The organism is Sanguibacter inulinus, assembly GCF_013415325.1.
Lineage (GTDB): Bacteria > Actinomycetota > Actinomycetes > Actinomycetales > Cellulomonadaceae > Sanguibacter > Sanguibacter inulinus.
Genome location: NZ_JACBYE010000012.1, coordinates 1 through 56194, shown reverse-complemented (window position 1 = coordinate 56194; position 56194 = coordinate 1). Strand labels below are relative to the sequence as shown.

52 protein-coding genes are annotated in these 56194 nt (G+C 70.3%); 20 read left to right on the top strand and 32 right to left on the bottom strand.

Annotated features, from left to right (window positions below):
• Positions 1 to 7: 7 nt before the first annotated feature.
• Positions 8 to 808 carry a MerR family DNA-binding transcriptional regulator gene (locus tag HZZ10_RS07100; RefSeq protein WP_179912983.1) on the bottom strand — a complete coding sequence of 267 codons (801 nt, stop codon included), beginning with the start codon at positions 806 to 808 and terminating at the stop codon, positions 8 to 10.
• Between the two features lie 521 nt (positions 809 to 1329).
• Between HZZ10_RS07100 and HZZ10_RS07095 the strand changes: the two genes are divergently transcribed.
• A complete protein-coding gene (locus tag HZZ10_RS07095) occupies positions 1330 to 2292 on the top strand; it encodes an aldo/keto reductase (protein WP_179912982.1) in 963 nt (320 codons plus the stop codon).
• An 83-nt stretch (positions 2293 to 2375) separates the two neighbouring features.
• Positions 2376 to 2735, top strand: a complete 360-nt coding sequence (locus HZZ10_RS07090; RefSeq protein ID WP_179912981.1) for a cyclophilin-like fold protein — start codon at positions 2376 to 2378, stop codon at positions 2733 to 2735.
• A 116-nt stretch (positions 2736 to 2851) separates the two neighbouring features.
• Here HZZ10_RS07090 and HZZ10_RS07085 read toward each other — a convergent pair whose 3' ends face one another.
• From HZZ10_RS07085 to HZZ10_RS07075, 3 genes are read right to left on the bottom strand one after another with little or no spacing between them, the layout of a single operon-like run.
• Positions 2852 to 4279, bottom strand: coding sequence for a carboxylesterase family protein (locus HZZ10_RS07085; RefSeq protein WP_179912980.1), 1428 nt, complete (start codon positions 4277 to 4279; stop codon positions 2852 to 2854).
• Positions 4276 to 5622, bottom strand: a complete 1347-nt coding sequence (locus tag HZZ10_RS07080) for a replication-associated recombination protein A (RefSeq protein WP_179912979.1) — start codon at positions 5620 to 5622, stop codon at positions 4276 to 4278. Before HZZ10_RS07080 ends, HZZ10_RS07085 begins: the two co-directional genes overlap by 4 nt.
• Positions 5619 to 5972, bottom strand: coding sequence for an MmcQ/YjbR family DNA-binding protein (locus HZZ10_RS07075; protein WP_218928519.1), 354 nt, complete (start codon positions 5970 to 5972; stop codon positions 5619 to 5621). Before HZZ10_RS07075 ends, HZZ10_RS07080 begins: the two co-directional genes overlap by 4 nt.
• A gap of 66 nt (positions 5973 to 6038) precedes the next feature.
• Between HZZ10_RS07075 and HZZ10_RS07070 the strand changes: the two genes are divergently transcribed.
• A complete protein-coding gene (locus tag HZZ10_RS07070; RefSeq protein ID WP_179912978.1) occupies positions 6039 to 7628 on the top strand; it encodes a zinc-binding dehydrogenase in 1590 nt (529 codons plus the stop codon).
• 90 nt (positions 7629 to 7718) lie between these two features.
• Positions 7719 to 10229 (top strand): excinuclease ABC subunit UvrA, encoded by a 2511-nt coding sequence (locus tag HZZ10_RS07065; RefSeq protein WP_179912977.1) that lies wholly within the window; start codon positions 7719 to 7721, stop codon positions 10227 to 10229.
• A gap of 77 nt (positions 10230 to 10306) precedes the next feature.
• On the opposite strand, the gene HZZ10_RS07060 is transcribed toward HZZ10_RS07065, so the two are convergent.
• On the bottom strand, positions 10307 to 11233 hold the full coding sequence (locus HZZ10_RS07060; RefSeq protein ID WP_179912976.1) for an aldo/keto reductase: 927 nt from the start codon (positions 11231 to 11233) through the stop codon (positions 10307 to 10309).
• An 85-nt stretch (positions 11234 to 11318) separates the two neighbouring features.
• Here HZZ10_RS07060 and HZZ10_RS19450 point away from each other — a divergent pair, with 85 nt between their 5' ends.
• A complete protein-coding gene (locus HZZ10_RS19450) occupies positions 11319 to 11912 on the top strand; it encodes a TetR/AcrR family transcriptional regulator (RefSeq protein WP_218928518.1) in 594 nt (197 codons plus the stop codon).
• Between the two features lie 260 nt (positions 11913 to 12172).
• A complete protein-coding gene (locus tag HZZ10_RS07050; RefSeq protein WP_179912975.1) occupies positions 12173 to 12388 on the top strand; it encodes a hypothetical protein in 216 nt (71 codons plus the stop codon).
• Here the strand turns inward: HZZ10_RS07050 and HZZ10_RS07045 are convergent.
• Genes HZZ10_RS07045 through nrdH form a run of 3 tightly spaced genes read right to left on the bottom strand, consistent with a single transcriptional unit; the run spans position 12363 to position 13551 of the window.
• Entirely contained in the window at positions 12363 to 12536 is a 174-nt protein-coding gene (locus HZZ10_RS07045) for a hypothetical protein (RefSeq protein ID WP_179912974.1), read from the bottom strand. The genes HZZ10_RS07050 and HZZ10_RS07045 overlap by 26 nt on opposite strands.
• Before the next feature lie 44 nt (positions 12537 to 12580).
• Positions 12581 to 13276 carry an SOS response-associated peptidase gene (locus tag HZZ10_RS07040; RefSeq protein WP_179912973.1) on the bottom strand — a complete coding sequence of 232 codons (696 nt, stop codon included), beginning with the start codon at positions 13274 to 13276 and terminating at the stop codon, positions 12581 to 12583.
• A 41-nt stretch (positions 13277 to 13317) separates the two neighbouring features.
• Entirely contained in the window at positions 13318 to 13551 is a 234-nt protein-coding gene (gene nrdH, locus HZZ10_RS07035; RefSeq protein WP_179912972.1) for a glutaredoxin-like protein NrdH, read from the bottom strand.
• 367 nt (positions 13552 to 13918) lie between these two features.
• Here nrdH and HZZ10_RS07030 point away from each other — a divergent pair, with 367 nt between their 5' ends.
• On the top strand, positions 13919 to 14173 hold the full coding sequence (locus HZZ10_RS07030) for a hypothetical protein (RefSeq protein WP_179912971.1): 255 nt from the start codon (positions 13919 to 13921) through the stop codon (positions 14171 to 14173).
• Between the two features lie 608 nt (positions 14174 to 14781).
• Here HZZ10_RS07030 and HZZ10_RS07025 read toward each other — a convergent pair.
• From HZZ10_RS07025 to HZZ10_RS06995, 7 genes are all read right to left on the bottom strand, one after another.
• Positions 14782 to 15057 (bottom strand): hypothetical protein, encoded by a 276-nt coding sequence (locus HZZ10_RS07025; RefSeq protein WP_179912970.1) that lies wholly within the window; start codon positions 15055 to 15057, stop codon positions 14782 to 14784.
• Positions 15054 to 15509 (bottom strand): hypothetical protein, encoded by a 456-nt coding sequence (locus tag HZZ10_RS07020; protein WP_179912969.1) that lies wholly within the window; start codon positions 15507 to 15509, stop codon positions 15054 to 15056. The genes HZZ10_RS07025 and HZZ10_RS07020 overlap by 4 nt, the downstream gene beginning before the upstream one ends.
• Before the next feature lie 1397 nt (positions 15510 to 16906).
• Positions 16907 to 17986 (bottom strand): NAD-dependent epimerase/dehydratase family protein, encoded by a 1080-nt coding sequence (locus tag HZZ10_RS07015; RefSeq protein WP_179912968.1) that lies wholly within the window; start codon positions 17984 to 17986, stop codon positions 16907 to 16909.
• A complete protein-coding gene (locus tag HZZ10_RS07010) occupies positions 17983 to 19245 on the bottom strand; it encodes a zinc-dependent alcohol dehydrogenase (protein ID WP_308507517.1) in 1263 nt (420 codons plus the stop codon). Before HZZ10_RS07010 ends, HZZ10_RS07015 begins: the two co-directional genes overlap by 4 nt.
• A 111-nt stretch (positions 19246 to 19356) precedes the next feature.
• Positions 19357 to 20280 (bottom strand): SDR family oxidoreductase, encoded by a 924-nt coding sequence (locus HZZ10_RS07005; RefSeq protein ID WP_179912967.1) that lies wholly within the window; start codon positions 20278 to 20280, stop codon positions 19357 to 19359.
• 126 nt (positions 20281 to 20406) lie between these two features.
• Positions 20407 to 21105: a GAF and ANTAR domain-containing protein gene (locus HZZ10_RS07000; protein ID WP_179912966.1), complete on the bottom strand. Its 699-nt coding sequence runs from the start codon at positions 21103 to 21105 to the stop codon at positions 20407 to 20409.
• 391 nt (positions 21106 to 21496) lie between these two features.
• Entirely contained in the window at positions 21497 to 23470 is a 1974-nt protein-coding gene (locus HZZ10_RS06995; RefSeq protein WP_179912965.1) for a cytochrome c biogenesis protein CcdA, read from the bottom strand.
• A 218-nt stretch (positions 23471 to 23688) separates the two neighbouring features.
• Between HZZ10_RS06995 and HZZ10_RS06990 the strand changes: the two genes are divergently transcribed.
• The gene (locus HZZ10_RS06990) at positions 23689 to 24396 is read left to right on the top strand and encodes a fasciclin domain-containing protein (protein ID WP_179912964.1); all 708 of its coding nucleotides are present in this window, start codon (positions 23689 to 23691) and stop codon (positions 24394 to 24396) included.
• 188 nt (positions 24397 to 24584) lie between these two features.
• On the opposite strand, the gene HZZ10_RS06985 is transcribed toward HZZ10_RS06990, so the two are convergent.
• From HZZ10_RS06985 to HZZ10_RS06955, 7 genes are all read right to left on the bottom strand, one after another.
• On the bottom strand, positions 24585 to 25889 hold the full coding sequence (locus HZZ10_RS06985) for a hypothetical protein (protein WP_179912963.1): 1305 nt from the start codon (positions 25887 to 25889) through the stop codon (positions 24585 to 24587).
• 346 nt (positions 25890 to 26235) lie between these two features.
• Complete coding sequence (locus tag HZZ10_RS06980; RefSeq protein WP_179912962.1) at positions 26236 to 26976, bottom strand: anti-sigma factor; 741 nt, start codon at positions 26974 to 26976, stop codon at positions 26236 to 26238.
• On the bottom strand, positions 26969 to 27544 hold the full coding sequence (gene sigK, locus HZZ10_RS06975; RefSeq protein WP_056132469.1) for an ECF RNA polymerase sigma factor SigK: 576 nt from the start codon (positions 27542 to 27544) through the stop codon (positions 26969 to 26971). The genes HZZ10_RS06980 and sigK overlap by 8 nt, the downstream gene beginning before the upstream one ends.
• Before the next feature lie 590 nt (positions 27545 to 28134).
• On the bottom strand, positions 28135 to 29961 hold the full coding sequence (locus tag HZZ10_RS06970; RefSeq protein ID WP_179912961.1) for a choice-of-anchor G family protein: 1827 nt from the start codon (positions 29959 to 29961) through the stop codon (positions 28135 to 28137).
• A complete protein-coding gene (locus HZZ10_RS06965) occupies positions 29958 to 30905 on the bottom strand; it encodes a hypothetical protein (protein ID WP_179912960.1) in 948 nt (315 codons plus the stop codon). Before HZZ10_RS06965 ends, HZZ10_RS06970 begins: the two co-directional genes overlap by 4 nt.
• Positions 30906 to 31005: 100 nt before the next feature.
• Entirely contained in the window at positions 31006 to 31668 is a 663-nt protein-coding gene (locus tag HZZ10_RS06960) for a signal peptidase I (RefSeq protein ID WP_179912959.1), read from the bottom strand.
• On the bottom strand, positions 31665 to 32363 hold the full coding sequence (locus HZZ10_RS06955) for a SipW-dependent-type signal peptide-containing protein (RefSeq protein WP_228087216.1): 699 nt from the start codon (positions 32361 to 32363) through the stop codon (positions 31665 to 31667). Before HZZ10_RS06955 ends, HZZ10_RS06960 begins: the two co-directional genes overlap by 4 nt.
• A gap of 437 nt (positions 32364 to 32800) precedes the next feature.
• Here HZZ10_RS06955 and HZZ10_RS06950 point away from each other — a divergent pair, with 437 nt between their 5' ends.
• Together HZZ10_RS06950 and HZZ10_RS06945 are read left to right on the top strand one after the other, a co-directional pair.
• Positions 32801 to 35575: a helix-turn-helix domain-containing protein gene (locus HZZ10_RS06950; protein WP_179912958.1), complete on the top strand. Its 2775-nt coding sequence runs from the start codon at positions 32801 to 32803 to the stop codon at positions 35573 to 35575.
• Positions 35576 to 35722: 147 nt separating this feature from the next.
• The gene (locus HZZ10_RS06945; RefSeq protein WP_179912957.1) at positions 35723 to 36766 is read left to right on the top strand and encodes an iron-siderophore ABC transporter substrate-binding protein; all 1044 of its coding nucleotides are present in this window, start codon (positions 35723 to 35725) and stop codon (positions 36764 to 36766) included.
• A 46-nt stretch (positions 36767 to 36812) separates the two neighbouring features.
• Here the strand turns inward: HZZ10_RS06945 and HZZ10_RS06940 are convergent, their stop codons facing one another.
• The 3 genes from HZZ10_RS06940 to HZZ10_RS20030 form a co-directional block, all read right to left on the bottom strand.
• Positions 36813 to 37394, bottom strand: coding sequence for a GbsR/MarR family transcriptional regulator (locus HZZ10_RS06940; protein WP_228087214.1), 582 nt, complete (start codon positions 37392 to 37394; stop codon positions 36813 to 36815).
• A 94-nt stretch (positions 37395 to 37488) separates the two neighbouring features.
• A complete protein-coding gene (locus tag HZZ10_RS06935; protein WP_179912956.1) occupies positions 37489 to 38238 on the bottom strand; it encodes a response regulator transcription factor in 750 nt (249 codons plus the stop codon).
• Positions 38235 to 39518 carry a sensor histidine kinase gene (locus HZZ10_RS20030; protein ID WP_179912955.1) on the bottom strand — a complete coding sequence of 428 codons (1284 nt, stop codon included), beginning with the start codon at positions 39516 to 39518 and terminating at the stop codon, positions 38235 to 38237. The genes HZZ10_RS06935 and HZZ10_RS20030 overlap by 4 nt, the downstream gene beginning before the upstream one ends.
• Positions 39519 to 39674: 156 nt before the next feature.
• Here HZZ10_RS20030 and HZZ10_RS06925 point away from each other — a divergent pair, with 156 nt between their 5' ends.
• A complete protein-coding gene (locus HZZ10_RS06925) occupies positions 39675 to 40376 on the top strand; it encodes a hypothetical protein (protein ID WP_308507516.1) in 702 nt (233 codons plus the stop codon).
• 59 nt (positions 40377 to 40435) lie between these two features.
• Here the strand turns inward: HZZ10_RS06925 and HZZ10_RS06920 are convergent, their stop codons facing one another.
• A complete protein-coding gene (locus tag HZZ10_RS06920) occupies positions 40436 to 41359 on the bottom strand; it encodes a family 43 glycosylhydrolase (RefSeq protein ID WP_179912954.1) in 924 nt (307 codons plus the stop codon).
• 161 nt (positions 41360 to 41520) lie between these two features.
• Here HZZ10_RS06920 and HZZ10_RS06915 point away from each other — a divergent pair, with 161 nt between their 5' ends.
• The 5 genes from HZZ10_RS06915 (at position 41521) to HZZ10_RS06895 (ending at position 47110) form a co-directional block, all read left to right on the top strand.
• A complete protein-coding gene (locus tag HZZ10_RS06915; protein ID WP_179912953.1) occupies positions 41521 to 42234 on the top strand; it encodes a GntR family transcriptional regulator in 714 nt (237 codons plus the stop codon).
• Positions 42235 to 42245: 11 nt separating this feature from the next.
• Complete coding sequence (gene atzF, locus HZZ10_RS06910) at positions 42246 to 44108, top strand: allophanate hydrolase (protein WP_179912952.1); 1863 nt, start codon at positions 42246 to 42248, stop codon at positions 44106 to 44108.
• A 72-nt stretch (positions 44109 to 44180) separates the two neighbouring features.
• Positions 44181 to 45146, top strand: a complete 966-nt coding sequence (locus HZZ10_RS06905) for an ABC transporter substrate-binding protein (RefSeq protein WP_056132434.1) — start codon at positions 44181 to 44183, stop codon at positions 45144 to 45146.
• A gap of 119 nt (positions 45147 to 45265) precedes the next feature.
• The gene (locus HZZ10_RS06900; RefSeq protein WP_179912951.1) at positions 45266 to 46288 is read left to right on the top strand and encodes an ABC transporter permease; all 1023 of its coding nucleotides are present in this window, start codon (positions 45266 to 45268) and stop codon (positions 46286 to 46288) included.
• A 12-nt stretch (positions 46289 to 46300) separates the two neighbouring features.
• Complete coding sequence (locus HZZ10_RS06895; protein WP_179912950.1) at positions 46301 to 47110, top strand: ABC transporter ATP-binding protein; 810 nt, start codon at positions 46301 to 46303, stop codon at positions 47108 to 47110.
• A gap of 130 nt (positions 47111 to 47240) precedes the next feature.
• On the opposite strand, the gene HZZ10_RS06890 is transcribed toward HZZ10_RS06895, so the two are convergent.
• Positions 47241 to 47687, bottom strand: a complete 447-nt coding sequence (locus HZZ10_RS06890; RefSeq protein WP_179912949.1) for an SRPBCC domain-containing protein — start codon at positions 47685 to 47687, stop codon at positions 47241 to 47243.
• An 84-nt stretch (positions 47688 to 47771) separates the two neighbouring features.
• Between HZZ10_RS06890 and HZZ10_RS06885 the strand changes: the two genes are divergently transcribed.
• Positions 47772 to 48131: a cytoplasmic protein gene (locus HZZ10_RS06885; protein WP_179912948.1), complete on the top strand. Its 360-nt coding sequence runs from the start codon at positions 47772 to 47774 to the stop codon at positions 48129 to 48131.
• 120 nt (positions 48132 to 48251) lie between these two features.
• Here the strand turns inward: HZZ10_RS06885 and HZZ10_RS06880 are convergent, their stop codons facing one another.
• The 3 genes from HZZ10_RS06880 to HZZ10_RS06870 form a co-directional block, all read right to left on the bottom strand.
• Positions 48252 to 48635 carry an SHOCT domain-containing protein gene (locus HZZ10_RS06880; protein WP_056132423.1) on the bottom strand — a complete coding sequence of 128 codons (384 nt, stop codon included), beginning with the start codon at positions 48633 to 48635 and terminating at the stop codon, positions 48252 to 48254.
• A 147-nt stretch (positions 48636 to 48782) separates the two neighbouring features.
• A complete protein-coding gene (locus tag HZZ10_RS20025; RefSeq protein ID WP_235533900.1) occupies positions 48783 to 49541 on the bottom strand; it encodes a potassium channel family protein in 759 nt (252 codons plus the stop codon).
• Between the two features lie 212 nt (positions 49542 to 49753).
• Complete coding sequence (locus HZZ10_RS06870; protein ID WP_056132420.1) at positions 49754 to 49963, bottom strand: DUF8691 family protein; 210 nt, start codon at positions 49961 to 49963, stop codon at positions 49754 to 49756.
• Positions 49964 to 50124: 161 nt separating this feature from the next.
• Here HZZ10_RS06870 and HZZ10_RS19820 point away from each other — a divergent pair, with 161 nt between their 5' ends.
• A complete protein-coding gene (locus HZZ10_RS19820) occupies positions 50125 to 52794 on the top strand; it encodes a winged helix-turn-helix domain-containing protein (RefSeq protein WP_179912947.1) in 2670 nt (889 codons plus the stop codon).
• Positions 52795 to 52829: 35 nt separating this feature from the next.
• Here the strand turns inward: HZZ10_RS19820 and HZZ10_RS06860 are convergent, their stop codons facing one another.
• Positions 52830 to 53456 carry a nucleoside/nucleotide kinase family protein gene (locus HZZ10_RS06860; protein ID WP_056132414.1) on the bottom strand — a complete coding sequence of 209 codons (627 nt, stop codon included), beginning with the start codon at positions 53454 to 53456 and terminating at the stop codon, positions 52830 to 52832.
• 128 nt (positions 53457 to 53584) lie between these two features.
• Here HZZ10_RS06860 and HZZ10_RS06855 point away from each other — a divergent pair, with 128 nt between their 5' ends.
• Positions 53585 to 54226 carry a malonic semialdehyde reductase gene (locus tag HZZ10_RS06855; protein ID WP_179912946.1) on the top strand — a complete coding sequence of 214 codons (642 nt, stop codon included), beginning with the start codon at positions 53585 to 53587 and terminating at the stop codon, positions 54224 to 54226.
• Between the two features lie 41 nt (positions 54227 to 54267).
• Here HZZ10_RS06855 and HZZ10_RS06850 read toward each other — a convergent pair whose 3' ends face one another.
• Positions 54268 to 55110 carry a helix-turn-helix domain-containing protein gene (locus HZZ10_RS06850; RefSeq protein ID WP_179912945.1) on the bottom strand — a complete coding sequence of 281 codons (843 nt, stop codon included), beginning with the start codon at positions 55108 to 55110 and terminating at the stop codon, positions 54268 to 54270.
• 102 nt (positions 55111 to 55212) lie between these two features.
• Between HZZ10_RS06850 and HZZ10_RS06845 the strand changes: the two genes are divergently transcribed.
• Entirely contained in the window at positions 55213 to 55977 is a 765-nt protein-coding gene (locus HZZ10_RS06845) for an SDR family oxidoreductase (protein WP_179912944.1), read from the top strand.
• Positions 55978 to 56194 lie beyond the last annotated feature (217 nt).

The following is a 56194-nucleotide window of genomic DNA, read 5'->3' as shown; positions in this document are numbered from 1 at the left end:
ACGCGTCTCATCGAAGGTCTGTGGCCACCTCGAGAGTGTGGCTGGACTCCCGGAGACCCATGACCTGTTGGCGAACCTCGAGCCCGCGTACGTCGGCATCACGTGAGGCTAGGGCACCGAACAAGGCAACCATCTGGGAGTGCAGCGATCCCGACGTGGTGTCGTGCTCGACATGTCTGCGTGTGACCAGCTCGGTGCGTTCGGGCAGCACGCCTACGATCTCGCCGGCGCGAGCCCACTGCGGGGGCACGGGACGAGAGGTAGGCCAGCACAGCAGGTACTGGGTCGACTGGACGTCTCGTGCGCGAGCCGAGGTCCATGGGCGCCCGATGGGCCCGAGATCTTCGGCGATCAGGCGAGAGACGAGCGTCGACTCGCGCGCCGCAGCATCAGCCCGCTCGACGTCGTCGTCAGAGGTGGGGGCTGGCAGGATGACCCCGACGAACGGCTGGGCTGGCATCTGCCGTTCGAAGATGTCGACCGGTAACTCAAGCTCGATGAGGATACGGCGGGCGAGGTCGAAGGCCAGGTCCTCTTGTTGTCGAGTCGCTGCCACCTCCTGTTGGTGCGCGACCAGCGCCTCACGGCCCGAACCGGAGACGATTACCTCAGCGACCGCAGGTAGCGATACGCCGGCCCTGCGCAAGGCATGGGTGACAACACCATCGTGCACCTGGCCCGGGTGATAGAGCCTGTACCCGTTGACGGCGTCCACAGCCGCGGGGCAGAGCACCCCTTCTTGCTCGTAGTGACGCAGCGCTTTCACGCTCAGTCCCGTCAGCGCCGCGAACTCTCCGATCTGAAGCATGACTTCAGCATGAGGCATCCCCTCAGGGGAGAGGCAACTTCACAGCCCGGAGGTCGCCCGTTCCGGGCGTTCGATCTGCCACGGCAGCGAACCGGCTTGTCCACAACCGTTGCACCGACCCGAGAACGCCCTGCCAGGCAGATGTGGGTCCCGTCGTGCCTCTGTGGGCGGGTGGAGCCGCGCAGCGAGAGAGCTCAGGCCGTCCCCAGGTGCGCGAGAGGTGACGTCCCCCTCCCCCGGGTCCACCAGAAACGCCTGGTACAGGGTTTCGGGTCGACGAGGTTTCGGGAGCGGGTTTCGGTGCGCCATGGCCGGCGTGTCGCCCTCAGACTGACCAAGCCGGGACCTCAACCGAAAACGATCGTTTTCGGAGTGGAGTGTGCGCACCCTGCAACGCCCTCCGCGTCCACCCGCCAGACTCCGCCGTACTTGTCAGACTCTGCCAGAACGTGCCTATACTGACGATCGGCTCAAGCGTCCACGGACCCTTGGGAGTCGCGATCTGCTCAGGAAGGCACCTCATGTACACACGCACACTCGGCCAGCAGGGCCTGACCACCTCCGCCATCGGCTACGGCTCGATGGGCATCTCCTCGTTCTACGGCCCCGGAGAGGAGGCCGAGGGCATCGCCGCGATCCGCAAGGCGTACGAGCTCGGCGTGACATTCTTCGACACCGCCGAGATGTACGGGTGGGGCGAGAACGAGAAGGTCGTCGGCCGCGCGGTCAAGGGCTTCCGCGACGACGTGGTCATCGCCACCAAGTTCGGCTTCACGCCCACCTTCGACCTCAACAGCCGCCCGGAGCACATCCGCGAGGTCGTCGAGAACAGCCTGCGCTACCTCGGCGTGGACCACATCGACGTCCTCTACCAGCATCGCCCCGATCCGAACGTCCCCATCGAGGACGTCGCCGGGGCGGTCAAGGAGTTCATCGACGCCGGCAAGGTCAAGTACTTCGGTCTCAGCGAAGCCGGCCCAGAGACCATGCGGCGTGCTCACGCCGTCCAGCCGGTCTCTGTCCTCCAGACCGAGTACTCCCTGTTCGACCGTGAGGTCGAGACCCTGTTCCCGACCCTGGACGAGCTCGGCATCGGGCTGGTCCCCTACTCGCCCTTGGGTCGCGGGTTCTTAACCAACTCGGCCAAGCCTGCCGCCGAGTACGACGAGACCGACATGCGCCACAACGCTGCCCGCTGGCAGCCGGGCAACTACGAGAAGAACCTCGCGGCCGTCCGTCAGCTCGACGACCTCGCCTCGACCAAGAACGCGACGGTGGCCCAGCTGGCCCTGGCCTGGCTGCTCGCACAGGGCGAGCACATCGTGCCTATCCCCGGCACCCGCAGCGCCACCCGCGTCGCGGAGAACGTCGGCGCAGCCGACCTCACCCTCACCGACTCCGACCTGGCCCGCATCAAGGAGATCCTGCCCACCGGCGGCTTCGGCTCCAGGTTCCCCCCAGGCATGAGCTCCGACTGGGTCTAACCAACCGCTCAGGCGCAAGCCGGCGCCCGGTCTTGCCTCCAGGAGACCCACACTTACCGCAGAAACCTCGAAGGAGATCGACCATGAAGATCCGCCTCAGCCTACCCGGCGGCGAAGCGACCGGTGAGATCGTCGACTCGGTCGCCGGCCGCGACCTCGTCAGCCTGCTGCCAGTCACCGTCGAGATGTACGACCTGTTCGACCGAGAGAAGCCAGGCCCGCTCCCACGCGCCCTCGACGGCGTCACCGAGACCGCCCTGACGTACGCAGTGGGCCAGATCGGGTACTGGGCCCCTAGCCACGACATCATCTTCTTCACCGCCGACGACGGAAAGCTCGAGATCCCCGAACCGGGCATCGTGCACCTGGGCACCGTCACCAGCGGCCTCGAGACGATCGCAGCCGCAGGAGACTCGTTCACGATGACCATCGAACGAGCCTGAACCCAGCCCGCTTTCCATCGTGAGATCAGCCCCCGACCCGGGATCGCGGGTCGGGGGCTCATCTCGTGTGAGACGTCCGCTCGAGCGGATCGGTCACGCGGTGCGAGCTGTCGTGCTCAAGGCCGCTCGATGCCCTCGAACGTGCGCAACACCTCGATGGCGTGGATCGTGGGGTCGTAGGGCGGGTGCCCGATGCCCTTGGTCACAGGCCGTGTCGAGACCGGCTCCCACAGCTCGTCCCTGCGTCCCGACGCCAGTGCGAGGAGGGCGTCGCGGACGAAGGCGTCCCGGGTGACCTGCTCTGGGCTGGCACCGGGGGCCTGCTGGCCGACGATGCCGTGCATCTCGGTGCCGTGCACGGCGTGCGCGCCCTCGACCGCCCCGACGGAGAGCAGGTATGCGGTGCCTCCGGCTGCGGCGTGCGCGAGGGCTCCGCGGGCTTGGGGCAGGGTGAAGGAGAAGTCGGTGAGCAGCGCACCGCGGACCTCGACGGGCGTGCGCCCCTCGACGTCGTACGCGGCGATGATCCTCCGGGCGCGGCTGCGAGGGATGCGGTTGCGGGTGGCGAACTCTTCGACGAGGCCGTCGATGGTCCCCGGGTCGAAGTCCGCGGTCCTGTGCAGGACCCACCAGTCAGTCTCGTGGGTCGTGCTGCTGAACAGGATGTCGACGTCGCGGTGCTGACCGGACTCGAGGATCCGCATGGGGTGGTCGACCAGGATCCCGTTCGGCTGGTCCCGGTCGTCGGCGATGGCGACGAGGTCGTTGTCCACCCCGTGCGCGGCGCCAGGGTCTGAGGACTGCGTGGCGGCCATCGCCTCGGCGAGCACCTTCGCGTCGACGTCCAAGAGCTTCTCTGGGGCGTCTTGCGCCCCGAGCGCGGTCAGGACCGCCAGCGCGCGCTCTTCGCCTCCCCACGCCGGTACCTGGCGGGCTGGCATCCCGGAGAACGCGGCCAGGTGGTGGTATAGGCCGTCGGCGGACGGTGCGACGAGCAGGCTGAGCGCGCAGTACGCGCCGGCGCTGTGGCCGGTGACGGTGACGTTGTCGGGGTCTCCGCCGAACCGGGCGATGTTCTCCCGCACCCAGCTCAGCGCAGCAACAACGTCCTGCAGCCCGAGGTTGGTCGCTTCGGCAAGGGCGCCGCCGTGCTGGGAGAGGGACAGCCAACCGAAGGCGCCGAGCCGGTAGTTGATCGAGACGCCGACGGCACGCCCGGTCGCGGCGAGTCCGGAGGCGTTGGAGGTGGTCTGGGTGTTGGCGCCCATCATCCAGCCGCCGCCGTAGATGTACACGACCACGGGCAGCGGCTCGTCGCCGGCGTCGGCGGGGGCCCACACGTTGAGGTTGAGGCAGTCTTCGCTGAAGCCGTTGTCGGCTTCGAGCCATGAGCCGTCGCCGGCCTGGAGAGGGGCGGGGCCCTTCTGGTTGTAGGGCAGGTCGGGGTCGAAGGGCACGAGCTCGGGGCGCCGGAACCTCTTCGCGGTGGCGTAGGGGATCCCGAGCCAGGAGCGCACGGCGTGGGGTGCGGGGGTTGTGGTCATGTGACTGGTCCTCTCGATGGAGTGTCGGTCGGCCTCGGATCGGTGGGCATCGTGGAGGTGCCTTCCCGCAGCGTGGCCCAGTGCCGGAGTCGTTCGGTGATGTTGCGCTCGTACCCGCTGGTGGTGGGTTCGTAGAAGGTCTGGCGGGCCATGGCGTCGGGGAAGTAGTCCGCGCCGGAGAACCCGGTCTGGGTGTCGGGGTCGTACTGGTAGCCCTGGCCGTAGCCGAGGTCCTTCATGAGGCGGGTCGGGGCATTGAGGATGTGCGCGGGTGGCATGAGCGACCCGGTCTTGCGCGCTGCGGCCGTCGCTATGGTGAAGCCGCGGTAGACGCCGATCGACTTGGGTGCCGTGGCCAGGTAGACCACGGCCTGGGCGATGGCGAGCTCGCCCTCGGGTGAGCCGAGACGGTCGTAGACGTCCCACGCGGCCAGTGCCTGCTGGACAGCGCCCGGGTCGGCCATGCCGATGTCCTCGGTGGCGAATCGGGTGATGCGGCGGGCGATGAATAGGGGGTCTTCGCCTCCCTCGAGCATCCGTGCCAACCAGTACAGGGCAGCGTCCGGGTCGGACCCGCGCATGGACTTGTGGAGTGCGGAGATGAGGTTGTAGTGACCTTCTTGGGCCTTGTCGTAGAGCGGGGCGCGTCGCTGCACAGCGGCGGTGAGCGCTGCCTGGTCGACGGGCGCGGGCAGGGAGTGCACCTGCTCGATCATGTTCAGCAGGTAGCGCCCGTCGCCGTCGGCCATGGCCGTCAGCGCCTGGCGGGCGTCGTCTGTGAGCGGCAGGGGTGCACCCAGGAGGTCCTCGGCACGGGCCACGAGGGTGTCGAGGGCGGGTTCGTCGAGGCGCTTGAGGACGAAGACCTGGCTGCGCGAGAGCAGTGCGCCGTTGAGCTCGAAGCTGGGGTTCTCTGTCGTCGCGCCGACCAGGACGATCGTCCCGTCCTCGACGTAGGGCAGGAAGGAGTCCTGCTGTGCGCGGTTGAAGCGGTGGATCTCGTCGACGAACAACAGCGTGCCCTGCCCGATCTCGCGCCGGCGCTGAGCCGACTGGAACACCTTTCGTAGGTCGGCGACGCCGGAGAACGTGGCGGAGAGCGGTTCGAAGGCCAGGTCGGTCTGCTCAGCCAGCAGCCGCGCGATCGTGGTCTTGCCGCACCCGGGAGGGCCCCACAGGACCATCGACACGAGCTTGTGGGCCTCGACCATGCGCCCGATCGGCGCCTCTGCGCCGAGGACGTGCTCTTGGCCGACGACGTCGTCCAGGGTGCGGGGCCGGAGCCTGTCGGCCAAGGGCCGCGAGTCGTCGTCGATCTCGAACAGCGACGGCGCGTCGTTCATGATTGCTCCTGTCGCGCACGGTCTCCGGCGAGGTCGTAGGAGTCGTGCACAAGGTCGCTGATCAGGTTCTTCGTGACGCCCGTCCCGGGCCCGACCGAGATCCAGTGCTTCTTGTCCAGGTAGTGCCCGACCGTGATCGTCTCGATGTCGCGGCGCAGCGCGTCCCCGTGGGGCGGGTCGACCTTGACGGTGATGATCTGCAGGTCCGGGTCGTCGTCGGTGACGATGAGGAAGACCTTGCCGTGCACCTTCCACACGTCCAGGTGCGGGGTGAACGGACGCCCGTGGCTCACGCCCTCCAGGGACGCGGCGACTTCGCGGGCATGTCGCTGCAGTGCTTCGCCATCCATGCGTATCCCCTTCTTCTGGTCTAGACTACGTACCAGTGTACGCACTACGTCAGACATGGAGAAGAAGTGCGCCGAGGCAAGCCCAACGACCCAGGACGCCGCGACCGGATCCTGCAGGCCACCCTTGAGGTGATCACGGCCGACGGCGTAGCCGGGGCGTCCTATCGCGGCATCGCCGCCCACGCCGGGGTACCGCTGGGGTCGATGACCTACTACTTCCCTTCCCTCGAGAGTCTCGTCGTGAGTGCGTTCGACTCGACCCGCAGCCACCTCGAGCCCCGCTACGCTGCACCGTTGCGCGAGGCGCGCACACCAGGAGACATCGTCGACGTGCTGGTCGAGGCAACGGTCGGTGCGACGAGCCCGACGCTCGACGACATCCGCCTGTACGCGGAGATTCGGCACTACGGCATCCGCAACCCCGACGTGGCCGCGGTCCTCCAAGCGGTCGAGGATGACTCCCTCGCCATGCTCCACGGCCGACTTCCGAAGAGCACCGGGCTCGCCGTGAACGCCTTGCTGTGGGGTTGGTGGAGCCACCGTCTGGCGCACCCCGACGAGGCTCTTGACGAGGTGACCGTCCGCCGGTCCTTCGAAGGTCTCCTCGCCGTCCCGGCCCTCGACCCCCCGTCCCCCCGTCCCCCACGAAGGAGCAGACCCATGCCTGACACGATGCGCGCGATCCGCCTCACGGGCCCCGTCGACATCGACGATCTCCCCATCACTGACGTCCCCGTCCCCGAGGTGCGTCCCGGGTGGGTGCGTCTGCGTGTGAGGGCGTTCGGGGTCAACGAGTCCGAGGTCACGAGCCGCCAGGGAGAGTCTGGCCCCGACTTCTCCTTCCCCCGGGTCCTGGGCATCGAAGCTGTCGGGGTCGTGGATGCGGTCGGTGCAGGCGTCGACCTTGCCCCTGGCCAGAAGGTCGCCACCATGATGGGCGGCCTCGGGCGCACCATCGACGGCAGCTACGCCGAGTACACCGTCGTCGATGCGGCCAACGTGATCCCGTTCGACACCGCCCTGGGATGGGACGTCGTCGGAAGCCTTCCCGAGATGCTGCAGACCGCGCACGGCGTGCTCATCACAGGGCTCGCGCTGCAGGCCGGCCAGAGCGTCCTCATCCACGGCGCTACGTCCACCGTGGGACTCACCGCGGTCGCGGTCGCCCACCAGCTAGGTGCCACGGTCTTCGCTACCACCCGCAACCCCGCCCGAGCGGAGCTGCTCACAGGCGTCGGCGCGGACCATGTCCTCGTCGACGACGAGACTCTGCCAGAGGCGATCCGCGCGATCGCGCCCGACGGTCTCGACGCTGCCCTCGAGCTCGTCGGCGCGCCGGCCCTTCCTGCCACGTTGTCCGTGACCCGCTCCGGTGGGACGGTCTGCTTCGTCGGTGCGCTCAGCGGGAGCTGGACCATCCCTGACTTCGACCCGTTCACCATCCCCACCGGGGTTCACCTCACCAGCTATGCGGGCGAAGCGACAGACCTCCCCGCCGACGCGCTGGGACGCTACCTGCAGGCCATCGAAGCGGGCACTCTGAACATCGTCATCGCCGGGACCTTCGAAGGACTGGAGAAGGTCGCCGACGCGCACCGCAACCTCGAGTCCCGCCACCAGCCCGGCAAGTACGTCGTCGTCCTCCCCACGTCGTGACCCGCAGCGACACCCGTCCGACCAAGACCACCTGACGCCCAACTTGCCCCGTACGCACCGCGACCACCGACTCGCCGAGGAACCGTGACCATGACACCAAGCCGTGCCGACCACCCCGTGCCCGACGTGATCCGTGTGCGCGGCGCTCGCGTCAACAACCTCCGTGACGTCGACGTCGACGTCCCGCTGAACAGGCTGGTCTCGATCGCCGGCGTCTCGGGGTCCGGAAAGTCCTCCCTCGCACTGGGCGTCCTGTATGCGGAAGGGTCACGGCGGTACCTAGAGGCGCTGTCGACCTACACGCGGCGGCGCCTCACCCAGTCCGCGCGGGCCGCAGTCGACAGCGTCGAGCACGTGCCGTCGGCTCTTGCTTTGCGGCAACGGCCCGCGATACCGGGCGTGCGCTCGACGTTCGGCACGTCGACAGAGCTCCTCAACAGCGTGCGCCTGATCTTCTCCCGTCTCGGGCACCACCAGTGCCCCAACGGGCACCGCCTCGACCCGACGATCGACGTGGCGCTGGACCTGCCGCTGACGTGCCCCGTCTGCGACGTCGTGTTCGGCCCTCCCAGCGCCGAGTCCTTCGCGTTCAACAGCGAGGGGGCGTGCCCGCGGTGCGAGGGGACCGGCATCGTCCGCGACGTCGACGACAGCACGCTCGTCCCTGACGAGTCGCTCAGCATCGACGACGGCGCCGTGGCCCCATGGGCGATGTTCGGGCTCGTCGCGAACGCGAAGGTCGTCGCCGAGATGGGAGTCCGCACCGACGTGCCCTTCCGTGACCTCACCGCAGCCGAACGCGAGACCGTACTTGCCGGGCCAGAAGAGAAGCGGGTGATCCTCTACCCCTCGAAGAGCGGGAAGCTGTTCGAGCTCAACGCCACCTACCGCAACGCCCACCAGTCCGTCGTCGAGGCACTCAGGAAGGCCGAGACGGAGAAGGGTCTGGGACGGATCAGAGGCTTCCTGAGCGTGCAGACCTGCCCCGACTGCCACGGCACCCGCCTCAGCACGCTCGCGCGCTCCACCCTCGTCGCAGGCATCACCCTCCCCGAGGCAACAGCTATGACCCTCGACGACGTGACCGAATGGGTTCAAGCTCTCCCGACCCAGATGCCGGAGAACATGACCGCGATGGCGGCAAGCATCGTCACGCAGATGGTCGAGACCGCACAGATGCTCATCGGCCTCGGGCTCGGATACCTCACCCTGGACCGCGCGTCGCCCACGCTCTCCACCGGGGAACGGCAACGCGTCCAGCTCTCCCGCGCCGTACGCAACCGCACCACCGGTGTGCTCTACGTCCTCGACGAGCCCTCCATCGGCCTGCACCCCTCCAACATCGACGGGCTCATCGCCGTGATCCACAACCTCCTCAGAGACGGCAACTCAGTCGTGGTCGTCGACCACGACGCACAGGTGCTCAGCAAGGCGGACTGGCTCATCGAGATCGGCCCAGGGTCCGGCATGCACGGCGGAACTGTCATCGCGTCCAGCACCGTAGCCGACCTCGCAGACAACCCCCACTCCCTCATCGCCCCCTACCTCGGCCCCGACGCGCCAGGACGGATACGTCCCGACCTCGCGGCCGGAACAGTCTTCGACGAGGGTCGTCTGCGCCTGTCCACCACCCCCATCCACACCGTCCACGCCCTCGACGTCGACATCCCCAAGGGCCGACTCACCGCCGTCACCGGAGTGTCCGGCTCGGGCAAGACAACCCTCGTCCTCGAGGGACTCGTCCCTGCCCTCCAGGCCAGCGCGGCGGGCGACCCGCTCCCCCCACACGTCACGAGCGTCGAACCGGACGGGATCACCACGGTGGCGGTCGTCGACGCAGCGCCCATCGGCGTGAACGTCCGCTCCACAGTGGCCACCTACAGCGGCGTCCTGGACGACCTCCGCCGCGCCTACGCTGCCACGCCTGACGCGAAAGAACGCGGGCTCAAGGCCGGAGACTTCTCCTACAACACAGGCTCGCTGCGATGCCCGACCTGCGACGGCACGGGGCAGATCTCGCTCGACGTCCAGTTCCTCCCCGACGTCGACATCGTCTGCACAGCCTGTGATGGCAGCCGCTACAACCCCACCGCGCACGACATCCTGCGAGTCCCGAAGCAGGACGACGCTGAGGCTCTCAGCCTCCCCGCCGTCCTTCGCCTCACCATCGAGCAAGCACTGCCTGCTGTCGCCGACCTCAAGAAGGCACACTCGCGGCTGCAGGTCCTCGCAGACCTAGGGCTCGGGTACCTCACCCTCGGTGAAGCCACCCCCGCCCTCTCCGGCGGAGAAGCGCAGCGTCTCAAGCTCTCCGGCGACATCGACCGCGACCAGCACGGCACGCTGTTCGTCCTCGACGAACCATCGATCGGGCTCCACCCCACCGACATCCGCACGCTCCTGAGCGTCCTGCAACGACTCGTCGACCACGGCGCGACCGTCATCATCATCGAGCACGACCTCGACATGATCCGCAACGCCGACCACATCATCGACCTGGGCCCCGGAGGCGGCACCGCCGGCGGGCAGATCGTCGCCACCGGCACCCCAGACCAGATCGCCCACACCGCCCACAGCCCCACTGGCAGATACCTCACCTGACGCCCACGGCCGTCTAGAGTTCGCTGGCAAGACACCCTGTCTGCGCCCCTCGCGGCAGCCCACGTGCTGACGAGCCCTCAAGTCCTGGCGCCGCCAGGGATGATCAGGTCGATCGTCGTCAGGTCGTCGGCCGACAGGACCAGCTCGGAGGCCGCGTCGTTCTCGGCGACGCGGGCACCGTTGCGCGACCCTGGGATCGGGACGATGTAGGGCTTGCGAGCCAGTAGCCAGGCCAGCGACAGCTGGGCGAGCGTGACGCCCTTGCTCTCGGCGAGGACGGTTAGCTCTTCGGCGATCTCGAGGTTCACCTCGAAGTTGCCCGGAGCCCACCAAGGGTTGTGGCGGCGGAAGTCGTCCGCCGGGTATCCGTCGAGAGGCTTGACGGCGCCGGTGAGGAATCCCCGGGCCAGGGGCCGGTAGGCCACGAGCCCGATCCCGAGCTCTTCGAGGACGGGGAAGAACTCCTCGGACGCGCGGTCGAACAGCGAGTACGAGGTCTGGACGACGCTGATCGGGTGCACCGCGTGCGCCCTGCGGACGTTCTCGGGGGTGGTGTTGGACAGCCCCAGGTACTTCACCTTGCCTGCGTCGACGTACTCCTTCATCACTCCGACGACGTCTTCGATCGGCACGGCGGGATCGTGGATGTGCTGGTAGAGCACGTCGATGTGGTCGACTCCGAGGCTGCCCAGGCTGGTGTCGACGACGTCTCGCACGTGGCCGGGCTGAGAGTTCGGGGCGAACGAGGGCGTGAAGCCGAACTTCGTCGCGATCGCCACCTCGTCGCGGACCGGGGCCAGGGCAGTGCCGAGCAGCCTCTCCCCCTTGCCCCAGCCATACAGCTCCGCGGTGTCGAAGAAGGTGACGCCGTCGTCGTAGGCCTGCCTGATGGCAGCGGTCGACGCGGCGTCGTACTCCGCGCCTTCGCCGAAGGCGGTGTCCATCGCGCCGTAACCGATAGCCGAGGTGGTCAGGCCCTGCTGACCGAGAATGCGCTTGTGCATGAGAGAGTCCGTTCTTGAAGTTGTGCCGTCAGTGTACGCATAGATTGGCAGAGTCTGACAAGTTAGGCAGGTGTAGGATCTCGTTGTGACTGAGACCAAGACCAGAACCGGCGGGCTTCGAGCCGTCACTCGCGACATCGTGCGCCAGCAGCTCTCCGACGTGGCGATCGACCTGTTCGCCGAGCACGGGTTCGAGTGCGTCACAGTCGAGCAGGTCGCGGCGGCGGCTGGGGTTTCCACCCGGAGCGTGCACAGATACTTCCCGGCGAAGGAAGACATGGTGGTCGGCACTCTTGCGGCCAACGGCGAGCTCGTCCGGGCGGCCCTCGAAGCCCGCCCGACGGACGAGCCAGTCATGGAGTCCTTGCGCGCCGCGTATGCCGCGATGCTCGCCAGCCGCCCGCAGACCGAGCGCGACAAGGTCGCCATCCGGCTACTCTCGAGCACCCCGTCGCTACGCGCTCGCAACGTCGAAAAGCACCTGGCATGGGCCGAGCTCCTCACACCCATCGTCACCGAGCGACTCACCGGGGCAGACGTCCCAGTCCGCGCCCGGGTCTCCGTGCAGATCAGCCTGAGCGCGCTCAACGTCGCCATGACCGCCTGGGTCGAGGACCACGAGACGCGCACCCTGCGCGAGATGCTCGACGTCGCTTTCCACGACCTGACACCCAACTAACAACGCCCTTCGCCTGGGCGCCCAAGACCGCCGCTTCAGTGAAGCCCCGCGCCCGGGGTTTCGGGGGCGCCAGAACTAGCACGAAAGCGACCGCCCCAATAATGGTGTCGATTCACAACCGAGGTTCGGGTGGGCACCGTTTCTGGTGACCGCTGCCACGAACTGCCGGCCCCACCACCGAAAACGATCGTTTTCGGAACGTCCTCATCTCACCCGCTGCGCCGTAGAACACGAGGCCGCTGGGCGGTACGGTGCGATCTATGCCACAGGTGGAGTACGACGTCTTGACGTTTCAACTGGACCCACGCCGCGAGTGGGTGTCCCCCGCCTGCGATCAACCCCGCGTGGAGGCGCTCCAGTACCTCGGTAACAAGGGCTTCGTGCTGGTGACGTCCGTCGAGGTCGCCGGCTTGCTGACCGACACCTTCATGAAGGTCAAGGAAGAGCCCGTCAGCTCACCCGTCGAATCCACGTGAGCCGGTATCCCTCGGGCACCTGGTCGTAGAGAGCGTCGCGGGCCTCCTCGTAGGTCGCGCCGTTGGCGGTGAGCAGAGCGCCGGCCTCGTCGTCGCGGTCGGTTTTGTCTGCGGGGATGCGGTGCGTGGGTGCTTCGAGGTGGATCACGGGCTGATCGTAGGCCTGGCCTCTGACGCCGGTGGGCCGGCCTGTCAGTCGATCGGGGCGATGAGGCTCGGGTCGGACGGGTCGGCCTTCGGCGTGCTGTTGACCTTGCGGTCGACGCGGTGCGTGGTGATCGTGGCCGCGACCTGCTCCGACGACGACGTCAGAGCTTCGACCATGGCGTCCTTGTCGTCGAGCTTGTCGGGGGTCAGCCAGTCGTCCCACAGGTCCGGCAAGAGGAACGTGGGCATGCGGTCGTGGATCTCACCGGAGGCGTCGCGGGCCTCGCGAGTGATGATCGTGTACGATAGCGCCCACTCCCCCGACACCTCGTCCTTGCGCGCGGCGTAGAGGCCGGCGGCCGCGAGAGGTCCGGGGCCGTGAATGTAGTGCGGCTGCTTCCCGCTCGGGGTCGTCTCCCACTCGTAGTAGCCCGTCATGGGCACCAGGCACCGCTGAGAGGCGAACGACGAGCGGAACATGCCTGAGGTCGCCGCGGTCTCGATTCTCGCGTTGATCGGCCGCGGGCCGGACTCCTTGGCCCATCCTGGCCGTAGGCCCCAGCGGGCTTCGTCGACGTCGCGGTGGAGCTCGCCCTCGTCGAGCCACTCCCGGACGATCGGTGCGCGGGTGCTCGGCGCGATGGAGTACCGCCCGGCCCAGGCGTAGGCAGTGCCGGGCTTAGCGTCGAAGAACGCCATGAGGTCGTCGATCGCGATATCACTTGCATACCTGCCGCACATGTCTCCGAGCCTGCCACGCGATCGCGCGGGCTGCTCGTGGGTTAGGCAGCGAGGGTGGCGATCTGGTCGGGTCGGAAGCCGGACCAGTGGGTGTCGCCGGCGATGACGACGGGTGCTTGGAGATAGCCGAGGGATCGCACGAGCTCGAGAGCGGTCGGGTCCTGGGTGAGGTCGACGACGTCGTAGGTGATGCCGTGCTTGTCGAGGGCCCGGTAGGTCGCGTCGCACGGTACGCAGGCGGGCTTGGAGTAGACGGTGACGGGGTTGGTGGTCATGGGGTCCTCCTGCGGGTGTCGGTCAGGTGAAGGGATCGTCCTGATAGCGGAGCCAGTGCCGTTTGAGCGCCTGGAGTGCAACCCGTAGGGCGGTGGAGGAGAGAGTTTCATGGTCGATGTCAGGAGCGAAGCGACGCGGCCGTGAAAGTCTCGGAGGAGCCGGCAGCGCAGCTGCTTGCGCGTAGGGCGCGGCGGCAATGATGGAGCGGCAGGAACGATCCTCACCTCTCGGGGAAACCGCGGCCGCGCAGCGGCCTTCGTCAACTCGTCGGGCGCGCAGCGACGGGCGAGCCGGCTTCTCAGGACTCTGCCCTGTGTACCTGAGTAGGGTGTTACGCCCGTGCGCTCTGGGTGGCACGGTTGAAGCATGACAACGATCACGATCGATCCGAGTGACGCCCACGACCACGTCGACCTGCTGCGTGCCTTCGCGCTCACGCTCAAGCACCCCGACTTCCCCAACTCGATCGCTCTCACCCTGGCCGACACCCTCGGTGACGTCGGCGGCGCTCGCTACGGAGTCATGCCCAACGGTCACCAGCAGGGAGCCGATTTCGTCGCTCAGAAGTGCGGCGAGCTCGCCTCGAGCATGGAGTCCTCGCTCGAGACCACCGCCCACTGACACTGGTTCCACTCGTACACTTGTTCGATGACTGACGGCCGACTCTTCATCGCTCCGCGCAACGCTCTGGCGGCCCCGCCAGAGCGTGCGGTGCGCCGGTGGCCGGGGTCGCACGAGATCCCGGTGCTGGTGCGCCTGGTCTGGTCGACGTCAACGCAGGTCGTCCCTGGTGTGGTCGTGCGCACTGCGCGCGATCGCGTGCTGGTTCGTTGGCACCCTAGCGCCCGGGACCCACAGACGCGGATGACGTGGCTCTCGCGTGAGGACGTGCGTACCGAGCTGCGTCACCCTGGCACCGGTGAGCCTTGGCCCTCGACGTGATGACCGTGCACGGGCGGTAGCCGGTGTGCGGGCTACTTGTGGGTCCCGTCGCGCCCCTGTGGGCGGGTGGAGTTGCGAAGCGTCGGAGCTCGGGCCGTCCACAGGTGTGCGAGGGGCGTCTCAGGGCGACCACGGTCGGGGGAGCGCGAGGGGGTATGTCCCCCTCGCAAGTCGCGCCGGCGACGTGCGGTGACGACGACGCCCCTCCCGGGTCTGCCGCAGGGGGCAGGGCATTCCTGGGAGGGGCGTCGGGGTTCGACGCTAGCGCACGGGCGCGGTTCATGGAGTTACTTCACCCCGGCCTGTTGCCCGTTCATCGCCCGGGAGATCGCCCGTAGGTCTCCCACGGCCAGGCAGTCCGGGCACGTGGTTTCGGTGGTGGTGGTCGTGGTGCGCCGGGCGCGGTCACCGCGTCGGCGCCGGCAGAGGGCGATGAGGTCTTCTCCGCAGGCGATCGACATGTTCGGCAGGATGCAGTGCACGGCCGGGGCCGCGGTGGCCTGCTCGACCTCCGCGAGGAAGTCGAGCAGGTCGGGGCTGTCTGCGATCGCGCGCGGGCTCATCGGTCCACCTGGTCGTAGTCGGCCGGGCCGTTGTCGCGGGAGAACGCGAAGCCCAGGCGGCCGAGGTCGTAGTGCCCGCCGGGGGTGGGGGTCAGGTGCTCGTCGGCCTGGTTGCCCTCGAGGTCGCGCACGACGAGGGTCTGGCCCTCGAACGTCATGGTCGCCAGCGCCCCCTCCTCGTCCATGAAGTCAGCGACGGCCGCGGCGATCGCCCGCGTGACGATCGGTGTCACGAACCCGTTCCAGGGGGCGCCGGTGGCCACGGCGGGGAAGACGCGGCCGCCGAACTCGAAGAAGAGTCCGGTGCCGCAGCACGGGCAGCAGTCGATGCAGGTGTCACGGGCGTTGGGGCAGGTGATCCACTCCCCCGCGTCGTCGGGGGTCATCGCCCCGGTGCAGTCGTCGCAGAACGTCTGGGTGTCGGTGTCCTGGATCTCGGTCGTGGTGTTCATGTGGTGCTCCTCGCGGGTTGGTCCTCGTCGGTTCGGTCGGCCGGTGAGTGCCCTGTTCTTCGGGCCTCACCGGTACGCACGAGGTACCCCCCGGAGCGAGGGGCCCCAGAGCCACCCGACCACCGCCGGCACTTCGAGCTCGAGTCGGGGACTCTTGGTGCGGAGCACCGTCCTGTGCCCTCTCCCCCACTGCCGGCGGGGGTCGGGTTGTCTGGGGTGCGCAGGGGTGTACCGGCCTGGTGAGACGCCGAACGCACCGACACGATGATGTGCCGGTGCGTTGATCGGGAAGAGGGCGCCGGAGGCGCTCAGCTCGTGGTGCTGCGCCCTGGGCGCGGTGCCACCGTGGTGGTCGCCCTGTCTTGGCCTACGCCCGGGTGCGTTGAGCAGCTAGGAGCCGGAGGCGAGTCGCTGCGATGGACTGCCAGGGCGGTAGGCGCGACGTCGCGTAGATGATCCGTAGCTCAACACGAGACCGACCGAACTTGTCGACGTGTTGGAAGCCAGTGTTGAAAACTTGTCCACGATCCGCGTTGGAGAAATATTCGAGAAGTGTTCATGCGTGAAAACTGAGCCGGAGTTATTCGGGCACGCAAGTTTTGATCCAAAGACGTTTCGACGATATGACGGTTACGGAGATTTGAGCCGTGGTGGATAACGAGACGTGAACTAAGTTGCCCACCTGGTTACGTGCCGACTTAGAGAGTCAGCACGAAACTTGCCACACGGTCCAGGCGACACGAACAGGAGCATCCTCGCAGGTCAGAGGCGTTTTCCTGAGGGTCTCGGCCGGTTCGCGCGAGGCGGCGGCGCACGCCGTTCAGCGGTGTGCGCACCTGCCTGAGCGCCCGGCGGACCTCGGGGCGAAGCGTGGAAGAGGGTTGAGTGGGTGCCAATTCACGACACCGCTGGACATTCATATGCCTCAGGGTATTAACTAGAGAACGCCTCCGACGGAGGTCCGAGAATGGCTCTCGGTCGCTTCATCGGAGGCGTCATGACTTTGCCGGTCGTGACTAGCCTACGCCCTGGCGTAGGTGCTTCGGTTCTGCGGTCGCGCCCGTTCTCGGTCGGCAGACCGCAGAAGGGAGTCACGATGAGCTCGTTGGTCACCAGGAGATGAGAAGGCCCCAGCGCTCACCTGGGGCCTGGTGAACGCCGGTCCTAGTCAGCCCCACACGAGCTGACAGGGCCAGGTGGAGAGTCTTCGCACGTTGCGGTGGTCCGGCCCGTTCAGCGGGCCGGACCGCCGTCGAAGTCGATGGTGAGAATCGCGACGGGGCTGACGGCGTGGAGTGAGCCTGCGGGCACCTCGAGGAGGGTGCCAGCAACCGGATGCGCAGACGTCGGGCCCTAGACCTCGTCGGTCTACCCACCGCCGCAGCCTGCTCGTGCCCTCAGGTCTGGCCTCGCGCGGAGGTCCTCGTCGCCTGCATCGGCGGGCTGGCAAGCCCCTCCATAGACGCCAGACCGTGCAGCAGGTCTTCGAGGGTGTCCGCAGCACTGTGCTGCGGCTCCCACCCGAGGAGGCTGCGCGCCCGGTCTGTGCTCATGAGCGGTGCGCCCATCGCCATGTCCAGCCACCCGGGGTCTGTGGGGATCAGGCGCAGGTCGTAGGCGATCGAGACGAGCCTGCGCAGCACGGCCGGGGGCACACCGACCGACCTGCCGTGGTCGAGGATGCTCGCGAGCTCGTCAGCCCGCAGCACCTGGTCGTGCGCGATGTTGAAGGCACCCCGCGCGGCGTCGCGGTGCAGGACCGCCGCGAGGTAGGCCCGGCCCACGTCGTCGGCGTGGACCACCTGCAGACGCAGCCCCGTCGGCAGCGGGACGAGCGGCAGCACCCCGGGCCGCAGGACCGAGCGGGGCACGAGGGGCCCGAGGAAGTAGCGGGCGATCTCGGCCCCGGCGTCGGGCTGGAAGATCAACGCCGGGCGCAGCCGCGTGACGACCATCTCCGGGTGGGCCGCCTCGACGTCGTCGAGCACCCGCTCCTGCGCTGCTTTGTCCACGCTGTAGTGCGACGTCGGGATGCCACCCGTGGACCACGACTCGTCGCGCGGGCTGTCGTCGTCGACCGGTGAGTACGCACCGACCGAGGACGCGACCACGAGGTGGGGCACCCCGGCCGCAGCGGCGGCGAGGGCCACGTGCCGGGTGCCCTCGACGTTGGTGCGCCGCAAGAGCTCGCGGTCCCGGTTCGGCTGGATCAGCCACGCGAGGTGCACCACGGCGTCAGCCCCGGCGAAGACCTGCGCGAGGTCGTCGACGAGCACCCGTTCCCTGGAGCCGTCCCGCGTGAGGTCCTCGAGGGCAACGTCCCGCTGGAACCACTCGACCCCGCGGAAGGGCTCGACGTCGAGGTCGGGGCGCCGACGCGACACCCCGACGACCGACGTCACCTCAGGCGCTGCGTGCAGGGCGCGGAGCAGCCCCGTCCCTGCGTTGCCGCTCGCGCCGACGACCACGACCCTCACGCGTGTCGTCCTGCGGGGGCGTCGTGGGCCTCAGCCGTTTGCGTTGCCTCACGGGCAGCGGTAACCGGGAGCGTCGGGTCGAGGACGACCTTGATGCAGCCGTCCTCCTTCTTCTGGAAGGTCGAGTAGGCGGCGGGGGCGTCTTCGAGGGCGACCCTGTGGGTGCGCAGGTCCAGGACGCCGAGCGGGTCGGTGTCGTCCGAGACGAGCGGGAGCAGCTGGTCGGTCCAGCGGTGGACGTTCGCCTGCCCCATCCGCAGCGTGACCTGCTTGTCGAACATCTCCATGAGGGGCATCGGGTCGATCGCGCCCCCGTACACGCCTGAGATCGACACGGTGCCGCCGCGGCGGACCGTCGAGATCGCCGTGTGCAGGGCAGCCAGCCTGTCGATCCCGGCCTTCTCGATCATCGGGCGGGCGAGCGCGTCGGGGAGCATCCCCGCACCGATCTGCGCGGCCTTGCCGACAGGCGAGCCGTGCGCCTCCATCCCGACGGCGTCGATGACCGAGTCGGTCCCGCGACCGTGGGTGAGCGCCTTGACGGCCTCCGGGACCGAGTCGACCTCGCGCAGGTCGATCACGTCGATCCCGTGCCGGCGTGCCATGGCCAGACGCTCGGGGACGAGGTCGACCCCGATGACCTGCCCGGCCCCGCGGTGCCGGGCGATGCGCGCGGACATCTGGCCGATCGGCCCGAGACCCAGGACCGTCACCGACCCGCCGACGGGGACCTGCGCGTACTCCACGGCCTGCCAGGCGGTGGGCACCACGTCGGAGAGGTAGAGGTACTTCTCGTCAGGAGCACCGTCGTCGGGCACCTTGATCGGTCCGTAGTGGGCCTGCGGGACGCGCAGGTACTCGGCCTGACCGCCGGCGACCTGGCCGTAGAGCTTGGTGTAGCCGAGCAGCGCGGCACCCTTGTCCTGGGAGCGCACCTGGGTGGTCTCGCACTGGGACTGCAGGCCGCGCGTGCACATCCAGCAGCGCCCGCACGAGACGTTGAAGGGGACGACGACGCGATCCCCCGGGGCGATGTGCGTGACCTCGGGACCGACGGCCTCGACGATGCCCATCGGCTCGTGGCCGAGGATGTCACCGGGGTCGATGAAGGCGCCGAGGACGCTGTAGAGGTGGAGGTCAGACCCGCAGATGGCGGTCGAGGTGACCCGGATGACGGCGTCGGTCGCCTCGACGATGGTGGGGTCGGGGACGGTCTCGACGCTGACGTTCTCGCGTCCCTGCCAGGTGAGTGCGCGCACTGTGTGCTCCTCGGGTGATCCAGACGGCCCGGTGGTCCGGGTGGTGCAGCGGATAGGTACGGCGAGGCCCCCGGGCTCGTGCGTCCAGCACGGGCCCGGGGGCCTGGAGTGTCACGGGGCGGGCGTGCCGCCGTTGACGTTGAGCGTCTCGCCGAGCACGTAGCTCGATTCGGGCGAGGCGAGGAACACGTACGCGGGGGCGAGCTCGGTCGGCTGACCGGCACGACCCAGGGGCGTCTGCTGCCCGAACTCGGGGAGCGCGTCGGCCGGCTGACCGCCCGTCGGCTGGAGCGGCGTCCAGATCGGCCCGGGGGCGACAGCGTTGACGCGGATGCCCTTCGGGGCGAGCTGCTGGGCCAGCCCCTTGGTGAAGTTGTTGATCGCAGCCTTCGTCGACGCGTAGTCGATGAGGTTCGGCGAGGGGTTGTACGCCTGGATCGACGTCGTGTTGATGATCGCCGACCCCGCGGGCAGCACCTTGGCGGCGTCACGCGAGATGCGGATCATCGCCTCGATGTTGATCGTGAAGGTCTGGGTGATCTGCTCGTCCGTGAGGTCCTCGATCGACTCGACGGCCATCTGCTTGCCGGCGTTGTTGACGAGGATGTCCAGCCCGCCGAGCCCGTCAACGGCAGCCTGGACCAGGCCTGCGGTGTACTCGGGGTCCATGAGGTCCCCGGGCAGCGCGACGGCTGTGCGGCCGGCCTCCTCGATGATGCGGACGATGTTCTCGGCGTCGCTCTCCTCGACCGGCAGGTACGCGATCGCGACGTCAGCGCCCTCACGGGCGAAGGCGATGGCCGTGGCCGCCCCGATGCCGGAGTCACCTCCGGTGATGAGTGCCTTGCGGCCCTCCAGACGGCCTGTGCCGCGGTAGGAGTGCTCGCCGAGGTCTGCCTCCGGGGTGAGATCGGAGTCGAGACCCGGTTCCGGCTTCTTCTCGGCCGGCGGCTCGATGGCCTCGAACCTCGAGACCGGGTCCTGGAAGGTCAGCTGGTCGTTCGTGCCCGACGAGTGGGTGCTCGCAGAAGTCATGTGGATGGACCTCCAAGGTCGTGATGGGGTCTTCCCACTGTGCGGTCGGCAGGCCGCTCACGCATCCGGGAGGTCTGTGGACCACTCCCGAGGTCGCGGCGCTCAGGTGCCTCGTCGCGTCCAGTCTCACGTCGAGGCGTCGCCCGGGCCCAGCACGAGACGTCCGTCGAGGAGGTCGGAGACCACAGCGGCGACGGTGGTGCCCTGGGCGTAGGCGTGCGCCCGGATCAGCGTGAGCGCATCGTCCGGGCTCACGCGCAGCTGGGCGATCACCATGCCCGTGGCCTGGTGCACCCGGGCCCGGGCAGGCCAGCCGCTGAGCATCGTCGAGGACTCGTCGTCGACGTCGCGCAGCAGCGCTCCCCCGATGATCGAGGCGACCACGAGGGCCTCGTCGTCCTCCCGCGTGAGCCTGGCCTCGGACGGCGTGTGGACGCTCAGCACACCGAGGACCGCCCCGGCGACGAGCATCGGGAAAGAGGTGACACGGAGCGGGCCGACCGCAGCCCGGAGCTCTTGCGCGAGCGAGGACGGCGCATCAGGGGCGTCCCCGACGACGAGCGTCGCCGGTCTGGCCGTCCGCTGCGCCTCGACGCGCGGCCCGGCCCCGAGGACCTCCTGGAGAGACTCCACCCGTTCCGCGACACGGTCCGTCGTCGCCAGGACGAAGGGGGCCCCCGGAGTCGAGGTGAGCGTCACCGACCCTCCGCTCGCGCCGAGCAGGGTCGCCCCGGCGCTGCACAGCCGCAGCGCGAGCGGGTTCTCGGGCGGCAGGCGGGCGACGTACAGGGCAAGCTCGGCGAGCACGCTGACGTCGTTGACCATCTGCTGCTCCCTCGTGCTGGCGTACCTGTCGTGAGCGGTCTGTGCGAGGCGTACTGCGCGCCGGCTGGAGGTGGTGGACGACGACGGTCGCGGGTCTTGCCCGCATGCGGGCGTCCGGCTCCTGCAGGCGGCCCGAGCACCGTCTTGTGCGTCACACTACGCCTGGGCCTGGTCGCGGGTCTCCCAGCCCTGTGGACGACGGCAGGCGGCCGGCCACGAAGGAGCCGCCCCGCCCGACCTTGCCTGCTCTGGCCCCTCCTGCCGCACCTGCGTGCCCGCCCCGGGAACGCACGAGGCGCCCGACCAGCGAGACCCGGAGGGGGTGGGGTCTCGCCGGTCGCGCGCCGGTTCGTGGGGGTCGCCGCCCCTGTCAGGGGCGGCGACCAGTCGGTCACCCGAAGGTGGCGGTGAAGATCTGGACGTCCTTCGGGAGCTCCAGCTCGACGGTGCCTGTCGTCGCAGCATCACCCTCGAGGACCGGGTAGAGGTTCGGGTTGCCCGAGACCTCGATCTCCTTGGTGTCGACGGTCTTGCCGTCGGCGTCCTTGATCGTGGCCTTCACGGTGCCTTCTCCGCCGAGGACGGTGAAGACGTTGGTTCCCGAGTAGGCGAGCTGGACCGCCGCGCCGTCCGCGGCTGCCGTGGCGCCCTGGGGGTCGAGGGTCCACGAGCCACCGAGGGAGAAGGTGTCCTTCGGCTGGTCAGGGTTGACCGTGAACTCGCCGGTCTTGTAGTCCTGCTCGCCGGAGTAGTTGACGACCTTCGTCGAGGAGAAGTACGTCTCGGGAGTCGTCTTGTCCTGCGGGGTGCCGTCGTCGACCGAGGTCTCGGGCGGCAGCTCGACACCGGGGTTGGCCTGCTCGAGGAGCTCACGGACCAGCTTCTCGGTGTTCTCGTAGCCACCCTCGCCGAAGCGGATGTGGCGGACCGTGCCATCAGAGTCGATGAGGTACTGCGCGGGCCAGTAACGGTTGCGGTACTTGGTCCAGGTCGAGTACGCGTTGTCCTGGGCGACCGGGTACGTCACGCCAAGCTGCTCGGCACCGGCGACCACGTTGCGGGTCTCCCGCTCGAAGGCGAACTCCGGGGTGTGGACACCGATGACCTCGAAGCCCTTGCCGACGTCCTTGTACTGGTCGTACCAGGCGTTCACGTGCGGGATCGCACGCTGGCAGTTGATGCAGGAGTAGGCCCAGAAGTCGACGAGGACGACCTTGCCCTCCTGCTTGAGGTCGGAGAGGTTCAGCGCCTCGTCACCGGGCGTGTTGAACCAGTTGTTGATGCCGCTCAGCTGGGGCGCGGGGCCACAGCTCTCGAGCTCGGACGCGCCGTTGGAGCAGTTGGACAGCTCACGGTTCTCGTCGGTGACGATGCCACCGAGGTCGAGGGCCTCCTGCACGGTGCCCGACTCGTTGATCTGGGACTGCAGCGAACCCGTGTAGTCGGGGAGTGCGCGCTGCAGGTACTGCGGGAGGTTGAAGGCCAGACCGATCGCCAGCAGGATCATGGTCACGCCGCCGAAGATGCGGATGCCCTTGGTGTGGCGCTTGAAGGCACCGACGCGCTCGGCGACCCTGCGGCCGGCCAGCGCGAAGATCAGCAGCGGGATGGCCGCGCCCACCGCGAAGGAGACCGTCAGGGCGACGGTGTCAGCCCCGATGTTCCCGGTCGCACCGGCGACGGTGATCGCCGCGAGGACCGGACCAGCACACGGCACGTACAGGACCCCGAGGCCCAGGCCGAGGAGAAAGGCCCCGCGGTCCTGTCGCGCCGAACCGCGCCGTGCACCCAGTGCTGCGATGCGTTGGAACGGTCGTTCGATGACCTCCTCGAGGCGCGGCACGATCATCCCGATACCGATGATGGCCAGCAGCGAGAGCCCGACCCAGCGCAGCAGGTCCTGAGGGAGACCGAGCGCGTTGAGGATCAGAGAACCGAGGAGGGTGAAGAAGGAGAAGCTCAGCACGAGGCCGGCGATGACGAGGTAGGGGCGCAGAGACTTCCGGCGTGCGGAGACCTCCTTGGCGGGCTTGCCGTCAGCAGGCTTGCCGCTCGTGCCCTTGCCCTTGCCGATGCCGACAGAGTCGCCGGCACCCGCCTTGGGCCGGTCTGCCACGGCGACGGTGCCGCGACTGTTGATGGTGACGGCCCCCGGCGCCCCGGCGAAGAGGGACGAGGTGGGCGTAGAGCTGGCCGACGTGCCCTCGGCGGGTGCCGATGCTCCGTCTGTGCCTTCGCCCGGAGAGCCAGGACGAGCGCCCTGGATACCTCCTGCGAAGAAGATCACCGGGAGCATCGGAAGGATGCACGGTGAGATACCGGTGATGAGGCCACCGATGAGCCCGATGAGAATGAGCGTTTCCATGGCAGCGGTTCGTTCTCAGAGGCCGCCCGGATGGGTCTGAGAAATATTCAGGTCCCACCCATCCGGACCCGCCACCGGCTCCGAACTGTCCGTGAGTCGCCCCGGAGAGGGAGGCCGAGAAAAAAGATTCTCGTCCACACCCATCCAGCGTCACGGCGGCTCCGAACTGATCGTGAGACGCCCCGCAGACGTGGGGCGGCAGAGCTGAGGAGAGACCGATGAACGTTCTTACCCGCAAGTCCTACGCAGTCACCAGCGTCGCAGTCCTCGCCCTCTTCGGACTGTCGGCATGTTCGTCCGACGACACCGCTGACGACAGCGCGTCGGTCAACGCCACGACCGAGGCGCCGGCCATGACCGACGACCCCACCACGGACGCCATGACGGACGACGCGACCGAAGACGCCACCGACGGCGCCATGATGGACCCGGCCGCCAACCTCGTCGGCCCCGGCTGCGCCGCCTACGCCGAGGCTGTCCCGGACGGCGCTGGTTCCGTGACCGGCATGTCGACCGACCCCGTCGCCGTGGCCGCCTCGAACAACCCGCTCCTGACCACGCTCACCGCAGCGGTCAGCGGCGAGCTGAACCCGGACGTCAACCTCGTCGACACCCTCAACGGTGGTGACTTCACGGTCTTCGCACCTGTCGACGACGCCTTCGCCAAGATCGACCCCGCCACCATCGAGGGCCTGAAGACCGACGCCGACACCCTCACCAAGATCCTCACGTACCACGTGGTCCCCGGCCAGCTGACCCCGGACCAGATCGTCGGTGAGCACGAGACCGTCGAGGGCGGCATGGTCAACGTCACCGGTTCCGGTGACGAGCTCATGGTCAACGACGCCAACGTCATCTGCGGTGGAGTCGTCACCGCCAACGCGACCGTCTACCTCGTCGACTCGGTCCTGATGCCGACGATGTGACCCTGACGTAGGTGCCTCACGGCACCGGCACGGCGTCAGCGCACCAGAAGGGCCCGCTCCCCCCGCCCGGGGAGCGGGCCCTTCTGCTGTGCCCGAGCGCTCCTGCTGTGCCCCGGCGCTTCTGCTGTGCCTGGACGCGAGCGCGGACGGAGTCCCCCGCGTGCCCTGCCGTCACCGCGGGCTGCAGGTCAGGCCAGGAAGACACCCAGGGACCGCTCGAACGGGCCGATCTCCGACTCGTCGCCGACGAGCCCGATGCGGCCATGCGCCTCGACGAGGAAGACACCGGTCTCCCGCTCGGCGCGCTCTCGCAGCCCGGTGACCCACTCGGTCTCGTGCTGGTAGACCACGACCCGGACACCCTTCTGGACGAGCGCGACGACGACGTCGTAGGTCGCGGTGCCGGGCACGGCTCCAGTGAGCAGGAGCCGTTCGAGCCGAGGCATCTCCAGCAGGAACGAGCAGTCGGCCCCGTCCAGGTCGAGACGTAGTCGTCGTACCGGGAGAGCTGCCAGCGCCGTGAGATCGGCGTCGTGCGTCTTCTCGGTCAGGTGCAGCTCAGATAGCTCGGTCAGGCCGAGCAGCGGAGCCACGCTGAGCAGGCCGGGCTCGTACGGCGAGGCGACCCAGAGTGTCGTCAGACCGGTGCACTCGGCCAGCGGTGACAGGTCCGCCGGACCGCTGAACCCCACCTTGAGGCTGGTCAGACCGCTCACCGCGCCGATGCCCTCGACGGACGAGGCGAACCCGAGATCGAGACGCCACGGAGCCTGTCGGAACATCGCTGCCGCGAAGGCGCGCCGGTCGAACCGTCCCCAGGCCGTGTGCAGCTCGTCGAGGACCTTGTCCGGATAGCTGTCGGACGCGTACTGCCCGAGCACCTCCAAGGCCTGCGGTGTGGCGATCTCGCCCAGGGCACGGATGGCTGCAGTGCGGGCTGTCGCCTTCTGCTTGTCGTACGGAGCCAGGACGCTCACGTCGACGCCACCGTGCGTGCCCAGCCAGGCCTTGACCTCGGAGACCCGCTGCGGTGCGTCCGGGTGCGCCGCCTGTGGAGCCGGCGCACCCGCCGTGGGCCGGTCAGCTGCTGCGTGCCTGGCGGCGCCGCGACGGATCATCTCCAGGTGCGTCTCGTCCCAGCTCACTCCGCCGACCATGCCAGCGACCCGGTCCACCACCCCGACGTCCGCACGAGCGGCCAGGGTCAGCAGCCCCAGGGTCGTCGTACCCACGCTCAGGACGGCAACCGCCCTCGCAAGGGTGCGGTCCGTCCCCGCGGCAGGCGACGAGACCAGGCCGAGGTCGTTGGCCATGCTCGGGTCGTCGATCAGGGCCAGCGCAGCGGCCTCGAGGTCAGGGGTCGCCGGCATCGCGGAGATACCTCTGATCAGGTTCGGCCAGCTCGCGTAGCGCGACACCTTGGCGGTGAAGTGTGTCGCCGCACCGAGCCCGACATGCCGGGCCAGAGCGGTCGTGACTGGGGCCTCGGCCATGGCCAGTCCTCCGGTGTCGTCGGTGCACGGCGTGAGCGGCCACGCAGGCACGCGGCTCGAGACCACACGGTAGCAGCGCCGATGTCGGAGGCGGCGGACCCGCTCTCACGGCTCTACGCCGCGCTGCTCCTCGACCAGGTGTCCCCTGCCCGCAGGGGCCGGTCTCGGACGGGCCGAGTCCACTGCCTGGCCGTGGTGCGTCGTCGACCACCGAGCCCGGGCACGGCCAGGCACAGGCTCCGTCCCGGCGGGACGCACGGCAGAGGCGGGCGACCGGAGTGGTCGCCCGCCTCTGCGAGGAGCCGTCGTGCCGCCCTGCTGGGCGGCACGCGGTGTGCGGGTCGCGTCAGATCTCGACGGCGACGATCGGGTCCGTGGTCGGCTGCTCCGAGCCGCCCCGGGGTTCGACGGTGACAGCCAGCGTCGAACCTGAACCGGCCTCGACGAGGGCCGAGGTCGAGCCGTCTTCGGGGTGCATCAGACCGAGCGAGCTGATCTGCTCCCCGTCGATGACCCAGAGCTGGTAGTCGCTGTCGGCGTCGGCGTCGGCCATCTCCGAGGTGGAGAGGAACACGCGGTCGGCCGAGACCAGAGCACTGACCTCGCCACCTCCCTCGACCTCGGCCCGCAGGACGCGGGAGGTCGGGTCGGCGACCATCTGCGCGACGACGTCAGCCTCGGCCTGCAGCTGCTGCTGCTGGGAGTGCGACTGCACGGCGATGCTCGTCGGGACAGCGATCCCCGCAGCCACGGCTGCGGCGACGCCGAGGGTGACCCATCGACGACGCGCTGCAGACGGGCGTCCTGCGGCGGACGGCTTGTGCCGCTTCTCGGCGAGGCGTACGGGTGCCGCCGCCGGCTGCGCGATCGACGCGAGCACCTGGCTGCGCATCGACGCCGGAGGTGCGGTGTCGACGGTGAAGGCCGCGACGACCTCACGGAACTCGTCGAGCTCCCGGCGTGCGTCGGGGTCGGCGGCGACGAGCCGCTCGACCTGGCGTCGCTCGAGGTCGTCGACATGGTCGAAGACGTACGGGGCGATGAGGTCCCGAGGGCCTTCGGGGGTCTGGTCGTCTGTGTCAGGCATGGTCCACCCCCAAGCAGTTACGAAGCCGGATGAGCCCGTCGCGGATGCGGCTCTTGACGGTCGGCAGGGAGGCACCGAGGTCCTCGGCTACCTCGCGGTACGTACGGTCGCCGTAGTAGGCACGCATGACGGCATCACGCTGGGTGTCGGTCAGAGACCCCAGACACCTGCGGACGCCTGCGGCCTCGAGCCGCTGCTCCACGTGCTCGGCAACCATGTCGTACTCACCTCCTGCGCCCTTCTCGTCCGTGTCCTTCTGGTCACGGTGTCGTCGGGCTTGCTCTGAACGGACCCTGTCGACAGCTCTGCGTCGCGCGAGGGTGACCACCCAGGTACGGGCGGACCCACGGGCGGGGTCGAACCGTGCGGCTGTCTGCCACACCTCGACCATCACCTCCTGGGCCACCTCTGCGGCATGATCCGGGTCACGGAGCACACCGAGAGCCGTTCCGTAGGCTGCAGGCGCAAGCGAGTCGTAGACGGGGGCGAACAGCTCCGGGTTGCCGTCGGCGCACGCGCTCAGCGCTGCGTCGATCGCATCGGGTTGACTCGTCCTCGGGTTTGGCACCCGCTCAGTCTGCCTCACGTCCTGGGATTCGTTCGATCTGGACACCCCGGCGACGCCGGGGATATCAGAGGTTCGGAGCCCTCGCACGCCCGGATGGGTCAGAGTTGCCGAACTGTGACGCAGACCCGTGCGACATCCGTGACCACGCCTCGCGCGGCACGGTCGGGAGGGCTCCCGGCGATCACGTGCACAGCCTGGCGACCGTGGCCGGACCGGCACGGTACGTCCGCACAGACAGCAGCGGCCCGCCCCCGTGTTACTGGGGCAGGCCGCTTCTCTATGTCATGAGACCAACAGCTGTTACCACATCGCCTGCTCAGGCATTTGTTCTCATCCCTGAGCTTGAACCGCTCCCGGCAAGCTTGGGAGCCATCGTGTGGTGCCTTCGGTTCACATGTTGTCCGTAGCCAACCGACATACGCAACCATGTGCCGAACCGGGTCGTTGGGCGGGTGTTGGCACCGCGCATCGAACCGAAGTGTGATTCCTGCGTGCCAGTTGAACGGCACCTGCAAGGATCGTCGGGCTGACCCGACTTCGTAGAACTTAGCACAGGTTCGTCGAGGCGCGCAAGGGTCGTCTGCGCGAGATCATCGCACCTGCACGACGGGGCCGACGGTCGACCGCGCCCACGAGAGATAGGCGAAGCCTGTCGGGGCGGTCGCCGAGACCACACCGATCCTCAGCGCAGTGACCGAGTAGGTCGGGCTCGTGTACGGCAGCGCGCCAGGCACCGGCACGGTCCCCGGCGGCGCACCGGCGACGTCGGGCTGGACGTTCACGGAGATCGCCAGGGCGCCTGGCATACGGTTCGCCACAGCCTGGACCGCAGTGACCAGGGTGCCCCGCCGGGTCGTCAGCGTGGTGCCGAGCGTCGTGACCTGCCCGACAGGTTGGGCCGTGAGCGCGCTGTTCATCGCTGTCAGGAGAGCAGCCGGGAGGGCGGCTCTCATCCTGGTCGCGTAGGAGTTCACGGTCAGGCCTGGCATGAGAGCTGACAGGATCGGGTTCAGGACACCCGCCAGCCCCGTCTCGGTCACGACAGGGGTGAAGACAGCACTCCGGTCGAGATAGGCGCCGATGGTCCCGACGTGCTGCGAGCGGGTCGAGGTCACGTCGAGCAGCCCCGCGGTCCTGGAGGCCACGGTCACGTCAGAGGTCACCGTCACCGCCCGGACTGCCGTGAGCAGGGCCGCGGAGACCTGGTTCGACCAGGTCTGGACGAGGGCGTCGACCCGCGTGCCGATCGACGCGACAGCCGCGCTGCTCAGCTGGAGCGAGGAGTTCGGCGCCAATCCGTTCAACCCCGCCGCGTCACTGCCGAGGAGCGTCGCGAGGTTGACCGTCACCCGACCGTTCACGAGGTCGACAGTCACCTTCCCGTCCGTCAGCGGGGTGGTGCGCAGCGCCCCCAGTGCCGTGGTGAAGTTTGGCGTCGACACCGTCACCGTGCTCGAGGTCCGAGCCGCGGTGAGCCCGGTGACGACAGAGTTCGAGGCGTTCTGCACGCCGTTGGTGATCGCGACGGCCACCTGCCCGTTCGCCCCGCCGAGGGCCGTCACTGCCGTCCCGAGCGAGGTGACCGTCGCGTTGACGTCGGTCACGAGCGCCGCGACCGTCGGGCTGTCGATCTGCAAGCCGAGGCCCGCCACGCCGTAGCTGCGGGTGATCCCGGTGACAGTCCCGGGGCCCCAGAGGTCGTCGAGGAGAGACGAGCAGAAGTCCAGGGACGCGTTCGAGCCTGTCGCCCCGACCGACATCCTCGTGGCGGTCACGTTCGTGATCCCCGAGAACACCGACGAGAGGTCCAGGACGGCCGGCTGCGGGAGCTGGTTCGCGGGGGTCGACGCGCCGACGAGAACAGCACCTGTCGCGTCCACGAGACCTGAGGCGGCTGCAGCTCGGCCCTTGGTCGTCACCTGGGCGACCTGGTTGAGGGCACCGGCCGACCCCATCGGCAGCCCTGTGCCCAGACCCGAGACGGTGAGCCCGGTGATCCCGGTCAGGCCGGTGACCGCGAGCGGGTTGCCGTAGGTGTCGAGTGTCGGGTCGCCGTCGTTCGGTGCGAGGTCCGTCGCTGTCGACGGGGTCGGGACGGCCGCCGTGGTCGGGGTGCGCACGAGACTCATGCCCCGCGCCGCCGCGAGCCCTTCGAGGTCGGTCCCCAGGAACGACCCGCCGAGCGCCTTCGCCTGGGCCTGCGCCCGGAAGTTCGTGTCCGTGCCGCAGCGGATCTGCGAGGTCCCGACGGTCCCGTGCGTCCACTCCTGGTCGGTCCACGACGCGAGGGTCGGTACCGCGCGCAGCGCTCCGCCGACGACGAGCACGCAGGCGAGCAGGCAGACGAGGACGGCGTCCCAGCGCACCCTGCCGAGCGCGCCTGGGCTGAGAGGCTCGAGCCTGCGCCGGGTCGTCATCGACGGTCTCCACGAGCCGGGGCGGCAGCCTCGACGGCGGGTCGGCGGCGCCCTGCCGCGTGGGCGGTCGTGAGCACCCCGCCGGCGACGAGCGCCAGCCCGGCGACCCAGAGGAGCAGAGCGCCGCCCGCGCCGGTGGTGGGGAGAAGACCGGCAGTCCCTCGACCGGGGAGGTCTCCCCCACCGTCACCCGCCGGTGGGGTGCCGCCGCCGTCTCCCGGGCCGCCGGGAGCACCTGGCGAGCCTGACGGGCCGCCGGTCGGCTCGCCCGTCGGAGATCCGGTCGGGTTCCCCGTCGGCTCGCTCGTCGGCGGGTCCGTCGGCGGGTCGGTGGGCGGGACTGTCGGCGGATCGGTGGGCGGCTCTGTCGGCGGGTCGGTCTCGCCGGGGATCGCCTCGACAGCCGTGATCCCGAGCCCGAGCGAGCCCGTGAGACCCATGAGGGCCGCGTCCGCCCGGTTCTCCGGGGTGTCCTCGATCGACAGCGTGACCATCACGTACGAGGGGTCCCGGGAGTCGACGGCGTCCAACCAGTACCGCGGGCTGGACGTCGACAGGTCGTCGTCGGGGGTCGCCGTGGCGACTACGGTCCGCCCGAGGTCGCAGGACGGACCCCCAGGCCCGTCGACCCACTCGACCGAGCAGCGCTCGACCACGACGACCACGCCGTTGGGGACCTCCATGAGCGCGCCGTCCTTGCGGATCTGGAGCGTGAGCCTGGCGCCGGCCACACCGTCGACCGCGGCATCGACGAACCAGTAGGCCGGCTGCCCGGGCCTGAGGTCGGACAGCTCGGCGATCCCCCAGTCCGAGGACACCAGCAGCTCCGGATCGGCCTCCGCCACCTCGAGCGCAGCCGGCGACGGGACGGTCAGGACGTCGGCGCGGGCGGCGAGGACTGCTCCGAGGACGATCATGAGCGCACCCACGGAGGCGAGCGCCACGCGACGCGCCTTCGTCCTCTCACGTCCACGGACCTGCCCCTCCCCTGGCACCCTGCTCACCTCCTGCCCCTTCCTCAGGCGTCCCGCCTGCGGTCGCCGGTCAGGTCGGTCTCTCGTGCGTCGCCGGCGGTGGTCGCAGTCCCTCGCGCAGCATGGCGCGTGTCGTCCCGGGAGCAGAGCCGACGGTGGTGCCAGCTGGTGCCAGGCCGTCGCTCTGCGTCGCACCGTCCTCTGCCTGGTCCGGCTCTCCGTCTGCGTCGTCCTCGTCGCGCGGCCAGAAGACCCACACGGTGAGCGCAGCGACCACCGTCGTGAGGATCGCGAGGGTCTTGGGCTGGGCGAGCAGAGTCACGGCGTACCCGACGTAGGGGGCTCCGACGACGACCCTGTCCGCCTCGGTCACCGTGTAGACCTCGAGGTCTTGCGTCGCGTTGTCGTCGCCCTTGAGCACGAGCTCCCGCGCACCGTCTCCGGTGCCCGGGTCCGCGACCGACACGACCCGGTGGGTCACCGGGAGCCCGCCTGCGGCCCGCGGGACCGTGACGACGTCCCCGGGCTCGATCTCGTCGGCCGCCACGGGGACGGCGAGGGCTGCGGCACCTGTCGGGTAGGTCGGTGCCATCGATCCTGTCTTGAACAGGACGAGGGACCAGCCGAGGAGGAGGGAGAGCAAGAACCAGAGGATCGCGAGCGCCCCGACGACGCTCGCGACGTTCAGGCAGGCCTGCTGGACGCGTCCCGACCCACGGGACGCGCGGGTCACCCGGAGACCGCCGAGAAGTTCCAGGCGGGCGCCGCGGTGCGGCCCTGGAGCGCGCTGAGCGCGGTCCCGTTGGGGAGCGTCGGGTTGGCCGGCAGCGTGATCTCGAAGCAGTAGTGCTGCACGTTGCCTCCAGCTGCGCTCAGCGCCTGACCGGCGCTCGCGCCTGTCGTGGCGAGCGGGCCGTTGGCGATGATCGTCCCGGCGGTGAAGGCCGCGGCGTTGCAGGTGGTGGTCGTCGCGCTCACGGCGACGCGGACGGTGAGGGCGTTGAACAGCGCCTGGTTCGCGTCCGTGACGGTGATCCCTGTCGCCGGGACAGCGGGCTGCAGCGTGACGGTGCCGGCGATCGACCCGGTGACGGTCCGCAGCGCGACGGGTGCGTAGACCGCGTCCCCGGGGGTGAGCGTCAGCGCGGAGACCCCGAACTGGACGGCCCCACCCGGGTTCGTCTCGTTCTGGACGAAGGACGCCTCGGTGTACGGGTTGGTGACGTTCTGCTCGACCTCGAAGACCGAGGTCCCCAGGCCCGGCCCGTTGCCGGCGGCGTTGCCGGCGAAGACCCACTCGGTGTCCGTCCAGGCTGCCAGGGTGACGGTGGCGCCGAGCCCGAGGACGGCGCCCCCGGCCAGCATCGCCTTGAGCTTCGAGCTCCGACGCGTCCCTCGTGAGACCTTCGCCGTACGCCGTCCTGTCATGGTGCTCCCCTTGTGAAGTGTGGTGCTCTTCCGGTGCCCCCTGGTCACCGGAAGAGCGGCGGCGCGACGTGGTGCGCCAGCCATGAGACGACGCTAGGTCGGGCCCGGCCGATCACCATGCGTCTGGGCGTGATACCGGTAGCGGGTGGCGACCATCCACGCAGTACGGGTGAGTCTCGGGGAGCGGGACCAGTAGTCCCCCAGTAGTGTTCACAGTGTCGAGCGTCACATCCGCGGTCCGGACGCAGCACCCCGGTCGCACCCACCCCCGGGGACAGACCTGGCCGACGGTGGGTCGTGCCGCGAGCACGGGCACCGATCTGCGGGGGGCAGAGATGACCGACGGGGCTAACGCCAGAGAGCGAGTGAGCGGGCAGCGAGCACCCGGGGCTGCTGGGCGGCGAGGACGAGCACCCAGGCCGGTTCGCGACCAGCTGGTGCTGGAGGCAGAGCGCCACGTGCGCTCCGGGACGAGCGTGGTGGTCCTCGGGGTCCCGGGCTCTGGGCGGTCCTACTTCGCAGCACGGGTCGTCGAGTCTGTGCCGGACCTCAAGGTCGTGGCGGTCCGATCGGCCACGTCGACCCCAGGGCTCATCGTCTCGTCCGTGCACGACCCGGCCCGGGCGGCCGGGTCGGGCTCGGTCCGCCGGATACCCACGGTCGCTGCGGGCGCCGAGGACCTCACCGCCCTCGGCGGGACCTCGTCGGCCGCCGGGGCGACCGTCGTCCTCGCGGACGACGCCCACCTCCTCGACGAGGACCACCTGCAGATGCTCTGCGACCTGGCCTCCGACGGCCGGGTCGTGCTGGTCGCCACGACCGACACGCCCTCGACGGCGCCGACGGCCCGCGCTGCCGCGGTCGCCAGGCTCACGTCGCTCTGGCTGGACGCGGGTGCTGGGCGCATCGACCTCACAGGCCTCTCGGACGCCGACGGGCACGACCTCGTCAGGTCTGTCGCGGGCAGCGGTCGCCTCGACCTCGCGGTCCGGCACGCGATCCTCGCCGCGAGCGGTGGTTCCCCCGTGACGATCCGCGAGCTGACCCTCGACGCGCTGCGCAGAGACCGGGCAGCCGCTGAGCGCGACCTGCTGGGAATCCACGGCACAGGGCACCTGCCACCGCGGGTCGCCGAGCGGGCCAGGCGCCGGCTCGCGAGCCTGTCGACCGAGGACCGGCGGGCTCTCGTGCTGCTCTGGCGGCTGGACGGCTTCGACCCGGAGCGGGCCGCCCGGTACGTCGGCGAGGGCACGCTGCGCCGGCTCGTCCGGCACGGGTGCGTCACCCCCACCTCGGCGGGGTCCTCGACGCTGCGGGCGACCCCCGTCGACGCCGAGGCCGTGCTGCTGGACGACCCTGACGGCTCTTCTGGTCCGCAGCTGGCCCGTGCGCTGCGGTCGATGATCGAGCTCGACGGTGCAGGAGTCGTGCTCGGACCCTTCGAGTGCCTCGTGCTGTCTGACGCATGGGTCGAGTCAGCCGGGGGCCCGCAGTCCGTGACCCCCTCGGTCACCCCGCAGCAGGTGAGGCGGATCTCGACAGAGGCCGCACGCAAGGCCAACGCCATGCTCCAGCCCTACGGTGCGCTGTCGCACGCGATGCTCGTCCTCGACAGCGCCGTCAGCCCCGACAGCGCAGGCAGCGGTGACAGCACCCGCAGCGACGCGCTCGGAGGTAGCGGCCGTGCTGCTGCGGCTGTCGAGGCGTCTCGGGCGCTGGCCGCCCTAGGCAGCGTCCGCGCTGCGCACGACATCCTCGGCCGTGGTCTCGAAGGGCTCCCGGTGCCGCACGCACAGGACGCCGGGGAGGGCCCGACAGCCGGGCCACTCTCGGCGCCGGGGCCGAGCGAGGAGCTTGAGCTCCTCGCCCTGTGGCGTGCCGAGCTCGACGACTGGGACGGCGCCCATGGTGAGGGAGCTGGTGGTGACCAGGCCGTTGCCGACGCCGCCGACAGACCTGTCCGGTCCGTCGAGGCCCTGCGCTCTGCAGTCCACGCGCTGCGCGCCATGCACTGGCGCGAGGCGCTCGAGCACGCCCGCTCCCTCATGGAGGACGACAGCGCCGCCCTCGTCCTCAGGTTGCGCGCCTGCGCGCTGGCGGGGACGTCGGCCGCCTTCCTCGGTCACGGCGCCCGGCTCGAGTCGATCACCACGAGCGGCCGACGGCTGCACGCGCGCCTCGTCGCACAGGCGGGCTCCCCCACCGCGCAGCAGGTCGTCGACGAGGGGACCGCGTTCTTCTCGGCGTCGCTCGCCGCGCACCTGGCCTGCGCCGTCGGGCTCGTCGACACGCCGTCGCGCCTGGACGCCCTCATGCAGCGTGCCGTGGCCGCCCGGGACGTCGCGCACACGAGCACACTGAGCGCTCTCGCGGGGTACGTCGCCCTCGCTGCGGGCGACGACGCGACGGCCGAGACCGAGGTCGGCGCAGCGCTCGCCAGGGCCCCACGCCCCTCGACCCACGAGACGCACGCGTGGTTCGTGACGATGCGGGCAGCGGCCCTGGCCCGACTCGGCCGGACCGCTGAGGCCGACGAGCTCTGCGCAGCCGTCGAGGCTCCGGGGACGACGACCTCACGGTGGTCGCGCTATCTCGTGGACTCCGTCCGGCGTCTCGTGGACCCGGCCACCACCCCACCTCCCGTCGCGCCGACCCCGTTCCGAGCCGCCGAGGCCGCAGCCCAGCCGACCATCGCGCTCCTCGCGGCGGCGGAGGCTGCGTCGAACGTCGACGGCTCGGTGCGGCGCCAAGACCTCGTCGACGCCGCGACGGCCGCTCGCGAGCAGACCGACATCGGGTCGTTGCAGGCGGTCGCGGACTACGTCATCGCAGCGTCGACAGCCGACGCCGCGACGCTGGCCGACCTCACCCGGACCTTCGAGGGGCTGGGCATGCGCCAGCTCGCGGACGCGTGCGAGGAGCAGGCTGTCAGGCTGCTCGACCCTGACAGCCCGCACGCGCTCTCGGCGTGGCGGGACAGGGCATCCAGGTCTGACGGAGACGGGTCCGAGGAGGCGCTGACCACCCGCGAGCGAGAGGTCGCGGTGCTCGCCGGGCGGGGTTTGAGCAACCGCGAGATCGCCGGTCGTCTGTTCTTGTCGGTGCGGACCGTCGAGTCGCACGTCTACCTCGCGCGCCGAAAGCTCGGAGCCGCGTCCAGGCGGGACCTGGCGGGACGGCTGGCAGAGCTCGACGGTCACCACCGGTCCTGAGGTCCGCGGTTCGCAGTGCGGGACCTGCGCCTGTCTGCCCAGTCGCGCCTGTGGGCTGCGCCACGAAGTTTCAGAACTTCTGAACGACCAACTAAGGTGAGCCTTCACTAAGCCGCACCCTGCGGCCTCGGACGAAAGGCTCCACCCATGCTCGCTCTCCCCTCAGCGCGCCGGCCCGTGCTCGCGGCAGCGCTCGTCGCCGGAGCCGTCGCCCTCGCCGGCTGCGGGTCCGCCGACAGCACCGCCGAGTCGTCGACAGGCACACCGGCCACGACCGACGGGGCCTTCCCCGTGACGATCGAGAGCGCCCTGGGCGACGCGGTCGTCGAGAGCACCCCCGAGCGGGTCGTCACCCTCGGCATGGGGTCGGCGGAGACCGCCATCGCGCTCGGTGTCACCCCCGTCGGGATCGAGGAATACCCCTGGGGCTCCGACGACACCGGCTACCTGCCGTGGATCCACGAAGCGCTCGAGGAGTCCGGCGAAGACCTCCCCACGCAGTTCACCGGCGGGACGGAGATCGACATCGAGGCGATCCTCGAGCTCGAGCCCGACCTCATCCTCGCGCCGTGGTCCGGGATCACCCAGGAGCAGTTCGACACGCTCTCCGAGATCGCCCCGACGGTCGCCTACCCCGACCTCGCGTGGAGCATCGACTGGGACGAGCAGATCACCACGATCGGTGAGGCCCTCGGTCAGCCTGACGAGGCGCAGGACCTCATCACCGACATCGAAGACCAGTTCGCCGAGGCCGCCGCGGCGCACCCCGAGTACGCCGACGTGACCTTCTCGTACATCTACACCACCGATCCCGGCTCGCTCGGGGTGTTCCTGCCCGACGAGCAGCGCGTCGCGATGGTCCGCGGGCTCGGGCTCACCGTCGACCCCGTCGTGGAGACCTTCGACGAGACCGAGGGCACCGACTCCGCGCTCATCGGGCTCGAGAACGCCGACAAGCTCGCCGGCTCCGACCTGATCTTCACCTTCTACTCTGACGCCGACGCACGCGCCGAGACCGAGGCCCAGCCGCTCTACCAGGCGATCCCCGCGGTCAGCCGCGGGTCTGTGGTCGCACCGACCGACCAGAGCTTCGTCACGGGCTCCTCGATCATCAACCCGCTCACGGTCCCGTGGGCCCTCGAGCGCTTCGTGCCGATGATCGACGAGGCCGTCGGGAAGATCGAGCAGTAGCAGCAGGGCGGTCAGGGCAGCAGAGCGGGTCAGGGCAGCACAGTGGTCACGGCCGGGACGGGTTCTCGTCCGCCTCGGCCAGACCCTCTTTGTGCCGGGCCCACTCCGACCGCAGCGTGCCGTAGTAGCCGAGCAGCCACTCCATGTACCCGTGCATGTTGCGGATCCGCTCGTGGGCGGGTCCGGAGGGCGGCATGAGCTCGAGCGCCGTGCTCGCGAGCTCTCGCTGCTTGACGAGGTAGGCGTGCTCGTTGTCGAGGAAGCCACCCCACACGTCGGCGTCCATGACGAAGTAGTGCGAGCGGTCCCCCGGGCGCCTCACGCGGCGGACGAAGCCGATCTCGACCAGCCGTCGTGTGTACGTCGAGACCGACCCGCGGCTCGCCCCCGAGGCCTTGGCCAGCTCGTCCGCCGAGACCGGCTGGTCGCTCAGCAAGAGGTGCCCGACCATCCGTCCCTCGATGACCGAGAGGCCCTGCGACGACCAGTACTGCGCGTAGCGGTCCACGAACCAGGGCTCGAGCTCGGCTCGGTCACGCGGGGCGGAGCCGTCGCGTGGGGCGGAGTCGTCGCGTGGGGCGGAGTCGTCGTCACGCTGGGCGAGGTCGTCACGGGTCGGGTCAGGCATCTGCCGATCTTCTCAGGCGCGCGTGACCCTCGCCGCGGTGCCACGCGGGGCCTGGCCGGACCTCAGGCCTCGGGCCTCAGGCCTCGGCAGCACGTCACCGCTCCCCCGCGTCCCGGGCGACGAGGGCCGCCTGCACGCGCGAGCTCACCCCGAGCTTCATGAGGACACGCGAGACGTGGGTCTTCGCCGTCGCGGCACTGACGAACAGCTCGGTCGCGATCTGCTGGTTCGTCAGCCCGCGGCCGAGCGCCTCGAGCACGTCGCGCTCCCGCGGCGTCAGGTCGCCGAGCCGGGCGACCGGGTCGCTCACAGGGTCGGTCGCAGACTGTCGCCGCGGCGGAGCCTCGGCCGACGGCAGTGCTGACGGGTGCGGCTGACCCGGCTGGTCCGACCGTCCTGCGAGGGCTGGCAAGACTGGTGCGGGCTGAGCCGCGGCCAACGCCCGGATGACGCGTCGCGTGACCTCGGGGGCGAGGACCCCGTCGCCGTCCGCCACCCGGCGGACCGCGTCGACCAGCTCGTGCGGCTCGGCCGACTTCAGCAGGTACCCGGCGGCGCCGGCACCGAGCGCTCCTGTCACGTACTCGTCGAGGTCGAAGGTGGTCAGGACCAGCACCTCGGCGAGCCCCTCGGCGGTGATGGTCGAGGTCGCGGTGATGCCGTCGGTGCCAGGCATCCGCACGTCCATGAGCACGACGTCGGGGCGCAGCCGTCGCGCCTGCTCGACGGCCGCGGCACCGTCACCGACCTCGGCCACGACCTCGATGTCCGCAGCCGTCTCGAGCAGGAACCGCAGGCCTGCCCGCACAGCGGCGTGGTCGTCTGCCAGCAGGACCCGGATCACCGGGCACCTGGCTCTGGGCGCGACGCCGGGATCGTGGCCTGCACCGACCAGACACCCCCGGCAGGTCCGGCGGTCAACGTACCCCCGAGACTCTCTGCGCGCTCGCGCATGCCGAGCAGGCCTGTGCCAGGGCTGGCGGGGAGACCGGGGTGTGCTGGCATCGCGGCCGGCTCACGGACGCCGACGCAGGCGGAGTCTCGCAGCGGGCTGGTGATCCGCACGACGAGCGCGCCATCACCCGGCTCCAGCACGACGCGCACCTCTCCGGCCGCTCCGTGCTTCGCGGCGTTCGTCAACGCTTCCTGGACGATCCGCAGCGCAGCCTGCTGGACGGCCGCCGGCAGAGCCCGGGGAGCCCTGTCGTCGAGGAGAGCCACCATCCCGAGACCCTGGTGGGCCGCGACGACAGCCGCCAGGTCGTCGAGGGTGCCCGGTGCGCTCACCGGACCGCCGGCACGGTCGTCCGCGCGCAGCAAGACGATCAAGGTGCGCATCTCCGCCAGGGCCCGCAGGCTCGTCTCGCGGGCCATCTCCAGGGTCTCTCGCTCGTGGCCTGCGGGTCCTGCGAGGGCCGCACCCGTGCGGATCGCGATGGCCGAGACGTGACCGGCGACCACGTCGTGCAGGTCCCGGGCCATCGTGCGGCGCTCTGCCTGGACGGCCTCCCGGCGGTCGAGCTCGGCGATGCGCTCGAGGCTGTCGGCGTGGGCGCGGGCGAGCGTCGCCCGCTCTTCGGCGAGGGCTGCGAGCTCAGACGACGTCCGGACGTTCGCCGCCCACCACAGCGGTACGACGAGGAAGCCGACAGCCTGGATCGCACCCATCACCACGGCCCGCGGGTCACCCTCGGAGCTGGCGCCGGCGACCACCGCCGACACCCCGACGAGGGACCACGCCGTGACGACGAGCACCTGGCGCCCAGTGCGTGAGGAGAACAGGGCCGCCGAGTAGAGCAGGTCGAGCACGACGACCACGGTCCCGAGGCTGCCGCCCAGGGCTGTGTCGACGGCGAGCAGCACGAGGCCCACGAGGAGGGCCAGCAGGGGCCGCCGCCGCTTGCCGACCATGACCGCTGCACCGAGCACGAGCGGGACCGCGTGCCACCAGCGGTCCGGGTCGAGGGCCTCGTCCTGCGCCCACAGGCCCGACAGCCCGACGGCCAGCAGCACGAGGCCCGCGACGAGGACCGCGAGGGCGACCCGCAGGTCGGTCCGGAACCACCCGGGCTCGGTCCGCCGGGCGAGCGTCAGCCTGTCGTCGAGGTCACGGGTGAGCGCCACAGCGTCGTCAGAGGGCAGGCGGTCAGAGGGCAGGCGAGGGTCGAGCGGGCTCTCGTGCGGTCGGTCAGACGCTGGGGACCGGTGTGGGGAGGCGGGCTGCACCCGTCGATTCGACCACATCGCGATCGCGTGAGCGTCGCCCGAAGGATGTACGGCGTGCCTGCTCCGTGCTGCCCGAGGATCGCCCGGTCGGCCGACGACCCGGCCGGGCGCGCCGAGCAGGATCGAGGCATGGAAGACCTGCTCTCGGAGAACCCCCTCGTCCTGCTCGTGATCGCCTGCGAGATCGGCTTCTGGGTCGTGCTCGCGGCCGGGCTCGTCGCCCGCTACCCGTTGCGCCGGCCGCGGCTTGGCGGGATCTTGCTGGTGTGCGTGCCGGTCGTCGACCTGGTGCTCGTCACGGCCTCGGTCGTCGACGTCGCACGAGGGACCCCGCCCGGCTTCTCGCACGGGCTCGCGGCCGTGTATCTGGGGTTCACCGTGGCCTTCGGGCACACGCTCGTCCGCTGGGCCGACGTGAGGTTCGCGCACCGCTACGCAGGGGGTCCTGCGCCGGTGCGCGGACCACGCGACGGGCTCGCCGCCCTGCCCAGAGAGCTCAAGGACTTCGGTCGTGCGCTCGTCGCGGCGGTGATCGCCGGGGGCGTGCTGCTCGTCCTGAGCCTCGTCGCCGGGACAGGCATCCCGCCTGTCGCCGAGTGGATGGAGGACCCGTTGTGGAGCTGGACCGGCCGCATCGGCGTCGTCCTAGCCGTCTGGTTCGTCACCGGACCCGTGTGGGTCGCGCTCGGACCGCGGTCGGGCGGCAGAGACGCCGCAGGCGAGAGTAGTGGCCGGAGCGGGAGCGAGTGTCGGTGACCGGCGACGGAGCCGGGCTCTCGACGGGAGCGGAGCCGCTCGACGTGCCGTGCCGTGCCTCAGCCGAGCCGAGGGACCGGCACCGACTCGACGCCGCCGAGGGTCGGCACGACCGCGCGGATGCTCCCGTCCTCCTCGAAGACCAACCTGTCGATCGTCGTCTCGCGGTGGGTGCCGTCGCCGTCCGGGATCGCGAAGCGGTGATAGGCGATGAACCACTCGTCGGTCCCGGGCACCTGGAGGATCGAGTGGTGGCCGGTTCCCCGTATCCCCTGCTCGAGGTCCTTGGCGAGGATCACCCCGCGGTTCGTCCACGGCCCGTAGACCGAGGGGCCCGTCGCGTAGGCGACGCGGTAGTCCTCCGAGCGGGTGTCGTCGACCGACCAGGACAGGTAGTACGTGCCGTGCCGCTCGACGAGGAACAGCGCCTCACGGAAGTCGTCGATCCCCTCGACGACCCTCACCTCGGCGGGGTCGTACCCGGCCATCGTGTCGTCGAGCGGGACGACGTACCCGGTCGTGTTTCCCCACAGCAGGTAGTGCTGACCGTCGGTGTCGACGAAGACCGCCGGGTCGATCTGCTGGCCGTCGCCGAAGTCGCGCTTGTCGACGAGGGGGCGGCCGAGCATCTCCCGGAAGGGGCCGACGGGTGAGTCGGCGACAGCCACCCCGACAGACTGCTCGGCGGTGAAGTAGAAGTACGTCCTGCCGTCCCGCTCGATCGCCGCTGGCGCCCACGCGTGCTGGGTAGCCCAGGAGACGTCGGTGCCGAGGGTGAGGATCGTGCCGCGGTTGGTCCACGTCGCGAGGTCCGGCGACTCCCACACCTCGAAGTGCGTCCCGCCCCACCCCTCGTAGCCGTCGGTCGTCGCGTAGACGTAGTACCTGTCACCGATCGCGAGGATGTTCGGGTCTGCGTAGTACCCCGGGAGCACCGGGGAGGTCTGTGTGCCCACGCCGTCGTGGGGGTGCTCGGTAGTCACCGGACCACCGTACCGGAAAGCGCTCGCCAGACTCACGAGACGACGCTGGCCCGCTCTCCGGGCAAGAAGTCACCTCGTGGCAACACTCCTGGCCCAGAGGCAACGCCCCGGAAACACAGCACGGGCACCCGCGAAACATGTGTCCAGGACTGTATACATCCATGAGCACAGAACTGGACCCGGTGGTGTCGACACCCCCGCAGCGCCCCGCCTCGAGGCGCGAGCAGGTGTACCTGGCGCTCCGCGACGAGCTGATGAACGGCCGCATCTCGCCGTACGAGAGGCTTGCCGAGGAGCGCATCGCCGAGCGCCACGACGTCTCCCGCACCCCGGTGCGCGAGGCCCTCGCCAGGCTCCAGGCCGACGGCCTCGTGGAGAAGCGCGACGGCGGTCTCTACCTCTACCTGCCGAGCTTCCACGAGCTCGCGGGGCTCTACGAGCTGCGCGTGACCCTCGAGCTGCGCGGCATCGAGCGGGCCATCGCCGAGGTGGACATCCACCACGACCGTCCGCGCCTCGAGGCCGAGCTCGACCGCTGGTACGGCCACCGTGACCACCGCCCCACCCCCGACGCCGGGTTCGTCGCCGAGGACGAGCAGTTCCACACGACGCTCGTCGACGCCTCGGGCAACCCCGCGCTCACCCAGGCGCTGGTCCAGGTGAACAGCCGGATCCGCTCGGTGCGCATGTACGACTACCTGACCGAGAACCGGATGACGGCCACGATCACCGAGCACATCGAGATCGCCGAGCTTGTCGTCCGCGACCGCCTCCCAGCAGCGCTCGACGCGCTGCGCCACCACGTCGGCGCCTCCCAGGACGTCGTCATGGAGCGCGCCGCGAACGCCCTGGCCATGACCCGGATGATGACGTGAGAGGACTCTCGATGACCCCCGTGACAGACCTGACAGACGTACCGGCCGCGAGCGCGAGCACCGCGCTCCCGGGATCCGCGCTCCCGAGATCCGGGGACCTTCCCGGCGAGGCCGCGACCGTCGGAGAGACCGCCCCGGCAGGGCAAGCCCCAGGCCCGGCTGTCCGCAGGGTCCTGGCAGCCTTCGAGGCTCTCGACGCCGCAGACCACCCGGAGGTGTGGACGCACGTGCGCCCTGTCGCCGACGTCGTGGCCGAGGCCGCCGAGGTGGACGCCCGGGTCGCCGCCGGTGAGCGGCTTCCGCTCGCCGGGACGGTCTTCGGGGTCAAGGACAACATCGATGTCGCGGGCCTGCCGACCACAGCCGCCCACCCGGCCTACGCCCGGGTGCCAGCACGGTCGGCGACCGTGGTCGCCCAGCTCATCGAGGCCGGGGCGATCGTGCTCGGCAAGACGAACCTCGACCAGTTCGCGACAGGTCTGACGGGCTCGCGCAGCCCCTACGGCGTGGTCCGCAGCGCCGTCGTGCCGGAGAGGGTCTCGGGCGGGTCGTCGTCGGGGTCGGCCGTCGCCGTCGGGCTGGGGATCGTGGACTTCGCCCTCGGGACCGACACCGCCGGCTCAGGTCGTGTTCCTGCGGCCTTCAACGGTCTGGTCGGGATCAAGCCGACCCTGGGCCTGGTGCCCAAGGACGGGGTCGTGCCGGCCTGCGAGTCCTTCGACTGCGTGACAGTCCTGGCTCCGACGCTGGGCATCGCCAGGACCGTGCTGGGGCACATGACGGCGACGAGCCGTCTCGACCCGTCCTCGCGCAGCTGGCCCGCTGGTACTCGGCTGGCTGCCCCGCAGGCTGCACGTGTCGCGGTCCCGCGGGACGAGGACCTCGTGCTGCTGTCGGCCGAGTCCCGAGCCCGCTTCGACGAGGCGCGGGAGCGTCTGGAGGCGACGGGCGCGACGACAGCGCCGATCGACCTCACCCCGTTCTTGCGAGCGGCGTCGCTGCTCTACGACGGCGGTCTGGTGGCCGAGCGCTACGCGGCCTACGGGGAGTTCCTCGCGGCGCACCCCGAGCACGCAGACCCGACGGTCGCCCGGATCGCCGCCGCAGCCGGCGAGGTGACCGCCGCCGAGTACCTCGCGGCGCAGTCCGCCCTCGCGGCGCACAGGCTCGAGGCGATGGCGCTGCTGGAGGGTTTCGACGCCCTCCTGGCGCCGACAGCGCCCGAGCACCCGACTGTCGCGGCGGTGGCGGCCGACCCGCTCGGGACCAACGCCCGCCTCGGCACCTACACGAACTTCGTCAACCTCTTCGACATGGCTGGCGTGGCCGTACCGGCCGGCGAGGCCGACGGCGGGCTGTTCGGCGTGAGCCTGCTGGTCCGGGCCTTCGACGACCAGGTCGCGCTCGACCTGGCGGAGCGGATGCTCGCGGCCGGGTCCGCAGCGACAGCGCCGGGCGCGCCCTCCACGCCCTATCCCACGACAGGCACGAGTCTCGTCGTCTTCGGTGCGCACCTGACGGGCGAGCCCCTCAACGGCGACCTCGTCGCCCTCGGCGCCCGCTACGTCGGACCTGTCGAGACCGCCCCCGACTACAGGATGCACGCCCTCGCGACCACCCCCGCGAAGCCCCTGCTCGCGGCCGTCGCCCCCGGGACGGGCACCCGCCTGGCCGGCGAGGAGTGGTTGCTCACCCCGCACGGGCTCGGGCAGCTGCTCACCACGATCCCCCGTCCGCTCGCCCTCGGCGCGGTCACCCTCGACGACGGACGCGAGGTCGTCGGCTTCGTCGGCTCGCTCCCGGCGACCGGGGACGTCCCGCCCGACGTGTCCCACCACGGAGGGTGGCGCGCGTACAGCGCGTCGCTCGCCTGAAGACCTTCCCTGCACGCTCTGCCAGCTCTGCACCCCCCTGCACGCACAGCACCCGACAGAAGAGAGACTCCCGTGAAGACCTCCCGCACCCTGGTCGCCCTCGCGACCACGATGCTCGCAGCCGCCTCCCTCACCGCCTGCTCGGGCGACGCCACGGCTGACGCCGACGGCAACACCATCGTGAAGGTCGGCACCCTCAAGGGGCAGCCGCACCTGTACGCCCCGTACTTCTACGAGGAGAACGCCCCTGAGGGCGTGACCTTCGAGATCGTCACCTTCGACACCTCCCCCGACATCAAGAACGCCGTGGTCAGCGGCAGCATCGACTTCGGCGTCGCCGGTGTCCCGTCAGCCATCTCGGGCGCCTCGGCGGGTCAGGACGTCGTGGTGGTCGCCGCGGCGGCCGACGGCGGCTCGGGGATCATCGGCAAGGAGGGGCTCGAGGGTGTCGAGTCGCTCGCCGGGCTCAAGGTCGGGTACCCGAAGGGCTCCTCGCAGGAGATCCTGCTGCGCATGACCCTCGACCAGGCGGGCATGGACGCGGACTCCGACGTCGAGCTCGTCAACCTCCCGTTCTCCGACATGGCGAGCGCTCTCGCCGCCGGACGGATCGACGCGTTCTCCTCGGCCGAGCTCGGCCCGTCGACGGCCCTGCAGTCCGGCGCCGTCCAGGTCGCCTCGCCCTACGAGACGCCTGTGGGCAAGGTGAACATCGGCCTGTACACGACGGGTGCGCTCATCGACGAAGACCCCGAGCTCGTGCAGGACGTCGTCGACGCGCACATCGCGGCGACCGAGCACATGGCCGACGACCCGGCCGACTGGGCCGCCGGTGTGGTCGACACCTTCGGGATCGACGCGGCTGTCGTCGACACCGCCGTGACGAACATCTGGCCGCGCTGGGAGATCGACGCCGAGTACACCGACCAGGTCACCGCGCTGATCGGCCAGATGGCCGGCCTCAAGCAGATCGAGTCCGAGCCCGACGTCGCGACGCTGATCGACACGACCTTCGTCGACGCGCACGCCTCCTCCTGAGTCCGCGGACTCTTCGTACCTCACGCACTCGCGTACCTCGCGCGCACTGCGTACCCCTGGCGCTCCGGCCGGCCGCACGTCGGCCGGAGCGCCCCGGCTCGTCCCGAGAGGGAAGTGACATGACCGCACGCACGGACGCCCCGTCCACCACGGACACCCCGACCGGAACCTCCCCAGCACGCTCGTCCGCGAGCAGCACCGCGACCTCAGCACCCTCCACCACGTCGGCACCTGCCACGACCTCGGCGACCGCCGAGCGTCCGGCCTCAGGCTCCGCGACTCCTGTCCCGACCGGCAAGCCCACGGCAGCGCCGGGCGCACGGCGCCTGCGTCTCCCAGACCGCAGCACCTGGGCCACGCTCCTGCTCGCCCTCCCCGTGCCGATCGTCGGGCTCCTGCTGTGGAACCTCGGCGTGAAGCAGGCCTGGACGCTGCCCTTCGGCATCCAGATGGGATTCCTGCCGACTCCCGTCGAGGTCGCCCAGCGGATCCTCGACCTCGCCGGCGCCGGCTCGATCGACGACGCCTTCAGCGGCACGCTCCTCGACCACCTCGGTGCCTCGACGGTGCGGGTGCTCTCAGGCTTCGGGCTCGCCGCACTGCTCGCCATCCCGCTCGGGGTGATCATGGGCCGGTTCTCCCTGGCCTTCAAGATGCTCGACCCGACGGTCAACCTCACCCGGCCGATCCCGGTGACCGCGTGGGCCCCGCTGACCCTGCTGATCATCGGCTACGGCGACGGCTCGGCGATCTTCCTCGTGTTCCTCGCCGCGTTCTTCCCGATCTTGCTCAACACGATCTCGGGGGTCCGGCAGGTGCCCGTGCGCCTCGTGGAGGCCGCATCCATGCTCGGCACCCGGTCCGGGCAGGTCCTCTACAAGGTGATCCTGCCCGCGTCTATGCGCTCGATCGTCGGCGGTCTGCGCATCGCGCTCGGGCTGTCCTGGGTGATCCTCGTGGTCGGCGAGACCGTGGGCATCAGCACGGGCCTCGGCGCGATGATCACCCAGGCCCGCGACATGTCCAAGACCGACCTCATCGTCGCCGGGATGGTGATCATCGGCCTCGCCGGCTTCGTCGCCGACCGTGTCCTCGTCGGCCTCGTCAAGCTCGTGACGCGCAGCCGTCCGACCCTCTCCTAGAAGGAGCCCGTCATGCCTCGCATCGGAACCATCCGCCCCACCCGCCCCGCTGACATCGAGATCTCCGACCTCGGCAAGCGCTACGGCCGCGCCGGCTCAGGCATCTTCGCGATGGACGGCGTCGACCTGAGCGTCCCGGCCGGAGAGTTCGTCTGCGTCGTCGGCGCGAGCGGCTGCGGCAAGAGCACGCTGCTGCGCATCCTTGCCGGTTTCGAACCCGCCACCAAGGGCACAGTCACCGTCGCGGGAGAAGCCGTGTCCAAGCCCGACCCGGAGCGCGGTGTGGTGTTCCAGGACTACGGGTTGTTCCCGTGGCTCTCGGTGAGCGAGAACATCGCCTACGGGCCCCGCCAGGCACGCCTCCCCCGCGACGTCGTCCGCGAGCGCACGAGCCGCTTCCTCGAGGCTGTCGGTCTCACGCGCTTCGCGGCGAAGTTCCCGCACGACCTGTCGGGCGGGATGCAGCAGCGGGTCGCGATCGCGCGGGTGCTGGCCAACGACCCGTCGGTGATGCTCATGGACGAGCCCTTCGGGGCGCTCGACGCGCTGACACGCTCGTCGCTCCAGGCTGAGCTCTCGCGCATCCACCGCGAGACGGGGACGACGGTCGTGTTCGTCACGCACTCGATCGAAGAGGCCGTGTTCCTCGCCGACCGCGTGGTCGTGATGGCCGGCGGTGCCTCGCACGGGGTGCCCGGGCACATCCGGGAGATCGTGCCGATCGACCTGGGGACCGACCGTGACGTGACGTCACCTGAGTTCAACGAGCTCAAGCGGCACATCTCGGCCCTGGTCCACCAGGGCGTCGAGGCCGCGGCCTGAGACCCTCGGGTCCGTGACCTGCGCGCCCAGCAGCGTCCTTCCCTCCATGGCGGGAAGGACGCTGCTGCCGTGTCAGGGCGTGTCCTCTCGTCGCGCCTGCTGCCCACCGGCGTGCCTCTGCAGGCGAGGCTCAGCCGAGGACCGTCTGGAGCCTGTCGAGCCACTCCGCGGTGCCCTGCTCGCGCCAGGCGGGTTCTTCGAGGTGGTCGAGGAAGACGTCGTGCTCGGTCAGGACGAGGGTACTCCCCGATCCGCGCTCGGCGATCTCCACGCAGGTGAGCGAGACCGTCGCGACCCGTCCGGCGTGGGCGAGCGTCGAGGAGTAGACGAGGCGCGCGCCCGGCTGGATCTCCTGGTACGTCGAGGTGAAGACGAAGGGGACATCGGGGTCTGGTCCGCCGCGGGTGGTCTCGATGCCGCCCACACGGAAGTCGAGGGAGTGCTCGGCTCCGGGGCTGGCGAACCAGCGTGCCTTGGTGGCCGGGTCGGCCCAGGCGGTGAAGACCTGCTCAGCGCCCGCGTCGTAGCTGCGCTCGAGGGTGAAGGTGGCGTGCTCTGCGGGGTGCATGGAGGTCATGGCATCTCTCCAGGTGCTCGTGGTCGCTCTCCACAGTCCCACGCGCACCTTCACGCCGCACCACCGCAGGAGTACGGTCGAAGGATGGTCAACGACGACCCGACCCTCACGAATCCCGACCACTACAGGACGCTCTGGGAGAACGAGCACGTCAGGGTGCTCGAGTACACCGACGTCCCCGGCGACGCCACGACGCCGCACGACCACCCGAACTCGGTCATGGTGACCCTGAGCGCCTTCGACCGCAGGTTGTCGGCGGGCGACCGCGTCTTCGACACCCGGCTCCCCGCCGGAGCCGCCGTGTGGATCCCGGCGCAGAGGCACTCGGGCGAGAACACCGGTGGGACGCCGACGCACACGATCCTCGTCGAGCTCAAGGGCGAGGCAGCCGGCGTCGCGCAGGAGACGACTCTCGGTCCTGGACGGCCGTCAGGACCCGTCTGAGCGACAGCCCCACGACCTGAGACGAGACGACTGCGGTCCAGTCGCCGCCACCGCTGGTGGACATCAGCCCGACCTCCCGGTCGAGGTCAGGTCGCCCTGGTCGTCGTGCCCCTGCCGCCGCTACAGCTGGAGCGCTGCGCCCTTGAGCCGCTCGTACTCGTCGGGAGTGATCGTGCCGGCGTCCAGCAGCGCCTTGGCCTTCATGATCTCGTCCGACGGGCTCGACCCGGCGACCCCACGGATGTAGTCGTCCGCTGCGCGCTGCGCCTGGGCGGCTCCGCGCTCGCTGCGCTCGGCCATGCCGGGTCCCCGGGCGACGAGGTAGACGAGGACTGTCAGGAACGGGACGAAGACGAGGCACACCAACCACACCGCCTTCCCCCACCCCCCGAGTGCGTGGTCACGGAAGAGGTCGCTGACCACGGCGAACAGCGCGAAGAGGTAGGAGATGAAGGCGAAGCTCCAGAAGAAGAACCAGACGATGCTCCAGAAGTTGTCCCACATGATGAGGTCCTCTCGGTCAGCGGTGCGCGTCCGGAGAGCCCGGAGTCCTCCCACGATGGCGAACGCAGACCTCCCGGGCCTCATCCCTCGCGGATGATCTGGGATGGTGCGCCGGCGCAGCGCCCCAGGCAGGTCAGCCCCGGTGGGTCAGGCTGGTCGGCCGTCGTCGCGCCCGACCGGGTCTTCAGGACCACCTGGACCGTCGGGCACGACGGGGTCGTCGAGCGCCTGCTCTTGCATCCGGAAGGCCGCGACGAGGCTGGCGACGAGCGTCGCGAGGAAGATCTGCCCCACGAGCGCCTCGAGGGTCGCAAAGCCTCGGGCTGCCCCCGTGGTCACGGTGAGGTCACCGTAGCCGAGGGTGGTGAGCGTCGTGAACGAGAAGTACTGGAGGTCTGGGGCAGCCTGGGACGCACTCGAGACGAAGAAGGGGTCCGGCCCCACCCAGGCCAGGACCGCGTAGAGGCTCGTGAAGGTCATGCCGATGAGCAGGTAGGCGCTCAGCGCCCCGGCGATGGTCTGGATCGTCACGGTGCGGTGGAGGAGGACACGACTGACCACCAGGACGAGGGTGAGCGCGAGCACCGCGGTGACCATCACGTCGACGACCCCCTGGGCGTCCTCGACGGGGAGCACCAGGAAGCCTGCACCGGCCACGACCAGCCCACAGGCGACCAGCCACCGCATCGCCCGGCGTTGGCGGGATGTGGGGTCGGAGGCCTGCACCGTGACGACGAGGGCCACGACGTAGATGAGCGCCACGAGCACCCGGACCCGACGGTCGGAGGTCACCGCGAAGAGCAGGTAGCTGACGCCCAGCAACCAGAGCACGACCACGAAGTCGTCAGGCCTGCCGTGCACCCGACGCCGACGACGCCGTCGGTGGTCCTGGGCACGGCTCGTCACGAGGAGCACCTGCCGCCGGTCCCTGCCACGCCTGCTCCTCCCGGTCGGCACGATCACCTTCGTGCTGCAAGCCCGCTGCGCGGTAGCATGTGTGACCTGGGTCTCAGTCTGCGCTCGCCCCTCGGGGACGGGCATCATCCGAAGGTCATGAGACGCGACCGTCTGGGGGGACGATCATGATCACCATCCCGGCAGGTTCCTCCACAGCGTCCTCACCAGGCCTCGACGTCCGGGACCGCCCGCACCTCACGCACCCGGAGCCCGACGTCGTGCAGCAGGACCACCACCCCCGACAGGCCGGAGGCGTCCTGCACACGGCACCGCAAGACCGTCGACCCGCCGTCCTCGGAGGCCGTCGCATCGACGAAGTCGAGCAGGGCGACGGTGTCGACAGCCCCGTCCACCGTGATCTCGTAGAGCATCTGCGCTCCTCTCTCTCCAGGCCGGTCCTTCCTCGTCACCACCGTGCACCCCGGGTGGCCGCCCGCACCTCACGCGCGAAGGATGACAGCGACCCGTCCACGACACGCACGGTCCCCCCACGACGGCCCGTACCCGATGGCGCCGAGGCGGTGGGGCGCCGGTGAGCGCCACGTGGGGGGACCGTCCGGCGCACCGGGTACCGGCTCGCAAGATCCACCCTCCACCGCCGCCGACCCCGCACGTCGTCCGCGAGCGCATCGGTGCCCGACCGGAGACCGAAGCCGTCGGCAGCCGTCCCGTGACGCTCGTCTCCGCCCCGACCGGCTACGGCAAGTCCACCTTCCTCGCCGCGTGGGCGAGGACCTCGACCACCCGGGTCGCGTGGCTCGGCCTCGACGACCTCGACAACGACCCGCAGACCCTCTGGCACGGGATCGTCTCGAGCATCGAGGCCGCGGACGTCCGCACGACGGGCCGCAGCGGCCCCTGGCCCCTCGACGACCTGTGGGGCCCAGGGCACGAAGACGGCGGTCCTGTCGACAGGTTGATCTCCGTCATCGACGACAGCACCGAACCCGTCGTGCTCGTCCTGGACGACGTCGACGAGATCCGGTCGGACGGGGCGCGGGCTACCCTCGACCGCCTGCTCCGCTATCTGCCCGACCAGCTGCGTGTGGTGCTCGCCGGGCGCTTCGACCCGCCGCTCGCGCTCCAGCGCCTGCGCGCCCACGGCGACCTCACAGAGTTCCGTGCTGCAGACCTCCGGTTCACCCGCAAGGACGTCCAGACCCTCGGCGAGCTGTCTGGGGTCACCCTGACGACCGACGACCAGCACGAGCTCCACGAGGCGACGAGCGGATGGCCGGTCGCAGTCCGGATGGCGCTCGTCACGGCCCGAGACACGCCCGTCGGTCCGACCCTGCAGCGGCTGCTCAGTCCCCGGAGCCCTGTCGCCGACCTCCTCGTCGCGGACCTCCTGGCGAGCCTGCGACCCGACCTCGCCCGCTTCGTGCTCCGCGCGACCACCTGCCGGCGGATCGACGCCGAGCTCGCCGACGCGCTCTCGGGCAGCCCGGACGGGTCGCGGCTGCTCGTCGAGTGCGTCGACCGCGGGCTCTTCCTCGAGCGGGAGCCCGAGATCCCTGGCACGAGCGCCGTCTACAGGTGGCACGACCTCTTCCGGGCCCAGTGCCAGGCGCGGCTCGCCGCATCAGAACCCTCCACGTGGCGGTCCCTGCACCGGACCGCGTCGCACCACTGGCGCGACCGCGACCTCGAGGAGGCTGTCGACCATGCGCTCGCAGGCGGGCGGCCCGCGCTGGCCGCGCAGTGCATCAGCGAGCAGTGGATCGAGCTGGTCCTGCGCGGGCAGCACGCCCTGCTGCTCTCCCTGTGCCTGCGGGTGCCCCCGCCCTTCGACGAGAACCCTGACCTGCTGCTGCTGGTCGCCGTGTGCCGGTATCTGGAGGGGAACCCGGTCCAGGCTGATCTCCAGGTCCGACGAGCACACGCTCGGGCTGCGGCTGACCCTCCGGTCACCGACGGCGGCCGCTTCGTCCTGCTGGAGAGCCTCCTGCGCCTCCTGCTCGCGGTCGACGCCCCGGACCTCGTCGAGATGGCACGGCGCGGCAGGGAGCTGCTCTCACCCGGGTCCGCGACGACCGACGACACAGCGACGGCCGGCGCGGAGTACATCGTCGGCCAGCTGCTCTGCCGGGTCGGCGAGCGCGCCACCGGGGTCGCGCTCCTCGAGGCGTCGGCGACGATCGCGACGAGCCGCCGGATGACCGCGCTGCGCCTGGCGTGCGAGGCCGAGCTCGCTCTCGTCGCGAGCACCGTCGACGGGGTCGGTGCCGGGCGCACACGGGCCCGACGGGTCCTGGACGAGGCGGCGACGCTCGGGTGGCAGTCCGCGGCGACGATCTCCCCCGCTGTGCTGGCGCTCGCCCGGGCAGCTTTCGAGCGCGACGACCTCGACGAGGCGCGAACCCTCGCGGCCCGGTCAGCCTCGCGGAACCAGCCGACCGACCACTACCTGCGCGTCTGCTCCCAGGCGCTGCTGCTCGAGGTCGCGCTCGCGGCTGGCGAGCCTGCGGGGGCCGAGGCCCTGCACAGCTCGCTGCTGCGCCGCGAGCACGACATGTTCTTGCCGGCCACCTGGCCCGTGGTCGCCTTGATGCTCGACGCCCGGTGGTCCTACGCCCACGGCTCGTCGTCCGACGCCCGGCAGACCGCCGAGAAGGCCGCCTTCGACGTGATGCTGCCCCACCACCCCGACTCGCTCGTCTGGTGCGCCGACCTGCTCCGCCTCGACGGGGACCTCGTCGGTGCCCGGGCTGTCCTCGACCTGCTGCCGGGAGGATGCCGGGCGAGCCACTCGCTCGTCGCACACCGGGTGGTGGGAGCGTTGCTCGCCGACGCCGAGGAGCAGCCCGACAAGGCCCACAGGCTCCTCGAGCAGGCGATCACCCTGGCCGAGGTCGACGACGTCCGCCGACCCTTCGTCGACAGGTCGTGCCAGGTCCTGCCGCTGCTCCGTGCGCACCTCGGCTGGGGCAGCCTGCACACGGCCTACACCGTGACGCTCCTCGACCACCTGTCCGGGGTGCGGCCTCCGGCGCCGCTGGTGCCGTCCTTCTGGTCTCTGACGCCGCGTGAGCACGAGGTCCTGGTCTACCTGCGGTCGGCGATGACGGCCGCCGACATCGCCGCAGCGGTGTTCCTGTCGGTCAACACCGTGAAGACCCACCAGCGGGCCATCTACCGCAAGCTCGGCGTCGTCGGACGGCGTGAGGCCGTCGAGGTCGCCGCGGAACGCGGGCTCCTCTAGACACCGGGAAGGACGACTGCTGTCTCGACGACCTCTCAGCCCGTGAGCATCGCCGGTCGGCGTGCGTCGTCCACCCGGACGGCCACGTCGGCCGCCCTCTCGGGCTCGACCTCGATGGCGTAGCGCGTGTACGCGTCGAGGGTCCAGCGGTCCTCGTCGGCCGTGCGACGGGCGATGGTCGACGTGCGCAGCGACAGGTGGACCGTGAGGTCCACGTCGAGCCAGCGGCCCATCGCGAGCGAGCCGTCGAGCAGCACGACCAGCCCGGGCGGTGCCTCGAGGTATCCGGCGCGCGTCGCCCGGTCGGTGACGGGGTCCCGCAACGACGGCAGGTAGCGTCCTTGCCCACCGGGGCCGACCGCGCTGAGCACCTCACGGTTGAGACCCGAGACGTCGATCCACGCGTCCAGCAGGCTGTCGGGGTCGTGACGGCCCATCTCGAGGCGCAGAGACGCCGGGCGCAAGAAGTCCTCGGCACGGATCCGCGCTGTCGGTCGACCTGCCGCACGCAGCGGCTCCACAAGGGCGTCTGCCAGCGCCCCGGGAACGGTCGACGGATGCCCGTCGAGCAAGACGCGCACCGCAGCCGGCGCCGGCTCGGCGAGGATGCGGGCGACGAGACGGGCGCGGAGCACGTCCTCGCTCACGGGTTCGACACGCATGGTCCCAGGATGCCCGGTCGACGCTCCGCCGGGCGAGCCGAGGCGACGACGTGACATCACGGGTCCCTGTGGGTAACCTCACACGACCTGTGGGAAGTGTGCGACCGCTCTTCTCCGTTGACGCCACCATGAGCGCAGAGACCTTCACCCCGACCGACGCAGCCTTCGACGAGCTGCTCGAGATCGACGCCGCGACCGCAGACCTGCTGTTCCGCGAGGCGCGCTCCGTCAACGCCTTCGACGACACCGAGGTGCCTGACGAGAAGATCCAGGCGGCCTACGACCTGGTCCGGTGGGGTCCTACCGCGATGAACACGGTCCCGCTGCGCCTGCTCGTGCTGCGCGACCCGGCTGCGCGGGCCCGCCTCGTCGAGCACATGGCCGAGGGCAACAAGGCAAAGACCCTCGCCGCTCCGCTGACCATCGTCGCGGCCGCGGACACGCGCTTCCACGAGCACATGGATGTCCTCGCCCCGTACATGGAGGGTGCCCGCGAGCGCTTCGAGGCCGCCGGTGAAGAGGCCCGCAGCGGCACGGCTCGCACCTCCTCGCTCCTCCAGGTCGGCTATCTCATCGTCGGTCTGCGGGCAGCCGGTCTGCACGTCGGGCCCCTCGGCGGGTTCGACGCCGCAGCGGTCGACGCCGAGTTCTTCAGCGAGAACGGCTGGCGCTCCCTGGTCGTCCTCAACGTCGGGACACCCGCCGAGGAGGGCGCAACCCGCCCGCGCCAGACCCGCCTGCGCTACGACCAGGTGACACAGACGCTCTGAGCCTGGTGGCCTAGGAGGAGGTGTGCGCCCGAGGCCTCTCGTCAGGCGTCGAAAGCCTGCGCCCCGACCACCCGCAGCAGGTCGAGGCTCGCGCGCGCCTCGGTGTCCTCCGGGGCGGCGGTCAGCACCAGCAGCGACTGCGTCTGGTCCTCGGTGAACAGCGCCTGGCAGTCGAGCTCGATCGGGCCGATCTCCGGGTGGAGGAGCGTCTTGTGGTCGGCGAACCTGCGCGCCACCTCGTGCTCGGCCCACAGGTCGACGAACTCGCTGCTCTCCAGGCTCAGCGCCGCGACCAGCGCACCGGCCCGGGAGCTCGCTCCCGAGCGCCCGTAGGCGACCCGGAGCGAGGCGACGAGGGCCCGCCCCTGCCTGTCGTGGTCGTCCCGCGGGTAGATGTCCCGCGAGGCAGGCTCGGTGAACCATCGATAGATGTCGCTGCGCGCCCACCCTGTCCGGCCGAGCACGTCACCGAACAGGGCGACGGCCATCGCGTTCGCGGCGAGCGGCTCGCACAGCTCGGAGAGGATCAGCGCGGGGCTGTCGGAGAGCCTGTCGAGCACCCGCAGGAGCGCTGGTGCGACGTGCGACGACGTGCTCCTCCGGTCGGGCGCAGGGTGACCGGCGGCGCGGAACAGGTAGTCCCGACCGTCTGCGGTGAGCCTGAGCGTGCGGGCCAGCGCCGCGAGCATCTGCGTGCTCGGCTGGGGACCCCGGCCCTGCTCGAGCCGCGCGTAGTAGTCGGTCGACATGCCCGTCAGCGCAGCCACCTCCTCGCGCCGCAACCCCGGTGCGCGACGGCGAGCGCCCGGCGGCAGGCCGACGTCGCCTGGCTGGAGCGTCTCGCGCCGGGCACGGAGGAAGGCTGCGAGCTCGTCTCGGTCCATCGCACCATCATCGTGGGGTGCGCGTCCCGACAACCAGGGATCGGCGCTCCCTGGTTCACCAGGTCTCTCCCGCTCGCGCCCCACGGGTCGCAGGGTGGAGGCATGAACATCACCGGAAGCACCATCTTCGTCCCCGGCGCCACGAGCGGCATCGGGCTCGCCCTCGCCCTGAGGCTGCACGACCTCGGGAACACCGTCGTCGTCGGCGGGAGGCGCACCGATCTGCTCGAGCAGATCGCCGCCGAGCACCCCGGCATCGGCACCGTGCAGATCGACGTCGCCGACCCGGAGAGCATCACGAGAGCGGCCGCGGAGGTCCTGGCCGCCTACCCCGAGCTCGACGTCCTGGTCGCGATGGCGGGCATCATGCGGACCGAAGACTGGCGCACGCCGGCCTTCCTGGCCGACGCCGAGGCGATAGTCACGACCAACCTGCTCGGCCCGATCCGGCTGGTCGCCGCCTTCGTCGAGCACCTGCAGTCGCGGCCTGACGCGACCATCGTCACGGTCTCGAGCGGGCTGGCCCACGCCCCGCTGCGCGTCACCCCGACGTACAACGCGACCAAGGCCGCGATCCACATGCTCAGCGAGTCGATCCGCCTCCAGCTCGCCGGCACCACGGTGAGCGTCCTGGAGATCGTGCCGCCCGCGGTCCGCACCGACCTCATGCCCGGGCAGGCCGAGAGCCCCGTCGCGATGCCCCTCGACGCCTTCGTCGACGAGGTCCTCACCCTCGTCGAGGAGCAGCCCGACGCGCACGAGATCCTCGTGAAGACCGTGAAGTTCCTCAGGTACGGCGAGGTGCGCGGGGACTACGAGCAGGTGGTCGCCGCACTGAACGCCTCCGACCCGCACGCGGCGCTCTAGCGCCAGCGCGCCTCGTCCTGGGCCCAGCCTGCGGGCCGGGTCAGGCCGGGCCGGGCAGGGCCGGGCCGAGCCGAGGGCAGACGAGCGCGCGGACGGGCAGGGCCCGCTGGGGCCGGGCGGGGCCACCTCTGCCCGGCCCGCCTCCAACTTTCGTCGGAGCCGTCCGTAGCCCGTGGTCTCTGTCGTCCGTGCGTCGCCCCGTCCTACTGTGGTCGGG

Bases quoted from the DNA above. Each gene is read 5' to 3' on its own strand.
- HZZ10_RS07095 (WP_179912982.1), top strand. From the start codon at position 1,330: ATGTACACACGCACACTCGGCCAGCAGGGCCTGACCACCTCCGCCATC.
- atzF (WP_179912952.1), top strand. From the start codon at position 42,246: ATGACCCCCGTGACAGACCTGACAGACGTACCGGCCGCGAGCGCGAGC.
- HZZ10_RS07090 (WP_179912981.1), top strand. From the start codon at position 2,376: ATGAAGATCCGCCTCAGCCTACCCGGCGGCGAAGCGACCGGTGAGATC.
- HZZ10_RS07000 (WP_179912966.1), bottom strand. From the start codon at position 21,105: ATGGTCAACGACGTCAGCGTGCTCGCCGAGCTTGCCCTGTACGTCGCC.
- HZZ10_RS06970 (WP_179912961.1), bottom strand. From the start codon at position 29,961: ATGACGACCCGGCGCAGGCTCGAGCCTCTCAGCCCAGGCGCGCTCGGC.
- HZZ10_RS06850 (WP_179912945.1), bottom strand. From the start codon at position 55,110: ATGGACCGAGACGAGCTCGCAGCCTTCCTCCGTGCCCGGCGCGAGACG.
- HZZ10_RS06915 (WP_179912953.1), top strand. From the start codon at position 41,521: ATGAGCACAGAACTGGACCCGGTGGTGTCGACACCCCCGCAGCGCCCC.
- HZZ10_RS06990 (WP_179912964.1), top strand. From the start codon at position 23,689: ATGAACGTTCTTACCCGCAAGTCCTACGCAGTCACCAGCGTCGCAGTC.
- HZZ10_RS06955 (WP_228087216.1), bottom strand. From the start codon at position 32,363: ATGACAGGACGGCGTACGGCGAAGGTCTCACGAGGGACGCGTCGGAGC.
- HZZ10_RS06845 (WP_179912944.1), top strand. From the start codon at position 55,213: ATGAACATCACCGGAAGCACCATCTTCGTCCCCGGCGCCACGAGCGGC.
- HZZ10_RS07080 (WP_179912979.1), bottom strand. From the start codon at position 5,622: ATGAACGACGCGCCGTCGCTGTTCGAGATCGACGACGACTCGCGGCCC.
- HZZ10_RS06885 (WP_179912948.1), top strand. From the start codon at position 47,772: ATGGTCAACGACGACCCGACCCTCACGAATCCCGACCACTACAGGACG.
- HZZ10_RS06860 (WP_056132414.1), bottom strand. From the start codon at position 53,456: ATGCGTGTCGAACCCGTGAGCGAGGACGTGCTCCGCGCCCGTCTCGTC.
- HZZ10_RS07075 (WP_218928519.1), bottom strand. From the start codon at position 5,972: ATGGATGGCGAAGCACTGCAGCGACATGCCCGCGAAGTCGCCGCGTCC.
- HZZ10_RS06890 (WP_179912949.1), bottom strand. From the start codon at position 47,687: ATGACCTCCATGCACCCCGCAGAGCACGCCACCTTCACCCTCGAGCGC.
- HZZ10_RS06995 (WP_179912965.1), bottom strand. From the start codon at position 23,470: ATGGAAACGCTCATTCTCATCGGGCTCATCGGTGGCCTCATCACCGGT.
- HZZ10_RS06900 (WP_179912951.1), top strand. From the start codon at position 45,266: ATGACCGCACGCACGGACGCCCCGTCCACCACGGACACCCCGACCGGA.
- HZZ10_RS07030 (WP_179912971.1), top strand. From the start codon at position 13,919: ATGACAACGATCACGATCGATCCGAGTGACGCCCACGACCACGTCGAC.
- HZZ10_RS07060 (WP_179912976.1), bottom strand. From the start codon at position 11,233: ATGCACAAGCGCATTCTCGGTCAGCAGGGCCTGACCACCTCGGCTATC.
- HZZ10_RS06880 (WP_056132423.1), bottom strand. From the start codon at position 48,635: ATGTGGGACAACTTCTGGAGCATCGTCTGGTTCTTCTTCTGGAGCTTC.
- HZZ10_RS06985 (WP_179912963.1), bottom strand. From the start codon at position 25,889: ATGGCCGAGGCCCCAGTCACGACCGCTCTGGCCCGGCATGTCGGGCTC.
- HZZ10_RS06945 (WP_179912957.1), top strand. From the start codon at position 35,723: ATGCTCGCTCTCCCCTCAGCGCGCCGGCCCGTGCTCGCGGCAGCGCTC.
- HZZ10_RS07005 (WP_179912967.1), bottom strand. From the start codon at position 20,280: ATGACTTCTGCGAGCACCCACTCGTCGGGCACGAACGACCAGCTGACC.
- HZZ10_RS06895 (WP_179912950.1), top strand. From the start codon at position 46,301: ATGCCTCGCATCGGAACCATCCGCCCCACCCGCCCCGCTGACATCGAG.
- HZZ10_RS07100 (WP_179912983.1), bottom strand. From the start codon at position 808: ATGCTTCAGATCGGAGAGTTCGCGGCGCTGACGGGACTGAGCGTGAAA.
- HZZ10_RS06870 (WP_056132420.1), bottom strand. From the start codon at position 49,963: ATGCTCTACGAGATCACGGTGGACGGGGCTGTCGACACCGTCGCCCTG.
- HZZ10_RS07040 (WP_179912973.1), bottom strand. From the start codon at position 13,276: ATGTGCGGCAGGTATGCAAGTGATATCGCGATCGACGACCTCATGGCG.
- HZZ10_RS06940 (WP_228087214.1), bottom strand. From the start codon at position 37,394: ATGCCTGACCCGACCCGTGACGACCTCGCCCAGCGTGACGACGACTCC.
- HZZ10_RS07085 (WP_179912980.1), bottom strand. From the start codon at position 4,279: ATGACCACAACCCCCGCACCCCACGCCGTGCGCTCCTGGCTCGGGATC.
- HZZ10_RS07065 (WP_179912977.1), top strand. From the start codon at position 7,719: ATGACACCAAGCCGTGCCGACCACCCCGTGCCCGACGTGATCCGTGTG.
- HZZ10_RS06855 (WP_179912946.1), top strand. From the start codon at position 53,585: ATGAGCGCAGAGACCTTCACCCCGACCGACGCAGCCTTCGACGAGCTG.
- HZZ10_RS07025 (WP_179912970.1), bottom strand. From the start codon at position 15,057: ATGAGCCCGCGCGCGATCGCAGACAGCCCCGACCTGCTCGACTTCCTC.
- nrdH (WP_179912972.1), bottom strand. From the start codon at position 13,551: ATGACCACCAACCCCGTCACCGTCTACTCCAAGCCCGCCTGCGTACCG.
- HZZ10_RS06980 (WP_179912962.1), bottom strand. From the start codon at position 26,976: ATGCCTGACACAGACGACCAGACCCCCGAAGGCCCTCGGGACCTCATC.
- HZZ10_RS07050 (WP_179912975.1), top strand. From the start codon at position 12,173: ATGCCACAGGTGGAGTACGACGTCTTGACGTTTCAACTGGACCCACGC.
- HZZ10_RS07020 (WP_179912969.1), bottom strand. From the start codon at position 15,509: ATGAACACCACGACCGAGATCCAGGACACCGACACCCAGACGTTCTGC.